This window comes from Selenomonas sp. oral taxon 138 str. F0429 (assembly GCF_000318175.2).
Lineage (GTDB): Bacteria > Bacillota > Negativicutes > Selenomonadales > Selenomonadaceae > Centipeda > Centipeda timonae.
This window is the reverse complement of record NZ_KB290929.1, coordinates 56,416-99,562: the sequence shown is the minus strand read 5'-3', so window position 1 is coordinate 99,562 and position 43,147 is coordinate 56,416. Positions and strand designations below refer to the sequence as shown.

Here is a 43,147-nt window from a genome sequence, read left to right as displayed (position 1 = left end):
TCAGATTGGCGCAGATTTTTTCGTCCGAACTAGGAGGCAAACCAGACGCAGAGTGGTACTCTGTGGAGGATTTGCCGACGAATTGCGGGCAAAAAAGATGCGTTAAGATGGCGGTGCTGAATTTATCAGTGATTCCTCAGGTTGCATCGCTTCTTAAAATATTGTATACACGGTGCCTATTATAGCACAATTCAATCGTCCTGTCATAGGATGTGAAAAAGAAAAGCCCATGTAAGCAAAACAGAATTACGATATAATACAGACTATTACTATTATTAATTTACATGTGATTTTCTCGAGAAAAGGCTTGTTATTCTTTGAAATATGTGATAGGGTGAAAATATCCCATTACAGACAGATGGGGCACTTTTTGGGAGAGGGGAGCAGTCATATGCAGTTTAAATCCATTCGTACAAAGTTTTTAGCATCTGTATTGCCTGTGATGCTCGTCGGTTTTCTCGTGTTCTTTGGCGTAAGCTACAAAATGGCGAGCAATATGCTCGTGGAGAATGCGGATACGATCGGCAAGGGTGTTGGCAAGCAGGCAGCACTCGAGGTACGGCGCATCTTTGAGACGAACGAGGTGCATCTCGAGATTCTGTCAGGCAATGAGGCCATTCTGCACGGAGATAATGCGGCTAAGCTGGTTGCACTGCAGGAGGTGAAGCAGCATACCGAGGTCTTCTCGAATGTAGCCTATCTTGGTCTCGATGGAATTGGACTCGATGCGGACGGCAACGAGATCGACCGTTCGGATCGCGATTATTTTAAGAAGGCTGTCCAGACGAAGAAGACCGTCGTCTCGGAGCCTGTGATCTCTGCGATCTCCGGCAAGGTTGTCACCGTCATCGGTGTTCCTGTGATAGAGAACGGCACGGTTGTAGGTGTGGTTGCGGGAACCATCGGACTCTCGCGCTTTGACGATACCCTTGCGAAGATGGCGACCTATCGGACGGGACAGCTCGTCGTCATGGATGAGTCGGGACTTGTCATCATTCACCCGAACGAGCCAGCGCAGATTGGAAAGCTCGATTTCAGCAAGGAAGTCTCGAGCGTCAAGCTCTCGATGAGCCTCGTGGATGCATTTAAGTCTGTCATCGACAAGAACGAGCCTGCACTTGCACATTATGAACGTGAGTCGGGCGAGGCCATGACGGGCACCCTGGTTCCAATTCAGCTTGATGGACGCCGCTGGGTCGTCATGTCGGAGGCATCCGACAGCGAGATCCTTGAGGATGCCCATGCGCTGCTGATGGTGCTGGCGGGGCTGACCATTGTCATTGTTCTCATCATCTCGGCGCTGATTTTCTTCGTTTCGAATAATTTTGCAGCAGGCATCCAGAAGGTTGTGCACGTCTGTGACATACTCAACAGTGGCGATCTGCGCGAGACGCCGAAGACCATCACTTCGCAGGATGAGATTGGGCAGCTATCGGATGGCTTCATCAAGATGCGGCATACGCTCAATACGCTGATTAAGAGAATCCAGTCCAATGCGACGGAGCTCTCAACTGCTGCAGAGGGGCTAACAGAGGCATCTCAGCAGTCGGCGGAGGCGTCCAACCACGTTGCCATGTCGATCACGGAGATCGCCGAGGGCGTGGAGCGTCAGTCCAATGCCTCCACCTCGGTAGCCAATGCGGCGGCCTCGATCTCGAGCCATGCTGCGGGCATGTCCAAGCAGGCGGGTGAGGTTGCAGAGGTCACGAACAAGACGGTGGAACGCGTGCAGGAGGGGCGCCGCTCCATCGATGAGGTCGTGAACTACATGGAGCAGATCAAGACGGGGTCGGAGACCGTCGATGCCGCAATCTCGGCACTCGGTAAGAGCTCCGAGGAGATCAGCCACAGCGTCGAGGTCATCGGCAGCATTGCAGAGCAGACGAACTTGCTCGCGCTCAACGCGGCTATCGAGGCGGCGCGTGCGGGTGAGCACGGACGCGGCTTTGCCGTCGTTGCCGAGGAGGTCAGGAAGCTCGCCGAGGAATCGGGCGAGTTCTCGAAGAAGATCTCTGAGACGATGCAGTCCGTGCAGGCGGATATGGAGCGTGCGGTCGAGGCCGGAAAGCGTGGCAACGAATATGTTGGACATGGTCTGGAATCGGTTCGTACGGCAGACAATGTGTTCCAGTCGATCGCGGAGTCGATTCAGCAGCTCGGCGACGGCGTAAAGGGCATCACCTCGGGCATTCAGCAGATGGAGAACGAGACGCAGACGGTGCGCGCGCAGATCGAGGAGATCCAGAAGGTCAGCACGGTGAACGCTGACAGCGCTCAGAACGTCTCTGCAGCGACCGAAGAGCAGTCCGCCTCCATGCAGGAGATTGCAGCGGCGACGCGGCGCCTCTCCAACCTTGCGGATGAGCTCGCAGGCGAGACGAAGAAGTTCAAGCTCTAAACCTCAAATAAACCTCAATAGGGGTCACTGCACTTGCAGTGACCCCTTTCCTGTTGTATGATAGGAGCATAGATGAAGGAGGCGTTCCCATGGGAAAAGCGATGATTATTGGTGCCGGCGGCGTTGCGAGCGTTGCCGTGCATAAATGCTGTCAGAATCCGGAGGTCTTTGAGGAGATCCTCATTGCCTCGCGCACAAAGTCGAAATGCGATGCGCTGAAGGCGAAGCTGGACGGCGGCAGGACAAAAATTCAGACCGCCGCCATTGATGCGGACAACGTGCCGGAGCTCACGGCGCTCATCCGCGAATTCAAGCCGGATGTCGTGCTGAACCTCGCGCTCCCGTATCAGGATCTGCACGTCATGGATGCGTGCCTTGCGGCGGGCGTGCATTACGTCGATACGGCAAACTACGAGCCCGAGGACACGGCGAAATTCGAGTACGGCTGGCAGTGGGCGTATGCGGATCGCTTCCGCGAGGCGGGGCTGACGGCGCTGCTCGGCTCGGGATTCGACCCCGGCGTGACGGGCGTGTTCAGCGCGTATGCAATGAAGCACGAGTTTGACGAGATCAACTACATCGACATCCTCGACTGCAACGGCGGCGACCACGGCTATCCCTTTGCGACGAATTTCAACCCCGAGATCAATATCCGCGAGGTCTCGGCGAAGGGCAGCTACTGGGAGAACGGCGCATGGATCGAGACCGAGCCGATGGAGATTAAGCGCGTCTATGATTTCGCCGAGGTGGGGCAGAAGGATATGTACCTCCTGCACCACGAGGAACTCGAGTCGCTCGCGAAAAACATCAAAGGCATCAAGCGCATCCGCTTCTTTATGACCTTCGGTGAGAGCTATCTCACGCATCTGCGCTGCTTGGAGAACGTCGGCATGACCTCCATCGAGCCGATCGACTTCGAGGGGCACAAGATCATCCCGCTGCAGTTCCTGAAGGCGGTGCTGCCCGACCCCGCGAGCCTCGGCTCGCGCACGAAGGGCAAGACGAACATCGGCTGCATCTTCCGTGGGAAGAAGGACGGGAAAGAAAAGAACTACTACCTCTACAATGTCTGCGACCATGAGGCGTGCTACGCCGAGGTCGGCTCGCAGGCGGTCGCCTACACGACGGGCGTGCCCGCGATGATTGGCGCGATGATGGTGATGACGGGAAAGTGGCGGCGTCCCGGCGTGTTCAACGTCGAGGAGTTCGACCCCGATCCGTTCATGGACGCGCTGAACGTCTGGGGGCTGCCGTGGCAGGAGAGCCACAGCCCCGTATTGGTGGACTGATGGCGGCGCGCGCGGCATGGCGGGCAGAGTGGGACGCTGTTCCGACGCCCTCCTACCTCGTCTATGAGGAGCTGCTCGAGCAAAATCTGAAGATACTCGCGGAGATTGCAGAGGATACGGGTGCAAAGGTGCTCCTCGCACAGAAATGCTTCTCCATGTATCACTACTATCCGCTGATCGGGCGTTACCTCGCGGGAACGACGGCGAGCGGCATCTACGAGGCGCGGCTCTCGCAGGAGGAGATGGGGAAGGAAAACCACGTCTTCAAGCCCGCCTACGAGGCGGAGGAGATCGATCAGCTCGCGGCAATCTGCGACCACATCATCTTCAACTCATTCGCCCAGTGGGAGCGCTTCGGCGCGGCGGCGCGGGCGCAGGGCGCGTCCTGCGGCATCCGCATCAACCCCGAGCGCTCGACGCAGGAGCACGCAATCTACGACCCGTGTGCGCCCGGCTCGCGCCTCGGCGTCAAGATCGCGGACTTCCGAGAGGACTTGCTCGACGGACTCGATGGGCTGCACTTCCATACGCTCTGTGAGCAGGGGGCGGATGCGCTTGAGGCGACGCTTGCAGCCGTCGAGGAGAAGTTCGGGAAATATCTGTACGGGATGAAGTGGCTGAACTTTGGCGGCGGGCATCATATCACGCGCGAAGGATATGACATCGCTTTGTTGAAGAAGCTGATTCGCCATGTGCAGGAGACCTATGACGTGGCGGTCTATCTCGAGCCGGGTGAGGCGATCGCGCTCAATGCGGGCTTCCTCGTCGCCGAGGTGCTCGAGGTGCAGACGGGCGGCAATGTGATCCTCAACACGTCCGCGACCTGCCACATGCCCGATGTTATCGAGATGCCGTACCGCCCGCCACTCATCGGCGCGGGCGAGGCGGGGGAGAAGGCGCATACCTATACGCTCGCGGGGCCGACCTGCCTTGCGGGCGATACGATCGGCACGTATTCCTTCGATGCGGAGCTGCGCGTTGGCGACCGCATTGTCTTCGGTGATATGGCGATCTATACGATGGTGAAGAACAATACATTCAACGGCATGCCGCTGCCGAACATCATCGCCGTTTCGCCCCGTGGGGAATGGGAGATTGTGCGTGAATTCGGATATGAAGATTTTAAGATGAGACTTTGAGATGTGGGAACCGCCGTCATGGCGGTTTTCTTTTGCAGCAATAGATAAACAAAATCTATCGCTGCTTAATTTGTATTTATCAACCATCTCTTGTATAATGAACTCGAAAGGAGCGGATATGATGAATGGGGAAGAGAAAGCGGCTGTAAGCCGCAGAAATTTTCTAAAGGGGGGCGCGCTTGCACTCGGCGGTTTTGTCGCAGCGCCTGCGCTGCTTGCCGGATGCGCTGCAAACCCTGACGATCACCTCATCCCACCGAAAGCCCCTGCAGCACCGCCTCCGCCGCCCACATGGCTCGGCACGGCGCCGGAGATTCCGGAGGGGAAGATCGCAGCGGAGCACAGCGCGGACATCGTCATCGTGGGCGCGGGGCTTGCGGGGCTCACCGCAGCGCGCGCGGCATCGGAGCACGGCGCGTCCGTCCTCGTCATGGAGCGTGCGAGCACGTGGCAGTGCCGCAGCGGACAGTACGGCACAATCGGCAATCGCTATCAGCGCGAGCTCGGCATTGCATTCGACAAGAACGAGGCAATCCTCGAGAATATGAAGCAGATGGGCTACCGCTCGGATCAGCGCATGTGGAACTACTGGGCGGAGCACAGCGGCGCGGATTTTGACTGGATGCTCGACCTTGCGCCCGCCGTTCACGTCATGAAGGAGACGGATACGGAGCTCGACCGCTCGAAGATCAACCTCATGATGATGCACTATCCGCTGCCAGCAGGCTATAACCGCAGCGAGGAGAACAGCCCGACCTATCCGACGGTCATGACCCTCCTGCCGAGTCAGGAGCCGCTCCTGACCCTCGTCTATGAGAAATGCCTCGCACAGGGCTGCAAATTCATCTACGCAACGCGCGCGAAGAAGCTCATCCGTGAAGCAGATGAGGGGCGCGTGACAGGTGTGATCGGCGAAGACATTCACGGGAATTTCGTGAAGTGCACGGCGCGCAAGGCGGTGATCCTCGCGACGGGGGACTACGGCAACAACAAGGAGATGATGAGGTACTTCGTGCCGTGGGCGGCGGACTATATGAATGTGTTCCCGAACCGCGATGCGTGGGACAGTCCGACGAATACGGGGGACGGTCATGTGATGGCGGCGTGGGTCGGCGGCAAGATCGAGGACGGTCCGCACGCGCCGATGATCCATACGCTCGGCGGACCGCTCGGCGTGGATGCCTATCTCCTGCTGAACGACGACGGCAAGCGCTTCGTCAACGAGGACATCGGCGGTCAGCAGCTCTCCTGTGCGATCTATCGCCAGCGCGGCGACTACGCGTGGCAGATCTTTGACGACAACTGGCCGGAGCAGCTGCCGCTGATGGGGGTATCGCACGGGAGCGTGAACCACTGCGTTCCCGCTGCGGAGAATCCGAAACTCCCGCCCGACTGTCAGTGGGCGATCGGGCGTACGTCCTACACCTCGCGTGAGGATCTGGATAGGACGCCGGGGCTTATCAAGGCGAATACGCTTGCGGAGCTCGCGGCGGCGCTTGCACCGGATCGCCCCGATGTGCAGCGGACGATCCTCGTGGAGATCGCGCGCTACAACGAATTGGCGCATGCACACAACGATGCGGACTTCGGCAAGGCGGCAAAGCGCCTCTTCCCCCTCGAGAAGGCACCGTTCTATGCGGGCAAGATGCTTGGCGGGGCGCTGCTCGTCAATATGGGCGGGCTGACGGTGAATCCAGAGGACGGCAATGTGCTCGATCGGAAGTATCACGGCATCCCCGGCCTCTACGCCATCGGCAACACGCAGGGCGGGCGATTCGTCGGGGACTATCCCGTCGTGACGGCGGGCGTCAGCCACGCCTTTGCGCTCGTCTACGGGCGTCTCGTCGGCAATGTCACGGCGCAGCTCTGAGAGGGGGAGAATGATGAAACTGTTTCAGAAACTCAAAGAGCCGCGCGTGCTCCTGCTCCTCGTCGTTGCAGCTGCCGCGTGCGGATTCGGCGGGCGCGCCATTCTCTCGCAGGTCAGTGCAAATCCTGCCTTCTGCGCAAGCTGTCACAATATGCAGCCGGAGTACGACAGCTATGCACAGGGGGATCTCCTTGCGAAGAAGCATGCCGATGCGGGCGTGACCTGTCATGACTGCCACGAGCCGACGCTGCTGCAGCAGATGCAGGAGGGCTGGCTCTTCGTTACAGGCAACTATGAGAACCCCATGCCGAAGTACGGCTATACGAATGCGCAGTGTCTCTCCTGCCACAGCTTCGACGAGATCAAGCAGGCGACGGCGCATTATGGCAAGGAAAGCCCGCACGATCCCGTGCATCTCGCGGGCAACGAGAACCCGCAGAACTGCATGGACTGTCACAGCATGCACCATCCTCAGTCTGCAAAGAAGTGTACGGCATGCCACGGCGTGAGCTGGAAGCTGGATGCGAACTGGGAAAAGTAGGCGGATTCTCGGGACTTTTTGCCGCAGAGGATAGCTAAATAAAAATAGTTATTAAAAAGTATAAATTTCTGTTGACAAGGAAAATCTCCTGTGATATGATAAAGCCACATTAAGGACATACGCAATCGTTCGATACGAGAGCGATTGGTTTACTATCAAAGGAGGATATTCAATGTCACTCATCAACAAGGAAATCAGCGATTTTAAGGTACAGGCATTCCAGAAGAAGGAAGGCGCAGCACAGGGCGAGTTCGTCGAGTACACGAAGGACAGCCTCAAGGGCAAGTGGAGCGTGTTCTTCTTCTATCCGGCGGACTTCACGTTCGTCTGCCCGACGGAGCTGGCTGACCTTCAGGAGCAGTACGGCGAGTTCAAGAAGATCGGTTGCGAGATCTTCGGTGTTTCCTGTGACACCCACTTCGTCCATAAGGCATGGCATGAGAGCTCCGACCTCGTCGGCAAGCTGACCTACCCGATGCTCGCAGACCCGACGGCGAAGCTCGCGCGTGACTTCGAGGTCTACATCGAGGATGCCGGACTTGCTGAGCGCGGCACGTTCATCGTGAATCCCGAGGGCAAGATCGTTTCCTATGAGGTGAGTGCAGGCAACGTCGGCCGTAATGCACAGGAGCTTCTCCGCAAGGTGCAGGCACTCCAGTTCGTCGCTGAGCACGGCGATGAGGTTTGCCCCGCGCGCTGGAAGCCGGGCGAAAAGACGCTGAAGCCGAGCTTCGACCTCGTCGGCAAACTCTAAGAGATAAACGGAGCACTTCGCGAGGCTGCTTGCGAAGTGCTTTTTCCTATGGAAGCGTTGTTTTGGGCGGCTTCCTGTCAAACAAAAGAGGTGCTTTGGTGGATAAAATGTATGATGCCGTCATCGTTGGCGGCGGCCCTGCGGGACTCGCTGCCGCCATCTATCTGGCACGTGCGAAATGCAAGGTGCTCGTTATCGAGAAGGAGAAGGTCGGCGGACAGATCACAATCACCGCTGATGTCGTGAACTATCCCGGCACGGGCAAGGTCAGCGGCTCCGAGCTTGCGGCACAGATGGAGGAGCAGGCGCGCGGCTTCGGCGCGGAATTCGTCACGGCTGAGGTCATCGGTCTGAAGCTCGATCAAGACATCAAGGAGCTTGAGACGACGGCGGGCACGGTCGAGGCGCTGAGCGTCATCCTCGCGACGGGGGCAAACCCGCGCAAGGTGGGCTTCTACGGCGAGAAAAAGTTCCAGGGGCGTGGCGTTGCTTACTGTGCGACCTGCGACGCCGAGTTCTTCACGGGCATGGACATCTTCGTCATCGGCGGCGGTCTTGCGGCGGTGGAGGAGAGTATGTTCCTCTCGCGCTACGGCAAGTCCATCACGATCCTCGTGCGCAGCGACAAGTTCCGCGCACCGCAGACGGCGGTGGACGCGCTCGCGAACTATCCCAACATCAAGGTGCGCTTCAACACGGTTGTGGAGCGCGTCGGCGGCGAGACGATGATCTCCTATGCCGATTTCCGCGATGAGACGACGGGCAAGGTCGAGCACTATATGGCAAAGGACGGCGAGACGTTCGGCGTCTTCGTCTTTGCCGGCTATATCCCGAATACGGGGCTGTTCCGTGAGCAGGTTGCGCTGAATGAGCAGGGCTACGTCATCACGAACGAGGAGAAGGAGACGAATATCAAGGGGGTCTTTGCTGCGGGCGATGTCTGCATCAAGACGCTGCGTCAGGTTGTGACGGCGGTCTCCGACGGCGCAGTCTCTGCGGTTGCGGCGGAGCGTCATGCGGCGGCGCTGCACGATCGCCTCAAGTTGCCCGCATTTGCGCGCGCCGAGGTGGATGCAAAGCGCTTTGAGCAGCGCAAGAGCTCCATCGAGAAGGAAGCGGCAGACGGCAACGAGACGAACTTCATCTCTGCCGAGATCCGCGAGCAGCTGGCAGCGGTCTTTGATAAATTTGAGACTTCGGTCAAGCTTGTCGGACACTACGACGACGGCGATCTCTCGCGCGAGTTGCGCGGCTTTATGGATGAGTTCGCGGGTCTCACGGACAAGGTCAGCTATGAGGAGCGCGAGGACGCGGACGGGCAGCCCGGCATCGAGGTTCTGAGAGGGGACGGCACGCCGAGCGGCATTACGTTCCACGCCGTGCCGGGCGGACACGAGTTCAACTCGTTCATCCTTGCCCTCTACAATGTGGCAGGTCCAGGTCAGGAGCTGCGGGACGAGACGCACGCGAAAATTGAGCAGATTTCCGCGCCCGCCGATGTCAAGGTACTCATGTCCCTGTCCTGCACGATGTGCCCCGATGTGGTCGCCGCCGTGCAGCGCATTGCAGCAGAGCGCGCGGACGTACGCGCGGACATCTTCGACATCCGCTACTTCCCCGAGCTGAAAGAGAAGTACAGTGTGATGAGCGTTCCCTGCATGATTGTGGGGGAAGACCTCTTCTTCGGTAAGAAGAACATAGACGAGGTCGCTGATATTCTGGTCAATCGCGGTTGAGCAAGCTCGCTGTCCGCGCCCCTGAGCAAGGCGCAGATGGGCGGCAGGATTTCTCCCGCAGGTTGATATATTCTGTGTATTTGTTTTAGAAAAGGAGAGCACTATGGAACTCAAGGGATCACAGACCGAGAAGAATCTCTGGGCGGCATTTGCCGGAGAGTCGCAGGCGCACACAAAGTATCTCTACTACGCGTCGCAGGCGAAGAAGGACGGCTACGTCCAGATCTCGAACATCTTCAACGAGACGGCGGTCAACGAGAAGGCGCACGCAAAGATCTGGTTCAAACTCGTGAGCGGCATTGGCGACACGAAGGCGAACCTCGCTGCGGCTGCCGCCGGAGAGAACGAGGAGTGGACAAGCATGTACCCCGAGTTCGCACGCGTTGCGCGCGAGGAGGGCTTTGACAAGATCGCGCGTCTCTTTGACGCTGTGGGTAAGATCGAGAAGGAGCATGACGCCCGCTACAAGCTGCTCTTGCAGAAGGTGGATGAGGGCACGGTGTTCCAGCGCGATGAGAAGATCATCTGGCAGTGCCTCAACTGCGGCTATGTCTGCGAGAGCCCGAAAGCGCCGATGAAGTGCCCCGTCTGTGAGCACCCGCAGTCTTTCTTCCAGCAGGTTGTGCAGAACTACTGAGCTGTTTTGACGACTGTGATAGAAAAAGGAGCTGTTGCACGAAGGTTTTGGCTTCGTGCAACAGCTCCTTTGTTACGTTACTGGTGCCCCTTCCACCGCTTACGCGGTTTCCCTCCCCCGTTGTGAGCGGGGGAGACTGAGATTACGGAATATTAGCTTCCCCCGTCGAAACGGGAGCAGATGTTTTGCAGGAGGATAAAATGACCCGAAAAAAATTCGATCTTTCCGCCTATCTCGTGATCGGTCCCGAGAATACGGATGGGCGCCCTGTGGCGCGCGTGATCGCTGAGGCTGTGCACGCGGGCTTCACCTTTGTTCAGATTCGCGCAAAATACGCGGAGGCGCGTGAGATTATCGAACTCACGCGCGCGGCGGCAGATGTGATTGCGGCACAGGGGAAGTCGGACGCTGTGGCACTCGTCATAAATGATCGCCTCGATGCTGTACTCGCGGCGCGGGAGCAGGGGATCAAGGTGGACGGTGTGCATGTGGGGCAGGGAGATATTCCGCCCGATGTCTGCCGCAAATATCTCGGTGCGGATGCAATCGTCGGGCTCTCCGCGCGCACAACAGATTTGCTCGACTATGCGGTGCACTGCGATACCACATGCATCGACTACTTTGGCGCGGGTCCGCTCCATGCGACGCCGACAAAGCCCGAGGCGGGGCGGACGGCGACGGGGGAGATTGTGACGCGCAGCCTCGATGAGCTGAGGGATCTGCATCGCGTTAGCCCCGTGCCCGTGGTCGTGGGCGGCGGCGTCAAGGCGTCCGATCTCCCCGCGCTCAGGGCGACAGGCGTCGAGGGCTTCTTCGTCGTCAGTGCTGTTGCGGAGGCAGCGCATCCCTATGCCGCCGCAGAGGAGATGGTGCGCGTCTGGCGGGAGTAGCAATCTCCTTGTGTTGCTTGTCCCACGCGAACGCTTAGTTATGCAAGCGGTCGGGCACTTATATCTGCCTAAATACCTGCGATTCTCAAACGCGCTTCGCTTGAACGGTAGAAATCCGCAGGGGGCAGAACGTGCCCTTGTTTCCGCTTGCTCCACTAGGGTTCGCTTAGGGACATCACAACACATCGTGACAGCAACGGCTGTTTTCTACTCATAGTAGCGCAGCAGACTCTGCGTGCCGTCCGCACCGCCGCCGCGCTCCTCGAGGGTGCGCGCCTCGCGCAGTATTTGTTCCAGTATAGGCAAGGTCATGCCATACTCCTTGGAGGTCTTTGCACCGATCGTCATATCCTTGACGAAGTGTTTTATCATAAATCCGGGGGCAAAGTTCCCATCGAGCGCCATGCGGATCATATTGGACATCTGGAAGCTCGATGCCGCACCGCCAGAGATTGAGGCATAGACCTTCTCAAGATCAAGCCCTGCGGCGCGTGCATAGGCGAATGCTTCGCATGCGCCCGCGAGCGCGCCTGCAACGGCGATCTGGTTCGCTGCCTTCGTCTTCTGCCCTGCGCCTGCCGCACCCTCGTAGACGATGTTCTTACCCATGGCCGCAAAGACGGGCTGCATTGCGTTAAAGTCATCCTCATCACCGCCGACGAGAATGTTGAGCGTGGCATTGCGCGCACCCATGTCGCCGCCGGTGACGGGCGCGTCGAGCGCGTGGATGCCGCGCTTCTTTGCCTCTGCATAGATGCGTTCGGCGAGTGCTGGCGAGGAGGTCGTCATATCGGCGGTGTATGCGCCCGCCTTGAGGTTTGCAAGGATGCCGTCCGTGCCGAGGTAGATCTCCTCCACATCCTTCGGATAGCCGACCATCGTGATGACGGCGTCCTGTCCGCGTGCGCATGCGCCAGGGCTGTCGGCATACTTTGCGCCTCGTGCAACGAGGGCGTCCGCCTTCGACTTTGTGCGGTTGTAGACCGTGAGCTCATAGCCTGCATCCATGAGATGCCCCGCCATTGCCGCGCCCATGATCCCAAGTCCGATGAATCCAATTTTCTTCATTGTGCTTTCCTCCGTTTCGTATCACTTCTCTGCGCTCAGTGTAGCATAAAATCCTGCAAAAAGCAGGATTTTTTTGATGAATTCCGAATTTTATAGGTATAAGAATGATACGCGATACCACGGTATATCAGGAGGGAGGATATCTTATGCGGCTCGAGTTTTTGGGCGCGGCACACGTCGTTACGGGTTCATGCTATCTGCTTCATGTGGGCGACCACAGCTATCTTGTGGACTGCGGCATGTATCAGGGGACGCGCCGTCTGCGTGAGATGAACTATGAGGACTTTCCGTTCAATCCCGCCGAGATCGACGCAGTCTTTCTGACGCATGCACATATCGATCATTGCGGACGCATTCCGCGCCTCGTGCGCGAGGGCTTCCGCGGGAAAATCTATGCGACGCGCTCCACCTGCGATCTCGTCCGCATCATGCTGCCGGACTCGGCGCATATTCAGGAGAGCGATGCAGAACTGTTCAATCGCAAGAACGCGCGCCGCAGCGAAGCGCCCATCACGCCGCTTTATACACAGGCGGATGCATTTGCTTCGCTCGAGCTGTTCGAACCCGTTGCCTATCGTACGCCGCTGCAAGTAGATAATCTGCAGCTCACGTTCCGTGACGCGGGGCACATTCTCGGCTCCGCGATCCTCGAGATCGTAGTGGAGGAGAGCGGGCAGGAGTCAAAGCTTGTCTTCTCGGGCGATCTCGGTCAGCCGAATCAACCCATTCTGCGTGACCCCGAGGCGGTTGCGGGGGCGGATTTTCTGCTTGTCGAGTCCACGTACGGCGATCGCATTCATCGCGACTACGACAAGGAGTCGGCGTTGCTCGAGGTGATCCGCGACACGATGGATCGCGGCGGCAACGTCATCATTCCGTCGTTCGCCGTCGGGCGGACACAGACCCTGCTCTACTATTTCTACAACCTGTGGAAGGCGGGGCGTCTCGACGGAGACATCCCGATCATCATCGATAGTCCGCTTGCAATCCAGGCAACTCGCGTCTTTCTGAAAAACTATGAGGACTTCGACGAGGAGGCAATCGCGTTCTTCGGGGAGCAGGGGACGATTCCCTCGTTTCCGCAGGTACGTATTGCCGAGACGGCGGCGGAGTCACGTGCGCTCAACTCGGCTGAAGGATCAGCAATCATCCTGTCTGCCTCGGGTATGGCGGATGCGGGGCGCGTGCTGCACCATCTCAAGCACAACCTCTGGCGACCCGAGTCCACCGTGCTCTTCGTTGGCTATCAGGCAGAGGGGAGTCTCGGGCGGCGCCTCGTCGACGGAATCAAGCGCGTGCGCGTGCTCGGTGAGGAGATCGCGGTGAAGGCGCAGATCCAAGTGCTCGAGGGCTTCTCCGCGCACGCGGATGCAGAGCAGATCGTGGAGTGGATGCGCTCCATCACGGAGCCACGCCCTGCGAAGGTCTTCCTCGTTCACGGCGAGGGGCAGGCACAGGAGGCGCTCAAGGAACGCATTCAGGAGGAGCTCGGGCTCGAGGTCTATGCGCCCTTCCTCGGCGACATTGTGACGATACAGGGGCGGAGCGCCAACCTCATCCCGTCGAATATCCCGTCCGTCTCGGTCGAGGCGGAGATGGAGGATGTCATGCGCGACTTCGATGCGGAGTACCGTCAGCTGCGCAAGGCGGTCATCCGCACAGTCGTGCGTCAGCCGAAGCTCATGGAGCCGATCATCCGCACGATGCAGAAGGCGCGCAATTATTTCAAGAAGCTCGCCGCGCCGTATAATATTTGAGCTTCATTTAGATTCGTTAGTCAAAAATTGGATATTACGGAACTGTGTGCCTTGCACTTGCATAGTCCTGTGAAATACGTTAAAATAGGGAAGCCTAAAAAGGCTTTCCTATTTAATATGGGTTAATTGGAGAAAATCCGTATGGTTTCATATGGATTCGGATAGGTGGTGTTATTTTGGAATCCCCATTTCGTGTCGGGGTGGATGTCGGTTCAACGACGATTAAGCTGGTTGTGCTCGGGGAGGAGCATGAGATCCTCTACAAGAACTATGCACGGCATTTTTCCGAGATCGGCAAGGCGCTGCAGGAGAATCTGGCGCAGCTGAAGGACGTGGTGGGCGAGGCGAAATTCTCGTTTGCACTCACGGGTTCGGCGGGCATGGGCATCGCGCAGCGCATCGGGCTGCCGTTCGTGCAGGAGGTCGTTGCCTGCGCCTCTGCAGTGCGCCGTCTCATTCCCGAGACGACGACGGCGGTTGAGCTCGGCGGCGAGGACGCCAAGATCACGTATTTTGGCGATGCACCTGAGCAGCGTATGAACGGTGTCTGTGCCGGTGGTACGGGCTCGTTCATCGACCACATGGCGTCCCTGCTCTCGACTGACCCCATTGGACTGAATTCACTTGCAGAGAAGGGAAAGCGCGTCTATGCGATCGCCTCCCGCTGCGGCGTCTTTGCCAAGACAGACATTCAGGCACTCATGAACGACGGCGCGGAGAAAGCGGACATCGCACTCTCCGTTTTTCAGGCTGTCGTCAACCAGACCATCGGCAATCTCGCGCAGGGACGCCCGATCGACGGCACGGTCGCCTTCCTCGGTGGTCCCCTGCACTTTCTCCCGGAACTGAAAAAACGCTTTATCGAAACATTGAAGCTCGATGACGAACACGTCGTCGACGTGGATTACGGCAATTATTTCGTCGCGGTTGGCGCGGCGCTCTCCGACGATGCCGGAGTGACCGATATGCGGGAGATGGAGACGTGCATTGCGCGTGCGGAGGAGGCTGCGGCGGCGGAGACGCGCACGGCAGACTTCACACTGTTCAAGGGTACGGAGGACTATGCGGCGTTCAAGGCACGGCATGACCGTGACCGCGTGCGGCGCGGCAGTCTCAGCGATTACTGCGGCCCAATCTGCATCGGCATCGATGCGGGCTCGACGACGACGAAGCTCGTTGCCATCGGCAGGGATAAGGAACTGCTCCACACGTCTTACGGCAGCAATCACGGTTCACCGCTCCAGTCTGTTGTCAACGCACTGCGGGACTTCTACGCTGTCATGCCCGAGGGCGCATACATCGCAGGCGCGATGACGACGGGCTACGGCGAGGCAATCGTCAAGGCGGCGCTCCACGCGGATGGTGGCGAGGTGGAGACCTTTGCCCACCTGCGCGCGGCGCAGGAGTTCTGCCCCGAGGTCAGCTTCGTGCTCGACATTGGCGGGCAGGATATGAAATGCTTCTTCGTCCAAGACGGTAGCGTAGGCAACATCACCCTGAACGAGGCCTGCTCGGCGGGCTGTGGTTCCTTCATTCAGAACTTTGCCGAGGGGCTTCACATGACCCCGGCGGAGTTTGCGGGCAAGGCGGTGGATGCGAAAGCCCCCGTCGATCTCGGCACGCGTTGCACGGTCTTCATGAACTCGAAGGTCAAGCAGGCACAGAAGGAGGGCGCGGAGGTCGCCGATATATCGGCGGGCATCGCGCTCTCGGTTGTCAAGAACGCGCTGTTCAAGGTTATGCAGCTCAAGGATGTCTCCGCGCTCGGCGACCACATTGTCGTGCAGGGCGGGACGTTCTACAACGACGCCGTGCTGCGCGCACTTGAGAACATCATCGGCAAGGATGTCATTCGTCCCGATATCGCGGGGCTCATGGGCGCATACGGCGCGGCGATCCTTGCACTCGAGGCGGGCACGGAGCGCTCGACGCTGCTCGGCGCAGACGAACTTGGCACATTTGAGACCAAGACCAGCTCCTACCGCTGCGGGAAATGCGGAAACAAATGCCTCATCACGATGCAGCAGTTCCCGAATGGCGAGCGCTACTTCACAGGCAATCGCTGTGAGCGCGGCATCGGCGGTGAGAAGCACGAGGACGATACGCCGAATATCTACAAGTTCAAGTATCGCCGTGTGTTCAAGCACTATAAGTCGCCGGCAGAGCCAAAGCGTGGGCGCATCGGCATCCCGCGCACGCTCAATATGTACGAGGACTTTCCGTTCTGGTTCACGTTCTTTGACAAGCTCGGCTATGGGGTCGTGATCTCGGGCAAATCCTCGCCGCAGCTCTTCTACAAGGGCATGGCGACGATTCCGTCGGACTCGCTCTGCTATCCCGCGAAGCTCGCACACGGGCATATCGTCGACCTTGTCGAGAAGGGCGTCGACACGATTTTTTATCCCTGCGAACCGCATAATATGGACGATAAGCCGGGCTCATCGGCAAATAACTTCAACTGCCCGATTGTCGCCTCCTATGCGGAGAACATCCGCATCAACATGGATATCCTACGCGAGAAGAACATCCACTTTATTCAGCCGTTCCTGCCGATCAACGATCGCAAGCGCATGATCGAGCGCCTCGTGGAGGAGTTTGGAAAGCCCGAGGGCATCGGAAAAAAGGAGATTGCGGCTGCGGTTGATGCGGGCTATGCAGAGATCGAGCAGTATCGTCAGGATGTCCGCGACTATGGTCAGCAAATTCTCGACCGCATTGCAAAGACGGGCGAGCATGCAATTCTGCTTGCAGGTCGTCCGTATCACGTCGATCCAGAGATCAATCACGGCATCCCCGAGATGATCCAGTCCTACAAGCTGCCGATTCTCTCCGAGGATGCGGTCTATCACATCCCCGTGCAGGAGCGGCGCCTGCAGGTCGTCAACCAGTGGAGCTACCACGCGCGCCTCTATCACGCGGCGCAGTTCGTCGCCGAGCACCCGAATGTGACGATGATACAGCTGAGCTCCTTTGGCTGCGGACTCGACGCGCTCACGACGGCGGAGGTGCGCGAGATTCTCGAGTCACACGAGCGCATCTATACGATGATAAAGCTGGACGAGGTGTCGAACCTCGGCGCGGCGCGCATTCGCCTGCGCTCCCTGATTGCCGCGCTCGCGCGCAGGGAGAATCCCGCCTATCACGAGGTGCCCGTCATTGAGCGCCCGCGCTTCACCGAGGACTGTAAGAAGACGCACACGATTCTTGCGCCGCAGATGGCGCCGATTCACTTCGAGCTCTTCCGTACAACGATGCGAAAGCACGGTTATAATGTTGTCATCCCGCCTATGCCGAACAAGGCGTCGATTGATCTGGGGCTGCGCTACGTGCACAACGATATGTGCTATCCCGCAATCGTCGTCATTGGGCAGCTGCTCGCAGCGCTGAAGGCGGGGCTGTGCGACGCGGATCACACGAGCATCGCGCTCTTTCAGACCTGTGGTGCCTGCCGTGCGACGAACTACCTCGGCGTTCTGCGCAAGGCACTGCGCGATGCGGGCTTCCCGAACGTCGCCGTCTTTGCCGTGCGTGGTCTGCCCGAGGAGACGGACAGCTTTGCCTTCAATCGCGAGATGATGGTGGATGCCATCAAGGCGGCGGTCTACGGCGACCTGCTCATGAATGTACGCAACCGCATGATGCCGTACGAGCTTGTGAAGGGCGCGACACAGGCAGTATTCGATAAATGGATGACGCGCGCCAAGGAGGAGCTCGAGCACGGCAGCGTGTTCAAGTTCCGCCGCATGGTGAAGGACATCGTGCGCGACTTCGACCACATTCCCATCGATGAACAGATGTGGAAACCAAAGGTCGGCATCGTCGGCGAAATCCTCGTGAAGTACCATCCCGTTGCGAACAATGATATCGAGAAGGTGCTGATGGGGGAGGGGGCAGAGGTCGTTATGCCGGACTTCGTCGACTTCTTCCTCTACTCTGCATACGATCCGATCGCGCAGCACAAATTGCTCGCGGGATCGTACAAAGATCGCCTCTACGGGCGTATGTTCATCAAGGTCATCGAGTTCTTCCGCGCGCCTATGCGCAAGGCTCTCAAGGAGAGCCGTCACTTCCGTCCACCGCAGTCCATCGACCACACGGCGGAGCTCGCGGCTCGCCATGTCAGTCTCGGCAATATGGCGGGGGAGGGCTGGTTCCTCACGGGCGAGATGGTGAAGCTCATCGAGGAGGGCGTGCCGAACGTCGTCTGCCTGCAGCCGTTCGGTTGTCTGCCGAACCACATCACAGGCAAGGGCGTCATGCACGACCTGCGCAAGGCGTACCACGGCGCGAACATCACGGCGATCGACTGCGATGCAGGATCGAGTGAGGTCAACCAGCTGAACCGTCTGAAGCTCATGCTCGCCGTTGCGAAGGAGCGCCGCCCTGCGGGAGTGGGGGCATCCGCACCAGTGGCGGAGATGGCGCAGAGAAACTAAATATTTATTTGGGAGTTATGCTTTCGGGCGTAACTCCTTTTTTGTTACAAAAACATGTTCCGCGAACAAAAAAACGCGAAAAATTTGTTCGTAAGTATTGACCGAACACCCTTTCTGTGTTATTCTATATCCGAACAGAGGTTTTGAGAATATATATACGGATATACGAAGTTTTTACATAGCGGAGGAGTTAAAGATGAAACGCATCGGTCTTGTTCTCAGTGTATTTGCTCTCATCTGGATGGGCGTCTCCGCCCTTCACCTGACGAATCCATATCTGCGCTCGTCTGATTTCATCGAGGTGTCTGTCATGCGCGGCGAGAACGTCTGGTCAATCGCGCGCAAGTATGCGACGAAGGAGACGATGGCAGAGGAGCTCGAGGAGGCCATCATCGAGGTGAACGGCCTTGCGCCGGATGGTTCTGTTGCTGCGGGACGTCGTCTGCAGATTCCCGTGCTGGAACCCGCAGAGCAGTTGCAGGCGATGGCAGAGCACAAATCCCTTGACACAGTCGCCCGTGCGCCTTATAATGACGTTACCGATTAGGGTGGAAACATATAGCCTTGTCCCTATGGGATGGATTTCCTATCCCAAGGGGCGGGGCTTTTTTGTATTAGGAGGTACTGATAAAATCAGTAGATCCTATATTTTGAAGGGAGAGCGTTTATGATAAAGCTGACACTGCCGGATGGCTCCATACGTGAGGCAGAGGCAGGGACAACGCTGCTGGACGTTGTCAAGGGAATGAGCAACTCACTTGCAAAGAAGGCGCTTGCGGCAAGCCTCGACGGCAAGACCGTCGACCTGACGACACCTGTGACGCATGATGCTGCGTTTCAGGTGTTGACCTTTGAGGATGCGGGAGGGCGTCATGCGCTGCGTCATACGGCTTCGCATATCATGGCACAGGCGGTGAAGCGTCTCTATCCCGAAAGCAATGTGCAGCTTGCCATCGGTCCTGCCATCGAGAACGGCTTCTACTATGACTTCGATCTGGATCGCCAGCTGACGGATGCCGACCTGCGCGACATCGAAAAGGAAATGAAGAAGATCGTCAAGGAGAATCTGAAGCTCGAGCGCCGCGAGATTCCGCGCAATGAGGCGATCGAATATTTCCGCGCAAAGGGCGAGAACTACAAGGTCGAGCTGATCGAGGATCTGCCGGAGGACGAGACGATCACCACCTATACGCAGGGCGAGTTCACGGATCTCTGCGCGGGGCCGCACGTCATGTCCACGGGCAAGGTCAAGGCGTTCAAGCTGCAGAGCATCGCCGGGGCATACTGGCGCGGCAGTGAGAAGAACAAGATGCTGCAGCGCATCTATGGAACTGCGTTCGACAAGCAGGAGGATCTGGACGCCTACCTCAACATGCTTGAGGAGGCAGCGAAGCGCGACCACCGCAAGCTCGGCAGGGAACTCGATCTTTTCAGCCTGCACGAGGAGGGACCGGGCTTCCCGTTCTTCCATCCGAACGGCATGCTCCTGCGCAACGCGATTCTCGAGTATTGGCGCGAGGTGCACCGCCGCTACGGTTATCAGGAGATCAGCACCCCTGTCATCCTGAGCCGCAAGCTCTGGGAGACGTCGGGGCACTGGTTCCACTACCGTGAGAATATGTATACGACCGAGATCGACGAAGAGGACTATGCAATCAAGCCGATGAACTGCCCCGGCTGCATGCTCGTCTATCGCTCGCAGCTGCACAGCTACCGCGATCTGCCGCTGCGCCTCGCCGAACTCGGGCTCGTACACCGTCACGAGCTGTCGGGAGCCCTGCACGGGCTCTTCCGTGTGCGCAACTTCACGCAGGATGACGCGCATCTCTTCGTTACGCCCGATCAGATCGAGGGCGAGATTCAGCATACGATCGACCTCTTCGACGAGGTCTACCGCACATATGGGCTTTCGTACAAGGCGGAGCTGTCGACGCGTCCCGAGGACTCGATGGGCTCGGATGAGATGTGGGAGCTCGCGACGGACGGTCTGCGCAAGGCACTCGAAAACCGTGGTCTCGACTTTATCATCAACGAGGGCGACGGCGCGTTCTACGGGCCGAAGATCGACTTCCACCTGCGTGACTCGATTGGACGCACATGGCAGTGTGGTACGATCCAGCTGGACATGAGCCTGCCCGAGAAGTTCGACCTGACCTACATCGGTGAGGACGGGGAGAAGCATCGCCCCGTCATGTTGCACCGCGTCGTCTACGGCTCGATCGAGCGCTTCATCGGCATCCTGATCGAGAACTATGCGGGAGCATTCCCCGTGTGGATGGCGCCCGTACAGGTGCGCATCCTGCCGATCACGGAGCGCCATGCGGCGTATGCCGAGCGTCTGCGCAAGGAAATGTTCGACCTCGGCTTCCGTGTTGAGGTGGATGACCGCAACGAGAAGACGGGCTACAAGATCCGCGAGAGTCAGGTCAAGAAGACCCCGTACACGCTCGTCGTCGGCGACCAGGAGCAGGAGAATCATACGGTTGCCCTGCGCAAGTATGGCGAGAAGGACAGCACGGTCATGTCGGTCGAGGACTTCATCACGCTTGTGCAGGAAAAAATTGCGACGCGCGCGCAGGAGTATTGACAAGACACCTGCATTTGTGGTAGTATGACTTTCGTTACAAGCAGAAGCCACCGCTTCTCACCTGCGGACAGAATTGTGCGTCGGGTCCAATGAAAGATATTTCATGAGAGTTTTAGGGTGGCTTCGTGCCGCCCTTTTCTATTGCCGGATGGCGTTCTGCGTGCATCCGAACCAGGAGGTGTTCTTGCCATAAGCAGGGAATCTTTGCGAATCAATGAGGAAATCCATATCCGTGAGGTGCGTGTCACCAGCGCGGAGGGAGAACAGCTTGGCATCATGCTGACGCGTGACGCCCTTCGCATGGCGGAGGAGCAGCATCTCGACCTGGTCGAGGTTGCGCCGAAGGCAAAGCCGCCCGTCTGCCGCATCATGGACTTTGGTAAGTTCCGCTATGAGCAGCAGAAACGCGAGAAAGAAGCGAAGAAGAAGCAGAAGACCATCAGCATCAAAGAGGTCAAGCTTCGTCCGAACATCGACGAGCACGACTTCAACGTCAAGCTGAAGAATGCGCTCCGCTTCGTCGAAGAGGGCAACAAGGTCAAGGTTACGATTATGTTCCGCGGCAGAGAGCTTTCTCATCCGGAACTCGGACGTGCCGTTCTCGACCGCGTTGCCGAGCGGATGACCGAGCTTGTGACCATTGAGCGCGGTGCGAAGCTGGAGGGGAAGAATATGACGATGATCCTGTCCCCGAAGGTGCAGAAGCCCGCGAAGACGGCCAAACCCGCGAAGGAAGATAAAGGAGGAAATGGCGATGCCGAAGATTAAAACGCGCCGCGCAGCAGCAAAGCGCTTCAGCGTGACAGGGAGCGGAGAGTTCCGCCGCAACAAGGCGTACAAGAGACATATTCTGGAGAAGAAGACGCCGAAGCGCAAGCGCAACCTGCGCAAGGCTGCTCTTGCCGATACGTCGGACTACAAGCGCATCCGCAAGATGCTCCCCTACGCATAATTGGGGCAACGAACAAAATCCCCATGTGGGTAGGAACTAGGAGGAAATGCAATGCCAAGAGTTAAAAGCGGTGTCACAGCACATCGTCGTCATAAGAAAATCCTGAAGCTCGCAAAGGGCTATCGCGGCTCGCGCAGCAAGCAGTTCAAGAAGGCAAATGAGACCGTCATGAAGGCGCTCTACTATGCGCGCCGTGACCGTCGTGCGAAGAAGGGGACGTTCCGCCGTCTCTGGATCGCCCGTATCAACGCGGCTGCCCGCGCCAACGGTATTTCGTACAGCCGCCTGATGGCAGGTCTGACGAATGCCGGCGTCGAGGTCAACCGTAAGATGCTTGCCGACCTCGCCATTGCCGATGCGGCTGCCTTCACGCAGCTCGTCAATGTGGCGAAGGAGAACCAGTAAGAAGAGGATGAGCCTGATGAATGCAACGATTCATCAGGCTCTTTTTTGCGATGAAGAACATACAGATAATTACAAGTGCGGCAAATCCCATCATACGCCTCACATCAGCCGTCGTGCATACGCAGCGCCGCGCGGCAAAAGAGGGACTCTTTACAGTCGAGGGGCTGCGTCTCGCCGAGATGGCGGCGGTATCCGACTGGCAGATTCGTCACGCGCTCGTGACAGAGCGTGGACTCGCCGGGGAGCGCATGCGAGCGCTTGTGGAGCAGCTGATTGAACGAGGGACGCCCGCCGCGCTTGTCACGGAAAATATCTTTGCGACGCTTGCCGAGACGGATAATCCGCAGGGTATTCTCCTACTTGTGGAGCGTCGTAAGACACAGAATTTGGCTGATCTGCCGCAGGGCAGAGATGGGGAAGAGCCGCCGCTCTACATCGCGCTTGACCGTGTGCAGGATCCGGGCAACGTCGGGACGATCCTGCGAACGGCGGACGCTGTGGGCGTGACAGGTGTTATCCTCCTGCGCGGCTCGGCAGACATATACAGCGGCAAGGTTGTCCGCGCGACAATGGGATCGCTCTTTCACGTTCCCTTCGTCACGGGAGTGACAGCGGCGGAGCTCGCGGGCTTCGCGCAGAAGGAGGGGCTGCAGTTCCTTGTGACCTCGTGCGATGCGGGTGCGGAGACACATTTTTCCGCAGATTTTCGGCGCGGCAGCATTATTGTCTTCGGCAATGAGGCGAACGGTGTATCGGAGGAGATTCTGATTGCCTCGCAGCATATCTACATTCCAATGCGCGGCGCTGCCGAGTCCCTCAATGTATCTACGGCAGTAACTGCCGTTCTATATGAGGCGCTGCGTCAGCGACTTACATAACAGCATATGAAAGGGGCTTGATCTACGTTCAGACCAAGCCCCTTTGTATACATTTTAATTTGACAGCAGAGACAGCAGTCGATCCTTCGAGACGAGCCCGATGCACTCTTCAATCATCTCCCCGTCCTTGAAAAAGAGAAGGGTGGGGAGGGTCATCACGCCATATTTCTCAGCAAGATCCTGCGCGTCGTCCACATTGAGCTTGCAGATCTTGATCTCCGGATGTTCTGTGCCCAGCTCCTCAAGAATAGGCGTGAGCATGCGACAAGGCGTACACCACGTCGCCCAAAAGTCGACGATGACAAGCTGATCTGCCTGCAGCACCTCGGCATCAAATGTTTCACTTGTGAGTTCGATAAAGCTCATTTCCCGCATCTCCTTCGCAATAGATTACAGCGTATTTCGTCCATCATAAACAAAATACATTTCTTTTTCAAGGGCTGCTCAGCAAAAAAGTCCGAAAAACTCTCATTCCCGTGCGAATCCCATGTGGCGGGCTTTTGTTCGGTTGCGCATCAACGAGAAAAGGTATATAATGTCGAGAATAGGGCAATTGTGTCGTGGATGAAGATCGGAATGCGTGAAAAAGAGAGGGAAGGGAATATGAGCGGAAAGAAGAGAATCGCGCTGAGCCCCGTGCTCAAACAGCATAAGTTCATCTTTGATCTGATGAAGAACACGTCCTCTGATTATACCTTTATGATGGATCCAAACGCCGGCACTTTTCTTGCGGCGCCGGCATTTGTTCAGGCGTATGACCTCCCCGCAGAGACTCTGGAGAACATTGCGGAGGTGCTGAGTCCGCTCGTCTATATGCAGGATCGCAAGCCTCTCGCGGCGCTCTTTTCCTCATTGGACGATCTCTCGGACGGGCGCGAGCGCCAGCTCGACTTTCGCATGCGGGATGCAAAGGGCGATTATTCGTGGCTGCGGCTCAAGGGAAAGATCGGCACTTCCGTGGATGGAACGCCGAATCTCTTCGTTGGGACGATCAGCCAGCTCGCACGGCGCAACTCGGCAGACGCCGTTACGGGGCTGCTCAACCGCTACCAGTTCACTGTGGATCTTGGAGCGGCGCTGCGTGAGGCACGAGAGACAGGAGGGGGCGGCGGCCTCCTCGTCATGGGGATCGACAACTTCCGCACGGTCAACGAGGCATTCAACCACGAGATCGGCGATATCATCCTGCGCCAAATCTCGGAGCGTATCCTTCAGAATATCCCGCGCAAGCTCTCCCTCTACCGCCTCGATGGCGATGAGTTCGGGCTCATCTATCCGGGTGCCGATGCGGATATGCTGACAGAGTTCTTCATCCGCGTACAGCGCGAATTCGCCCATCCGCAGGTCTACGATGGGCGTCAGTACATCGTTACCGTCTCGGCGGGCATGGTCTTCTACCCGCAGTCGGCGCGCGATCCGCTCGTCCTGCACAAATACGCACAGGCGGCACTCGATGCGGCAAAATCGGGCGGAAAGAACCGCATCAATGAGTTCTCGAAGGAAGTATACAACCGCTGGCTGCGTTCGCTGACAATACAGGAGCAGATCCTGCAGGACGTGAAGGCGGGCTGCCGCAATTTCGAGCTCTACTTCCAGCCGCAGGTGGCGGGTGACGATCAACACATTGTCGGTGCAGAGACCCTGCTCCGCTGGAAGAATAGCAAGGGTCGCATGGTCGCACCGATGGAGTTCATTCGCATTCTCGAGGAGACGAAGACGATTGTGCCCGTCGGCCGCTGGATCTTCGAGCAGGCGCTGCGCGTCTGCAAGGAGTGGCGTCAGCGCATTCCCGATTTCCACATGAGCGTCAACATGAGCTACGAGCAGATCAAGGATCTCTCCTTCCTCGAGTTCGTGGAGGACTGCCTGCGCCGTCACGATATGCCCGCAGATGCCGTCGTCCTCGAGCTCACGGAGAGCAGGATCGTCAGCGATCTGAAGTTCGTCAACGCGCAGTTCGACGCATTCCGCAGATGCGGGATCAAGGTCGCGATGGATGACTTCGGCACGGGCTACTCCTCCCTCTCCTCGCTGAAGAATCTGAGCTGCGACATCGTGAAGATCGACCGTGCCTTCGTCATGCGCATCCTCGAGAACCACTTCGATCAGAAGCTCGTCGAGTATACGGTGGATCTCTGCCACAGCATTGGCATGACGACTTGCATCGAGGGCGTGGAGACGCAGGAGGAGTACGACTGCCTCGTAAAGATCTGCAAGACGGACACGATTCAGGGCTACCTCTTCGGGCGCCCCGAGCCGCAGGATGTATTTGAAAAGAAGTTTTTGGGTATGTAATGGCAAGAGTAAAGACGGAGGAAGGGCTGAGCCTCCTCGGGGAGCAGCGCACGGACTACGGTTACGACTATGCGCCCGAGGCGCTTGAGACCTTTCAGAACAAGCATACGGATCACGATTACTGGGTGCGGTTCAACTGCCCCGAGTTCACGACGCTCTGCCCGATCACGGGACAGCCGGACTATGGGACGATCTACATCTCCTATATGCCCGCAGAGCGCATGGTCGAGAGCAAATCGCTGAAGCTCTACCTCGTGAGCTTCCGCAACCACGGGGATTTTCACGAGGATGTGGTGAACGTCATCATGCGTGACCTCATCCGCCTCATGGAGCCGAAATACATCGAGGTGCAGGGGAAATTCCTGCCACGCGGCGGCATCTCGATCGACCCCTACGTGAACTACGGTCTGCCGGGCACGAAGTACGAGGAGCTGGCGTGGGAGCGCCTCTCCATGCACGACCGCGTGCCCGAGCGGGTGGACAACCGCTGATGGCGCGGCAGAAACGAATCGCCCTCATCAACGACATCACGGGATTCGGGCGCTGCTCGGTGACGGTGCAGCTGCCGCTGATCTCCGCGATGCGCGTACAGGCATGCCCGCTGCCGACGGCGATTCTCTCGGTGCATACAGGCTTTCCGAATCACTACCTCGACGACTATACGGAGCGCATGCACCCCTACATGGAGAATTGGGCGGCGAATGAGCTCGACTTCGACGCGATCCTGACGGGCTTCCTTGGCTCGGAGGCGCAGATCGACCTTGTGCTTGACTGCATTCGCATGTTCAAGGCAGATGATACGCGGGTGATCGTTGATCCCGTGATGGGGGACAACGGAAATCTCTACTCCTCCTATACGCCAACGCTCTGCGAGAAGATGCGCCAGCTGCTCCCCTATGCGGACGTTGTGACGCCGAACCTCACGGAGGCGTGTCAGCTGCTCGGGGCGGACTATCCCGCTGACGGCATTGTGTCGGAGGATGTGCTCGCAGAGATGGCGGCGGCAATCGCGGCGATGGGGCCGCGCTCTGTTGTGATTACAGGGCTGCATGCGGGCGACTATGTGCGCACCTATCTCTATGAGAATGGCGTCGGACGCTCCTTCGACAATCCGAAGATTGGGCGTGACCGCTCGGGTTCGGGCGATGCCTTTGCGGCAATCGTTGCAGCGGCGCTCGTGCGCGGCATTCCGCTCGAGGAGGGGGCACGGCGCGCGGCGGAGTTCATCGGACACTGTCTCGACTACGCAGAGCAGCTCGATCTGCCGTGGAACTACGGGCTGCCCTTCGAGGAGTTTATGGGAGAGCTGACGGCACTATAAGCAGGGGCGCCCCTATCGGCTCGTTGCACTCGCCACTTCCCCCGTTGCGACGGGGGAAGCTAATATGCTGTAATGCAAAGCCTCCCCCGTACGACACGGGGGAGGGGGACCGCGTGAGCGGTGGTAGGGGCGCTTTGGGCGTCTGGACAAGACAAACAAAAGGCTGCTGCACTGGTCAAAAGACTTCATGCAGCAGCCTATTTCTGTGTATGATAGGAGAATCTTATGATTGTATATGCGACACATGCGGGCGGGCGCTACCTCCCCATCGAGGAGAGTCTGCGCGAGCAGCCGGAGGGAAAGCGCGCCGTCTATGTCAACATCACGAATGACTGCAACTGCGACTGCGTCTTCTGCTTGCGTAGCATGAAGGAGATGGCGCGGGAGTCCTCCCTGTGGATCGAGCAGGATCCGTCGATCGAGGAGATCATTGCAGAGCTTGACCGCCTGCGGTGGGAATACGTGCGTGAGGTGGTCTGCTGCGGCTTCGGCGAGCCGCTCATTCGTCTGGATACGGTACTCGCCGTTCTGCGTCATGTGAAGGAACACCATCCCGAGGTTGCGACGCGCGTCAATACGAACGGGCTCGGGGAACTTGAGCACGGCTTTGAATTTGCCGACCGCTTTGCGGGGCTGCTCGATACGATCTCCATCAGTCTGAACGCCTCGAATGCAGAGCGCTATCTCTCACTCACGCGTTCAAAATTTGGCATCTCCTCCTATGAGGCAATGCTGACCTTTGCCGAGCACTGCAAGCCCTACGTGCCGAACGTCGTGCTTACGGTGGTGGAGAAGGTCGAGAACGAGGAGGAGATTGCGCGGTGCCGTGCGATCTGCGCCGAACGCGGGCTCACCCTGCGTGTGCGCGTGTACGAGGACAGCTGATTACAAAGGCTTTGCCCCGTAGAGCGGCGTGCGCTGATCCATCGCTGCAAGGAGGCGCGGAACGGGCAGGATCCGCAGGAGCAGGAGGCATATGACAGCCTCGGGCACGAGGTAGGTCGCATTGAAGACCAGAGAGTAGAGATAGGGGGACGTATCGGGCGGCGCATACGAGCCGAAGAAGACCACGCCCGAGATATAGTGACAGAGGAACCGCGCCGCAAAGGCGAGCGTCGCGCCCAGATAGATGCGCCCCGGCACAGCGGCGGCAATCGCCAGCGCCATATAGGGCAGGGGATAGTCGAAGAGCACTTGCAGGGGATGCACGATAAAGGCGTCTTGCATGAGATTTATCATGCCGTAGACGAACCCCGCCAGACAGCCGATGCCTGCGCCATACCGATAGGTGAGGAAGAGCAGCGGCACCATCGCACCGAGTGTGACACTGCCGCCCTGCGGCATATGGAAGAGTCGCAGCTGATGGAGCACGATCGTCAGCGCCAGCATGAGCGCGACATTGATGAGCATGCTTGTCGTGAAACGGATGCGGCGCATCTGCAGATAGCCGAAGATGAAGACGAGTACCGCGAGCAGTGTGAAGAGACTGGTCGGCTGCGCCAGCAGCTCTGCCGCGTTCTTGATGAGTGTGTCCATGGATACCTCCTTGGTCGCTGTGTCATGTGTTTGCAATCCACTATAGCATACTATAAAATGCCGCCCTCTTCAATTCCGATGAACCCTTGAATCTACCGCAAAAGATAGATTTTTTCAGATAGATATGGTAAACTGAGCATTGGTATTTTTATCGAAACAACGGAGCAAATGCACAGTAGCACCGCTTTTCGTGCACATACAGGAGGACGATATGGACGATCAGATCAGAGAACTCAAGGAGCGCGCCCGCGCAGCGATTGCGGAGACGGCGAGCAGCCTCGGTGAACTCAATGATATTCGCGTGAAATTCCTTGGCAAAAAGGGCGAGATGACCGCACTCCTGCGCAGCATGAGCGCCCTCGCACAGGAGGAGCGTCCGCGCATCGGCAAGATCGTCAACGAGGCGCGTGCCGAACTCGAGGAGCTGCTTGCGGCGAAGTCCGAGGAACTGGCGAAGCGGGAACTTGCGGACAAGATTGCCGCCGAGCAGATCGACGTGACCCTGCCGGGGCGGACGGCGCCCGTGGGGCATCTGCACCCGCTCACGATCACGCTGAATCGCATCAAGAAGATCTTCCTGCAGATGGGCTTTACCATCGAGGAGGGACCCGAGATCGAGAGCGACTACTTCAACTTCGAGGCGCTGAATCTGCCGAAGGATCACCCCGCGCGCGATATGCAGGACTCGTTCTACATCACGGAGGATATTCTCCTGCGTTCGCAGACCTCGCCCGTACAAGCACGAACGATGCAGAAGAGCGAGCCGAATGCGCCCATCCGCATGATCGCGCCCGGGCGCGTCTACCGTCGCGACTCCTACGATGCGACGCACTCTCCGATGTTTACGCAGGTCGAGGGACTTGTGATCGACAAGGGCATCTCCTTTGCCGACCTCAAGGGGACGCTCGAGCTCTGCCTGCATCAGCTCTTTGATGCCGATGCGAAGGTGCGTTTTCGTCCGAGCTTCTTCCCGTTCACGGAGCCGTCGACCGAGGTGGACATCTCCTGCTCCTCGTGTCATGGCGCGGGCTGCCGCGTCTGCAAGGGGACGGGCTGGCTCGAGATCCTCGGCGCTGGCATGGTACATCCTAACGTCCTGCGCATGAGCGGCTACGATCCCGCGCAGGTGTCGGGCTTTGCGTTCGGCATGGGTGTCGAGCGCATTGCGATGCTCGCCTACGGCGTGGACGATCTGCGCCTGTTCTACGACAACGACGTGCGTTTCTTACATCAATTCTAAGGAGGCGAGACTATGCAGGTTTCCATCAAATGGCTGAAAGACTATGTGGATATTGACGAGACGGCGGAGGAGATTGCAGACCGCCTGACGATGGCGGGCGTGCCCGTCGAGCGTATTGTGCGCGCGGACGAGGGGCTTGAGAAGGTCATCACGGGGCGCATCGAGAAGATCGCGCCGCATCCGGACTCCGACCACCTGCTCGTCTGCCAGTTGAATATCGGCAAGGAGGAGCTGCTCCAGATCGTGACGGGAGCGTCCAATGTGCGCGAGGGGCATATCGTCCCCGTTGCAATGGTCGGCTCTGTGCTGCCCGACGGAAAGAAAATCTCGAAGGGCAAGCTGCGCGGCATTCCGTCAAACGGCATGATGTGCTCGGCGGGCGAGCTCGCGATTGAGACCGAGGGGCTTCCCGACGAGCAGGTGCACGGCATCTACATCCTGCCCGCAGATACGCCTGTGGGCATCCCTGCGGCGCAGGCACTCGGGCTGGACGATGTTGTGCTCGAGTTCGAGCTGACGGCGAACCGCGCGGACTGCTTCAGCGTCATTGGCATCGCGCGTGAGATTGCGGCGCTGACGGGCAAGGAGCTGCGCTTCCCGACGATCGAGGTGAAGGAGTCGGCGCCCGAGAGCGCCGCCAATCTCGTTCACATCGGCATAGAGGCAGAGGATCTCTGCCGCCGATTCTCCGCGCGCGTTCTGTGCGATGTGAAGATTGCGCCCGCGCCGGCGTGGATGGTGGAGCGTCTGCGCGGTGCAGGCATCCGCTCGATCAACAATGTGGTCGACGTGACGAACTTTGTCATGCTCGAACTGGGGCAGCCGCTCCATGCCTATGACTACGACGCTGTCGCAGGACACAGCCTCACGGCACGCCGTGCGCGTGCGGGGGAGAATCTGCACACGCTGGACGATTCGAGCCGTGTCGCCGTTGGGGATGAGCTTGTCATTGCCGACAGCGAAAAGCCCGCAGGGCTTGCGGGCATCATGGGGGGGCTTGAGTCCGAGATCACGGAGGGGACGACCTCGGTCATTCTCGAGGCGGCATCCTTCCACGGCCCGACGATCCGCCGCACGGCACGTCGCATCGGACTGCACTCCGAAGCCTCGGGCAGGTTCGAGCGCGGTGTCGACGAGACGGAGACCGTGCGCGCGGCGACGCGTGCGGCGCAGCTCCTCGCAGAGATGGGCGCGTGCACCGTAGCAAAGGGCGTGGTCGATGTCTACCCGAAGCGCCGTGTGCCGACCGTCCTTGAGTTCAGCGCACGCACGGTAGGGGAGCGCATCGGTGCGAATATCCCTGGCGACTGGATGGCATCTGCGCTCCGCTCGCTCGGCTTCATCGTCGAGGAGAAGGGCGTCGAGGTCTATGATGTCGCTGTGCCATCGTGGCGCGGGGATGTGACGATGATGGAGGACATCACCGAGGAGGTCGCACGCCTCTATGGCTATGACAACATCGCCTCCCGTCTCCCGATGGGCGCTGTCCAGCAGGGGAAGACGAGTGAGCGGCAGGACTTCGTCGATCTCATGCGCGAGACCTTTGCGGCGCTCGGCATGACGGAGGAGCTGTCGTTCAGCTTCACGAGTGAGAAGACCCTCGACAAGCTCGGCGTTCCCGAGGGCAGCGAACTGCGTCAGGCAATCCCCATCATGAACCCGCTTACGGACGAGTATCCGCTCATCCGTACGACGCTGCTCACAAGCGTGCTCGAGAATGCGGCACGCAATGTTGCGCGCAAGAACATGGATCTGCGACTCTTTGATATCGCACCCGTCTTCTTCCCGAAGGCGCTGCCCGTCACGGAACTTGCGAATGAAAAGCTCATGGCGGCGGGGCTCATCACGGGACGCCGTAGCCAGATCGCATGGGATACGGACAGCGCACAGGTTGATTTCTACGATATGAAGGGCATCCTCGAGCGCTTCCTCACGGCGATCGGCGTGCAGAAATACACGGTGGAGCGCGGCGAGCACTTTGCTATGCACCCCGGCAAGACAGCGCTGTTCAAGAAGGGGCGCGATGTGATTGCCGTCCTCGGCGAGATTCATCCGACGGTTGCCGAGAATTTCGGCATCGGGCAGAGTGTTTATGTCTTCGAGATGGAGGTTGACACCCTCCTGCGCTACCGCAAGAAGAAGAGCGCCATTGCGGCACTGCCGAAGTATCCCGCCTCGACGCGCGACCTCGCCATACTCGTGGATGCGGGGCTGACGACGGCGGAGATCGAGCGTGTCATCGCGAAGAAGGGCGGCAAGTTCTTCCGCGGCGCGACCCTCTTTGATGTCTACACGGGCAAGCAGGTCGAACGCGGCAAGAAAAGCATGGCGTTTCATCTGCATTTCCAGTCCGATGATAAGACTTTGACCGATGAGGAAGTGGATGCTGCATTTGCCGATATACTTGAGGCGGCGCAGAGCCAGCTTCACGCAGAGCTGCGCGCATAAGGGGCGGTGAGAGCCATGACAGAGGAGAAGAATCAGCCCCAGCGGGTTGTAATCGAGATGTTTGGGCAGACCTATCAGCTCAAGACGGATGACCCCGAACGGCTCAAGCGCCTTGCGGTGGAGAGCGACCGCCGGATCAAGGAGATGTCGAAGAAGGTACGCAGCTTCGATGTGCAGCGCATTGCCGCGCTTACCGTCCTACAGATGATGGATGAGTATGAGCAGCTGCAGCGGGACTATGACGAGCTCGTGCAGCTGCTTGAGGAGAAATAATCACAATCAAAAAGCTGTGGTGGAATTTCCATCACAGCTTTTTGATTGGAGATTATCGAATACTGAAACTTACATTTGTTGTGACCGATACCGTCGCGCCGGTGGGGTTTGGATAGCTGCCGACGGCGTATGCCGCAGCAACTGCCGCATCGTCGAGCACGCCGTGCCCCGAGGAGGAGGCGACCGAGACGCTCGTGATCGCACCGGAGGCGCTGATCGTCGTGACAATCGTCGTCGTGCCCTCAAGGCGGCGCTTCATTGCCATGTAGGGGTACTCCTTGTTCGCGTTGACCGCTGCCCAGAAACCGTTCGTATCGAAGGGGGCGCTGCCCGTGCCGGAGACATTGCCGTTACCCGAGCCCTGACCCGCGCCTGAGCCCGAGCCAACGCCCTGACCGTCGCCCGTGCCGTCACCGCTGCCCGTTCCGGAGCCTGTGCCGCTCCCGCCGCCGTCGCCGCTGCCCGAGGCAGAGCCTGCGCTCGTGGAGGGCGGGGCAGAGGAATCAGAGGTCGAGGACGATGATGCAGGTGTTGGAAGATCTACTGCATCAGGCGTTGGGACTGCCGTCTCGGTCGGCGTGATGGGCGGTACAGTCTGCTGTACCGTCTCGACGCGCTTTGCGACCTCCTCCGCCTTGAGCGGCTCGGGGAAGAGATTCTCACTGCTCCCGCCGCCCTCGTGTCCGCTGCCCTGACTGAAATCGGATGCCTGCAGGTCGATCTCATAGACCTGCTGCTCCTTTTCGGCGACAACGACCGCAAGCCCGATGGCGAGGAAGAGGAAGATGACGAGGTGAACAGCAGCAGAGACGATATAGGCTTTCCCCCATGAAAGGTGTTGATCCATATATCTATCCCTTCTGTTCTGCGGCTATCGAGAGCTTTTTCACCCCCGCTCCTTTGAGCATATCCATCACGGCGACCACCTGACCGTGTGCCGTGCGCTTGTCCGCCTGCAGGACGACCGCCGCATTCGGGTTCTCCTCCATGTGACGCTTCATGATTGCCGCTGACTCCGTGATGCTCACGGGATTGTTGTCAATCGTGATATGTCCCTGCTCGTCGATCGTCATGATGATCGGGAGCTGTGCCGGAGCAGTCGCACTCTGCGCCTGCGGCAGCTGGACGGCGAGTGCCTTCTGCGCGACCGTCTGCAGACTGTTCATCATGAAGAAGACAAGCAGGAAGAAGATGATGTCGATCATCGGGATAATCATGAACTCCGGCTTTTTCTTCATGCGGTGATTGCTAAAATTCATTACGCATCCCAGCTTTCTTTCTTTGCCGCGACGATCGTCGCGCAGAGGCGCTCCGTATCCGTCACAATCGTGTCGAGCTGATGACTAAAGTAGGTGTAGACGCAGAATGCAATGATCGCAACGCAGAGACCCGATGCCGTTGCGACCAGAGCCTCACCGACACCGCCCGTGATCGCGGCTGCGCCGCCGCCCGCATCGAGTACGCTGAACGTCTGGATCATACCCGTGACCGTGCCGAGCAGGCCGAGCAGCGGGGCAATCGTGACAATCGCGCTCAGATAGTCGAGATAGCGGCGGAAGTTGATCGCCTCCATCGACATGCGGTCGGAGAACGAGCCCTTCATCGAGGTCTCCGTGGATGCGTTCTCCATGCCGCTCTCGATGATGCGGCTGATGGCGGAGGGGAACTCCTTGCAGAGCTTGCCGACCGTGCCAAAGTCCTTCTGCGTGGCGGCGTGGTAGACCCCGTGGAAGAACACACGCGAACCCTTGCGGTTGATGCGGTAGTAGTAGAATCGCTCCACCGCAATCGCAAGCGTGATGAGTGAGAGAATCAGAAGGGGATACATGACGAATCCACCGCTGTGAAAGAGGTGGACTGCGCTCTCAAAACCTGACATAAGCTAAGCTCCTTTGTATAGATTAGAACATCATGCGCATACCGAGACGGTAGATGCGCCCGCCCATTCCGAGGAACGGGTCATATTGGTTGAAGATGTTGGTGATACCGGCGTAGAACGTAAGGAAGTGGTGGTAGTCCTTCTCGACCATCAGATTCCACAGACCGTAGTTCTTCTCGCGGGCAAGCTTTTCACGGGTGAAGTCATGCTGAATGCCGCCTTTTACATGGGTATTGGCATCTGTTTCGTTGGGGAACAAATGATAGACTTCACCTGTTTCGGGGTTCGTGAACGTGTAATGAGGTGTCTCCGTAATTGTGTTTCCGTTTGCATCCATCAGTCGACCTGTGATAATGCGGTCGCGGATATCAAGATAGTTCCGCGTATAGTCGCCCCAGAAGGTCGCACGCCATCCATTCTTCGGATCGCTGTACGTCATCGTGAGGTTCAGCATGTGCCGGCCGCGTCCCTCGAGACGCTTGCCCGTCTGACGATCATAGGCATCAAGGAAGGTGTATCCCGCCTTGATGCTGAAATCGCGTGCAACCTGATGCGTCACCTCCGCCTCGATTCCCTGCGTGCGCGCCTTGGAGATGTTTCGGTAGGTATAGACATCATCCGTAGCAGGCACATTGGACACCATAGATGTTTCATCAGGATCAAGGATATTGTCCTCAATATACTGCCAGTTGGGCGCAGACTCTATCATGGATACAAGCGTATCATAGTCATAATATCCGTAGACATTCGGATAGCGTACCTTTGGATCATAGTAGGTACGGCCATAAAGGTTTTTGCTCTGCTTCTCTCCGTTATACATGATTTGCATATAGTCTTTGTAATCGTTGCGGAAGAGGGTGAGCTTTGCACTGGTCTTCTTGTCAAAATCCTTTTCGACAGAGATGTCCATATTGAGCGCCTTCTCGGGCTTCAGCTCGGGATTGCCTTCGAACAGCCAGCCGTTGCGAATCGGCGGCTTGGGATTCAGCGACGGTTCGTACATTTCCCAATCGTGGTAGAGCTCGGCGATGCCGCCCGTGGCAAAGCTTGTCCCGATATTCGTCTTGATGCGGACGTTGTTGCGTGCCTTGTACGTAGCACCGATGGAGGGGGAGACGTTCACGCCGAAGTGACTGTGGTTCGTGTAGCGCAGGGCTGGGATCACGAGCAGCTTCTTACCGACCTGCCAGTCATCCATGATGTAGGCACTGTAGTAGTTCAGTGAAGCATCATAGATATTTCCGGTGTAGGAGCGCTTATTCGGATTAGACGGATCATCCGGGTTGGGGAAACTATAGTATCTCGTTTCCTGACGCGCCGTCTGTCTCGGAACACTGATTCGTGTTCCCTCACCGTATTCATCGTGATAGTCCGCCCCAACGGTCACATAGTGCTTGTCGTGCGCCATCACACCGACGGATGCCTCGAAAACGTTATCGATGCGATCAAAAAAATCGAAATAGAAATGATGATAGGGCATTCCTCTGCCAAAAACACGATAAGTTACATCGGAATTATGTTCCGTTTGGTAGAGGCGCACGTGGTAGTCCGCGCGGCTCGTCTGCTTCTTCCAGTCAATGCTGAAATTATTGCGCCACGCATCTTCCAGTGCCGCCATATCTATGACCCTGCCTCGCGTGAATCTGCCAAGCGTTGTATCCTTCTGCAGGTCCTCCGTCTGACGATCTGCAGAGATGGTGATTGTCTCGTCCTTGCCGATCGTAAACTCGGCGCGTGCACTCATCGGATTGCGCTTGCCGTAGTATTGCATGGATGTGCCGTCATTATCGTAGAGGAACGGAGCGGTCTTGCTCCAACCGTAGGAGAAGTCCATATAGGTGCCGCCTCCAAGGTCGCCTGTGGAGAGGCCGATGCTGTGGTTATACTGGCTGCCGCCCGCGTCGATCCACGAGCCCTCGGTCGTGAGACGCACGCCCCTGCGATGGGAGACCTTCGTGATGATGTTGATGACGCCGCCGATGGCATCCGCCCCGTAGCGTGCCGTGCCCGAGCCGCGGATGATCTCGATGTGATCGATGTCATCGAGCCCGAGACGGTTCACCTCGTCTGTTGCACCGTAATACTTGCTGAGGCCTCCCGCGAGCCTGCGTCCGTCGACGAGGATGAGGGTGTGGCGCGGCTCTGCGCCACGGATGCTGACGGTCTTGCGCCCCATGTTGTCCGTGCCCATCTGGACATCCTGCTCCGCCGCGAGTGCATCCGAGAGCGTACGTGCACCCTTGCGGTCGAGATCGGCACGGGAGATGATTGTCTTTGTCTCGGGAGCTTCCTTGAGCATCTCTTTATCGAAGTCCACCTCCACGTGGATATCTTTTGTTGAGACCTTTGACTGGTCGCTCCCAGCGGCAGCGTCCTCCGCTGCGTAGACATGTGGTGATCCAAGGCAGGCAAGCACAGCTGCGGTCAGCAGTGCATATCGTCCTTGACGTATTTTTCCTTTGAATGTCATACCTTGAAAAATCCTTTCTGTAGAGATGAAAAATAATAAATAATGAGTACAATAATCATTATATGAAAAACAATATAGATGTCAAGAGTAACATTCATTTTCAAAAGAGCTGTTTTGACAATGCGAACTTTTTTTATTATACTGAAAGAGTTGAGAAGCATGTATTTATGGGATGCTCCGACAGTCTATTTTTAATGAAAGGGGGTGAATGTTTTGTTACTTGATCGTGTATTACGTTTTTTCATTGTGCTCATCACGGCGATTGTGGGAGGGACTCTGTTCGAACTCGCCATACCGTCGGTGAGCAGCTACTTCTCCGCGCCGTTCTGGCATATTGAGCTGGGCGTTCTCGGACTCTCGCCAGCGGGGCTCTGCTGCATTCTCTTCGGCACGTTCCTCGGCGGCATGATTGGCTACCCGCTCGCGCCGTTCTTCACGGGACGTCTCAGACGTTTCTCCGTGTGGGTGGAGGGGCAGCTCGGCAAGATGCCGACACGCGATGTGATCGCAGGGGCAATCGGACTTTTTATCGGACTCATCATTGCGCGTCTCCTAGGCGACGCGTTTTCTATGATACCGATTGTCGGCGACTACATTCCCATCGTGTTCAGCATTGTGCTCGGCTATCTCGGCGTCCACATCATGGTGCGTAAGCAGGAGGAGCTCGCGGCGGTCTTTGACTTCATCCCGCGCTTTCTGCGCGATATGTCGCGTGCACGTGAGGGGCGCATGCCCGCAATGACGGCAGCGCAGTCCGCACAGACGGAGCGGCAGTACAAGCTGCTCGATACGAGCGTCATTATCGACGGGCGCATTGCGGACATCTGTGAGACGGGCTTCCTCGAGGGGACGCTGCTCATTCCAGTCTTTGTGCTCGAGGAACTGCAGCATATTGCGGACTCACCCGACTCCCTCAAGCGCGTGCGCGGACGGCGCGGGCTCGACATCCTGCAAAAGATCCGCAAGGAGTCGCGCATGAAGGTGGAGGTCACAGAGGCGGACTTCGAGGATATCGCAGAGGTGGATTCCAAACTGCTCCAGCTCGCGCAGGAGGTCGGCGGCAAGATCATCACGAATGATTTCAACTTGAACAAGGTTGCGCAGCTGCGCGGCGTTCCCGTGCTGAACATCAACGCGCTCTCGAATGCGGTGAAGCCGGTCGCCATTCCGGGCGATCTCATGACGGTGCAGATTGTCCGTCCGGGCAAGGAGCACGGGCAGGGGCTTGCCTATCTCGACGACGGCACGATGATCGTTGTGGATGGCGGATTTCACTGTATGAATGAAGTTGTATCCGTAGAGGTGACATCGGCGCTTCAGACGGCGGCGGGTCGCATGATCTTTGCGAAACTGACGCGCTGAATCGAATACAGGAAGGGAATGTTGCATGGTTAGTGTGGTTTTTCCCGCGGCGGGACAGGCGCATCGGATGCAGATTGGGCTGAACAAGGTCTTTTTGACGCTTGCCGGAAAGCCGATGCTCCTGAGAACGCTGCTGACGTTTTCCAAGGTGCCCGAGGTCGGTGAGCTGATCGTTGCGGTCGGCGCTGATGAGGTGGATGCCGTGCGTACGCTGCTCGGCCGCGTGAAGGGGCTTGCCCCGTGGCGCGTGGTGGAGGGAGGCTCGGAACGGCAGTATTCGATCCGCAATGGACTTGCCCTCGTCTCAGAGGAGGCTGATGTCGTGCTCGTCCATGATGCGGCGCGCCCCCTGATTCGTCGCGAGACGATCGAGGAGCTGATCCGCGTTGTGCGCGCGGAGGGGGCGGCGATTGTCGCCGTGCCGGAGAAGAATACGATTAAGATTGCCTCGGAGGACAACGTTGTGGTCTCGACGCCGCCGCGCAGTACACTCTGGCAGGTGCAGACGCCGCAGGGCTTCCGCAAGGAGATTCTGATCGAGGCGAACCGCCGCGCGGATGAGGATGGCTTTCTCGGGACGGACGACGCGAGCCTTGTGGAGCGTATCGGCGTGCCCGTGCATATTGTCAAGGGAGAGTACAGCAATATCAAGGTGACGACGCCCGAGGACATGGTGGTCGCGGAGGCGATCCTGCGTAATGATATGGGCGCGGGAGAACTGATGAAAACCGCCGTACACGAGGCGAAGCGCCTGCTCGGCGGCGTCGTGCGGCGGCGGAAGGGAGATGGAGAATGACGCGGTTTGGCATCGGCTACGATGTTCATAGACTTGTCGAGGGGCGAAAGCTGATCCTCGGTGGTGTGGATGTGCCGTATGAAAAGGGGCTACTCGGGCATTCGGATGCAGATGTGCTGCTTCATGCGATTTCGGACGCGCTTCTCGGTGCGGCTGCGCTCGGGGATATCGGCAAGCATTTTCCGGATACGGATGAACGGTTCAAAGGCGCGGACAGCGGCAAACTCCTCGAAGAGGTCGCGCGGCTCGTGCGCGCCGAGGGCTATGTGATCGGTAATGTGGATGCGTGTGTCGTGGCACAAGCACCAAAGCTCCTGCCGTATATTCCTCAGATGCGTGACAATATCGCGCGTATACTCGGGATCGTGGCGGGGGATGTCAACGTCAAGGCGACGACGGAGGAGCGGCTCGGGTTCACGGGCAGCGGAGAAGGGATGTCTGCCTATGCCATTGCGGGCATAGAGCGTGTATAATGTTGCAAGACCCTGCATACTCCACGCAAACGCTTAGTTACGCAAGCGGTCGCGTTCTCGTTCGCCTAAATACCTGCGGACTTCTTAAACGCGCTTCGCTTGAACGAAAGAAATCCGCAGGGGGCGAGTCGAACGCTTTTCTCCGCTTGCTCCACTAGGGTTTGCTTTGGAGTATCGCATGGGCGACTGTTTCAGAAAAACTGTATCATACAATGATGGAGGTAGCAACGTGGCAAATCAGCTGAAGGAACTCTTGGGAATCGAGGTTCCCATTCTGCAGGGTGGCATGGCGTGGATCTCGGAGGCGAATCTTGCCTCGGCGGTCTCGAATGCGGGCGGTGCGGGCATCATCTCGACGGGTGGGCGTACGACGGAGTACACGCGAGATGAGATTCGCCGCTGCCGTACGCTGACGGATCGCCCGTTCGGCGTGAACGTCATGCTCATGGCGCCGAACAAGGACGAGATCGTGGACGTGATCTGCGAGGAAAAGCCGGCGTTTGTCACGCTCGGCGCGGGCAATCCCGTCCCGTATTTTGAAAAACTGCATGCGGCGGGTGTGAAGGTCATCCCCGTCGTGCCGAGCGTGAAACTCGCAAAGCGCGTGGAGGAAAAGGGCGCGGACGCCATCGTCGTAGAGGGCATGGAGGCGGGCGGTCACATCGGCGTGCTCTCGACCCTGCCGTTGATGGAGCAGGTCATCCCCGAGGTTTCCCTCCCCGTTGTCATGGCGGGCGGCTTCGGCGACGGGCGCGGACTTGCAGCGGCTCTCCTCATGGGTGCTGCGGGCATCCAGATGGGGACGCGCTTCCTCGTTGCAGAGGAGTGCGTCGCGCATCCGAACATGAAGGCAAAGCTGCTCGAGGCAGTGGACACGGACACGATTGTCACGGGTGTCACAATCGGCGGTGCCGTGCGCGGGGTCAAGAACAAGTTCTCGGAGGAATTTGTTGCGCTCGAGTATTCGGGCAAGGCGACCAAGCAGGAGCTGCTCGACCGTGCAACGGGTACGAACAAGCTCGCAGCCGTAGATGGCGACGTTGTGAACGGCATGGTTCAGGCGGGTGAGACGCTGACCCTCCTGCGCGAGATTGAGCCGGTGCAGACGATCGTGGAGCGCATCGTGCGTGAAGCGCGTGAGACGCTAGCGCAGGCGGCAAAGATTGAGATTTAAGGGGTAACGCAGGGGAATGGGAAACGACGAACTGACACGGATTCATGAACTCGCGAAGCGCGTCACGCTTCTCGAAAAGATGGCGCTGCGTCAGCAGAGTCGTATTGACGAGCTGGTGGAGCGGTTGGAGGAGGCGGAGCGCCGTGCGGGCACGCCGCCGCAGAGGAAGGAGCCGCCCAAGGCGGCTGCCGATGATCCTGCGGAGGCGAATGCCGCTGCGCAGCGCGCTGTCCCGTCCGTGAGCGATCTCCTCGACGAGGAGATGAAGCGCGATCTGTCGCGTGCCTACACGGGGGCGGCTGCCTCGCCGGTCAAACCGCCGGAGCAGCCACCGCAGGGCAAGGCGATGAATGCGATGGAGCGCGCGGCGGGCAGCTATGCGCGGGCGACGGGCGGCAAGGAGTCTACCCCGAGTGACCGCGCACGGCAGAACGAGGCGGCACGCAAAAAAGCCGCCGAGGCGGCTTTGGATGCGATTCCTGTGCACGAGCTGCGTGAGCGGACGCCCGCAGAGCGTGCGGCGGACTACATACGCGATTACAACGCGCTTTACGATGTCGTCGGGACAATGTTTCAGAAGAAAAAGGCGCAGGACGATTTCATCAAGCTCTATGAGGTGCAGGGCATGCGCTGTACGAATATGCAGCTGCGCCTGAGCCGTCCCGAGCTCGAGCCGCGCTTTGTCGCGGTCACGCCGACGCGCGATGCCGACTTCTGGGGCATGCCGCTCGGCAACGGGCTCTTTGCCGTCGTCCCGAATCCCTTCCTCGTCTACGGGGAGGAGATGCACACGGCGGGCGGCATGCGCGAGGCGTTCAACTCGAACTATCGCGCAGGGAACACGTACGGCCGCTTTACGGTCAAGGAGACGGCAACTTTCCAGTTCGGAACGATTGGAAAGGTGTTCAAGAGGGGGCAGGTCGAGGTGACGGTCTGACCACATACACCTTGTATGCGTATGGAAATGTGCGCATACAAGGTGTATTTTTATTTCCAAGCTAGTGTCCCACTGACGATAAAACGATATATGATTCACGCATGAATTGTGTATCGGAAGCAGAAAAACACTGATTTCCTGTATGACCTCGGTGAAGGAAATGTCGATTGATGCGTTGATACGACGCAAAAATGCACGCCAAGGCTTTTCCTTGTTCACACAGAAATTTGGCTGATAGATGTTCATGTGAAATTCCGTTTGTCTGTCCTTGAATGTTTGCATGATTGCTTCTTTTAAGGTATCTCCATTCAGAGAATGTGTTTTACTGATCTGCCAAATATCGTAGAAATCTTTGTATCGGCTGTTTTGTTCGCCTAGCGATATAATTGCCTCATACTTTTCGGCAATGACGGTTTCTATGGCGTAGCCCCATAGCTTGGGGGCGTCCATTGAGAGCAAAGAGGGATATGATATCTCTTTGGGAGCCGGGAGGGGAGTATTCGAGAATCCTATGTCAAGCTGCAAATAAATTTCTGCCCTCCCTAGAAATGCCTTGAATTTTACACGTATGCCATGATATTCGTCCTCTTCCGAAATATGCATTACATCATCAAGACACGGCGGCTGAAAACGAAGTGCATCGTCTGTTTCGATCTGACAAATGTCGGTGATGGTCTTACAGATCTGCTCGGTAGAACTGCTGATATGTTTTGCTAAAACGTCAATATCTTTTGTCACCCGTGACGAAAACTCGAAAATTGTATAGAGCAAAGCACCGCCCTTCAAAATAAAATGTTCTCGATATGCGGAGATGGAGAGTCGATAGAGAAATCTCTCGATGCCGTACCGTATCAATAGTTCGTTATAGTTTTTATTTTTTTCACGTCCCAGGTTCTTGAGCTTGTCTTTTACACTTTGCTCATTCATGCGATATACACCTCCGTATAACGATGGATATATTTATAGACGCGAAGCTGGCGAGAGTAATGGAGTAGCTTGTCCAGTTGACGATTTTTCTTGTTGTGCATATAGTTTTTGAATATATCGAGTGCTGCATCCAGTCCAACGCGGGGCAGATACCGAAACATATCGCAGACCACACGTTCACGATTGTAGATACGAAGGGGATAATTTTCTTCAGAAATGATTTCAATGCCAAGATCTATTATTTTTTCATTGGCAAAGAAAAATTCGATTTGTGGGTAGCTTGGAAGGGGGAGACGGCGGGATTTGTTGCTGGGAAGCGTTAATTGAATGGAAGAGGGAATTATATTTGTCAGGTCGTAATAGCTGGCTGCTGTAAACATGCTGATGACTGCCTGTGGGAACAGATCTTGTGCAAGAATCATATCATTATCCGGCAGATCGATGTGAGCGTATTGATATACGCCCTTTTGAATTCGTATCAGCTGATTCTTTTTTAATAGCTGGCGGAATTCAAACTCTGTCATATGGTGTAGCAGATCTTTTTTTCGCCATGTAATGCTATCTGTGAGATTTTTTTCTGAAGGAATCATAAAGTTCACCCCTTATCTGTTTTCTATATCCATTATACACGAAATCCGGTCATGCACATATAAATTTTTATATGTGCATGACTGGATTT

At 57.7% G+C, this 43,147-nt stretch carries 37 protein-coding genes, 1 pseudogene and 1 other annotated feature; of the genes and pseudogenes, 29 read left to right on the top strand and 9 right to left on the bottom strand.

Translation table 11 applies throughout. From position 1 onward, the window contains the following. Positions 1-391: 391 nt before the first annotated feature. The 9 genes from HMPREF9163_RS01105 to HMPREF9163_RS01065 all read left to right on the top strand — a co-directional run bounded on the left by HMPREF9163_RS01105 (position 392) and on the right by HMPREF9163_RS01065 (position 11,254). Positions 392-2,398 carry a methyl-accepting chemotaxis protein gene (locus tag HMPREF9163_RS01105; protein WP_037345573.1) on the top strand — a complete coding sequence of 669 codons (2,007 nt, stop codon included), beginning with the start codon at positions 392-394 and terminating at the stop codon, positions 2,396-2,398. An 89-nt stretch (positions 2,399-2,487) separates the two neighbouring features. Next, the gene (locus HMPREF9163_RS01100; RefSeq protein WP_009439776.1) at positions 2,488-3,687 is read left to right on the top strand and encodes a saccharopine dehydrogenase family protein; all 1,200 of its coding nucleotides are present in this window, start codon (positions 2,488-2,490) and stop codon (positions 3,685-3,687) included. After that, entirely contained in the window at positions 3,687-4,826 is a 1,140-nt protein-coding gene (gene nspC / locus HMPREF9163_RS01095) for a carboxynorspermidine decarboxylase (protein WP_009439775.1), read from the top strand. The genes HMPREF9163_RS01100 and nspC overlap by 1 nt, the downstream gene beginning before the upstream one ends. 121 nt (positions 4,827-4,947) lie before the next feature. Continuing rightward, a complete protein-coding gene (locus tag HMPREF9163_RS01090; protein ID WP_037345571.1) occupies positions 4,948-6,696 on the top strand; it encodes an FAD-dependent oxidoreductase in 1,749 nt (582 codons plus the stop codon). A gap of 10 nt (positions 6,697-6,706) precedes the next feature. Then, the gene (locus HMPREF9163_RS01085; RefSeq protein ID WP_009439773.1) at positions 6,707-7,237 is read left to right on the top strand and encodes a NapC/NirT family cytochrome c; all 531 of its coding nucleotides are present in this window, start codon (positions 6,707-6,709) and stop codon (positions 7,235-7,237) included. 172 nt (positions 7,238-7,409) lie between these two features. Further along, positions 7,410-7,991: an alkyl hydroperoxide reductase subunit C gene (ahpC, locus tag HMPREF9163_RS01080; protein ID WP_009439772.1), complete on the top strand. Its 582-nt coding sequence runs from the start codon at positions 7,410-7,412 to the stop codon at positions 7,989-7,991. Between the two features lie 107 nt (positions 7,992-8,098). Then, positions 8,099-9,727 carry an FAD-dependent oxidoreductase gene (locus tag HMPREF9163_RS01075; protein WP_009439771.1) on the top strand — a complete coding sequence of 543 codons (1,629 nt, stop codon included), beginning with the start codon at positions 8,099-8,101 and terminating at the stop codon, positions 9,725-9,727. A gap of 103 nt (positions 9,728-9,830) precedes the next feature. After that, a complete protein-coding gene (gene rbr / locus HMPREF9163_RS01070) occupies positions 9,831-10,364 on the top strand; it encodes a rubrerythrin (RefSeq protein ID WP_009439770.1) in 534 nt (177 codons plus the stop codon). A gap of 200 nt (positions 10,365-10,564) precedes the next feature. Next, entirely contained in the window at positions 10,565-11,254 is a 690-nt protein-coding gene (locus tag HMPREF9163_RS01065) for a thiamine phosphate synthase (RefSeq protein WP_009439769.1), read from the top strand. A 207-nt stretch (positions 11,255-11,461) separates the two neighbouring features. Here HMPREF9163_RS01065 and HMPREF9163_RS01060 read toward each other — a convergent pair whose 3' ends face one another. Then, positions 11,462-12,322, bottom strand: a complete 861-nt coding sequence (locus HMPREF9163_RS01060) for an NAD(P)-dependent oxidoreductase (protein WP_009439768.1) — start codon at positions 12,320-12,322, stop codon at positions 11,462-11,464. Between the two features lie 146 nt (positions 12,323-12,468). Here HMPREF9163_RS01060 and HMPREF9163_RS01055 point away from each other — a divergent pair, with 146 nt between their 5' ends. From HMPREF9163_RS01055 to HMPREF9163_RS01020, 8 genes are all read left to right on the top strand, one after another. Further along, entirely contained in the window at positions 12,469-14,079 is a 1,611-nt protein-coding gene (locus tag HMPREF9163_RS01055; RefSeq protein WP_037345563.1) for an MBL fold metallo-hydrolase RNA specificity domain-containing protein, read from the top strand. Between the two features lie 176 nt (positions 14,080-14,255). Continuing rightward, on the top strand, positions 14,256-18,515 hold the full coding sequence (locus HMPREF9163_RS01050; RefSeq protein WP_037345562.1) for a 2-hydroxyacyl-CoA dehydratase: 4,260 nt from the start codon (positions 14,256-14,258) through the stop codon (positions 18,513-18,515). A 196-nt stretch (positions 18,516-18,711) separates the two neighbouring features. Beyond that, positions 18,712-19,062, top strand: coding sequence for a LysM peptidoglycan-binding domain-containing protein (locus HMPREF9163_RS01045; protein WP_009439765.1), 351 nt, complete (start codon positions 18,712-18,714; stop codon positions 19,060-19,062). A 120-nt stretch (positions 19,063-19,182) separates the two neighbouring features. Further along, entirely contained in the window at positions 19,183-21,102 is a 1,920-nt protein-coding gene (gene thrS / locus HMPREF9163_RS01040; protein ID WP_009439763.1) for a threonine--tRNA ligase, read from the top strand. A 32-nt stretch (positions 21,103-21,134) separates the two neighbouring features. Beyond that, positions 21,135-21,248, top strand: a sequence feature (ribosomal protein L20 leader region). A 58-nt stretch (positions 21,249-21,306) separates the two neighbouring features. After that, positions 21,307-21,870, top strand: coding sequence for a translation initiation factor IF-3 (infC, locus tag HMPREF9163_RS01035; protein WP_009439762.1), 564 nt, complete (start codon positions 21,307-21,309; stop codon positions 21,868-21,870). Further along, positions 21,857-22,054 carry a 50S ribosomal protein L35 gene (rpmI, locus tag HMPREF9163_RS01030; protein WP_006693988.1) on the top strand — a complete coding sequence of 66 codons (198 nt, stop codon included), beginning with the start codon at positions 21,857-21,859 and terminating at the stop codon, positions 22,052-22,054. Before infC ends, rpmI begins: the two co-directional genes overlap by 14 nt. Positions 22,055-22,105: 51 nt before the next feature. Continuing rightward, complete coding sequence (rplT, locus tag HMPREF9163_RS01025; RefSeq protein ID WP_009439760.1) at positions 22,106-22,459, top strand: 50S ribosomal protein L20; 354 nt, start codon at positions 22,106-22,108, stop codon at positions 22,457-22,459. 20 nt (positions 22,460-22,479) lie between these two features. Continuing rightward, a complete protein-coding gene (locus HMPREF9163_RS01020; protein ID WP_009439759.1) occupies positions 22,480-23,337 on the top strand; it encodes an RNA methyltransferase in 858 nt (285 codons plus the stop codon). 54 nt (positions 23,338-23,391) lie between these two features. Here HMPREF9163_RS01020 and trxA read toward each other — a convergent pair whose 3' ends face one another. Further along, on the bottom strand, positions 23,392-23,703 hold the full coding sequence (gene trxA, locus HMPREF9163_RS01015) for a thioredoxin (RefSeq protein ID WP_037345558.1): 312 nt from the start codon (positions 23,701-23,703) through the stop codon (positions 23,392-23,394). A gap of 237 nt (positions 23,704-23,940) precedes the next feature. Between trxA and HMPREF9163_RS01010 the strand changes: the two genes are divergently transcribed. The 4 genes from HMPREF9163_RS01010 to HMPREF9163_RS00995 all read left to right on the top strand — a co-directional run bounded on the left by HMPREF9163_RS01010 (position 23,941) and on the right by HMPREF9163_RS00995 (position 27,838). After that, positions 23,941-25,632, top strand: a complete 1,692-nt coding sequence (locus HMPREF9163_RS01010; protein ID WP_037345556.1) for a bifunctional diguanylate cyclase/phosphodiesterase — start codon at positions 23,941-23,943, stop codon at positions 25,630-25,632. Then, on the top strand, positions 25,632-26,123 hold the full coding sequence (gene queF / locus HMPREF9163_RS01005; RefSeq protein ID WP_009439756.1) for a preQ(1) synthase: 492 nt from the start codon (positions 25,632-25,634) through the stop codon (positions 26,121-26,123). The genes HMPREF9163_RS01010 and queF overlap by 1 nt, the downstream gene beginning before the upstream one ends. Next, positions 26,123-26,953, top strand: a complete 831-nt coding sequence (locus tag HMPREF9163_RS01000; RefSeq protein ID WP_009439755.1) for a pyridoxamine kinase — start codon at positions 26,123-26,125, stop codon at positions 26,951-26,953. Before queF ends, HMPREF9163_RS01000 begins: the two co-directional genes overlap by 1 nt. A 225-nt stretch (positions 26,954-27,178) precedes the next feature. After that, positions 27,179-27,838 (top strand): TatD family nuclease-associated radical SAM protein, encoded by a 660-nt coding sequence (locus tag HMPREF9163_RS00995; RefSeq protein ID WP_009439754.1) that lies wholly within the window; start codon positions 27,179-27,181, stop codon positions 27,836-27,838. Here HMPREF9163_RS00995 and thiT read toward each other — a convergent pair whose 3' ends face one another. Then, complete coding sequence (gene thiT, locus HMPREF9163_RS00990) at positions 27,839-28,489, bottom strand: energy-coupled thiamine transporter ThiT (RefSeq protein WP_009439753.1); 651 nt, start codon at positions 28,487-28,489, stop codon at positions 27,839-27,841. 211 nt (positions 28,490-28,700) lie between these two features. On the opposite strand from thiT, the gene pheS reads away from it, so the two are divergent. The 3 genes from pheS to HMPREF9163_RS00975 are packed head-to-tail and all read left to right on the top strand — an operon-like array spanning position 28,701 to position 32,450. After that, a complete protein-coding gene (gene pheS, locus HMPREF9163_RS00985; RefSeq protein ID WP_037345554.1) occupies positions 28,701-29,729 on the top strand; it encodes a phenylalanine--tRNA ligase subunit alpha in 1,029 nt (342 codons plus the stop codon). A 12-nt stretch (positions 29,730-29,741) separates the two neighbouring features. Then, positions 29,742-32,177 carry a phenylalanine--tRNA ligase subunit beta gene (gene pheT, locus HMPREF9163_RS00980; protein ID WP_009439751.1) on the top strand — a complete coding sequence of 812 codons (2,436 nt, stop codon included), beginning with the start codon at positions 29,742-29,744 and terminating at the stop codon, positions 32,175-32,177. Positions 32,178-32,192: 15 nt separating this feature from the next. After that, a complete protein-coding gene (locus HMPREF9163_RS00975) occupies positions 32,193-32,450 on the top strand; it encodes a cell division protein ZapA (protein ID WP_009439750.1) in 258 nt (85 codons plus the stop codon). Positions 32,451-32,502: 52 nt separating this feature from the next. Here the strand turns inward: HMPREF9163_RS00975 and HMPREF9163_RS00970 are convergent, their stop codons facing one another. Genes HMPREF9163_RS00970 through HMPREF9163_RS00955 form a run of 4 tightly spaced genes read right to left on the bottom strand, consistent with a single transcriptional unit; the run spans position 32,503 to position 36,799 of the window. Continuing rightward, positions 32,503-33,297, bottom strand: coding sequence for an energy transducer TonB (locus HMPREF9163_RS00970; RefSeq protein WP_009439749.1), 795 nt, complete (start codon positions 33,295-33,297; stop codon positions 32,503-32,505). Between the two features lie 4 nt (positions 33,298-33,301). After that, positions 33,302-33,709, bottom strand: a complete 408-nt coding sequence (locus tag HMPREF9163_RS00965) for a biopolymer transporter ExbD (protein ID WP_009439748.1) — start codon at positions 33,707-33,709, stop codon at positions 33,302-33,304. Continuing rightward, positions 33,709-34,329, bottom strand: a complete 621-nt coding sequence (locus HMPREF9163_RS00960) for a MotA/TolQ/ExbB proton channel family protein (protein ID WP_009439747.1) — start codon at positions 34,327-34,329, stop codon at positions 33,709-33,711. Before HMPREF9163_RS00960 ends, HMPREF9163_RS00965 begins: the two co-directional genes overlap by 1 nt. Before the next feature lie 22 nt (positions 34,330-34,351). Then, positions 34,352-36,799 (bottom strand): TonB-dependent siderophore receptor, encoded by a 2,448-nt coding sequence (locus HMPREF9163_RS00955; protein ID WP_009439746.1) that lies wholly within the window; start codon positions 36,797-36,799, stop codon positions 34,352-34,354. A 213-nt stretch (positions 36,800-37,012) separates the two neighbouring features. Here HMPREF9163_RS00955 and HMPREF9163_RS00950 point away from each other — a divergent pair, with 213 nt between their 5' ends. The 5 genes from HMPREF9163_RS00950 (at position 37,013) to HMPREF9163_RS00930 (ending at position 41,541) form a co-directional block, all read left to right on the top strand. Next, the gene (locus tag HMPREF9163_RS00950; protein WP_037345550.1) at positions 37,013-38,161 is read left to right on the top strand and encodes a PIN/TRAM domain-containing protein; all 1,149 of its coding nucleotides are present in this window, start codon (positions 37,013-37,015) and stop codon (positions 38,159-38,161) included. Positions 38,162-38,186: 25 nt separating this feature from the next. Then, positions 38,187-38,957 carry a 2-C-methyl-D-erythritol 4-phosphate cytidylyltransferase gene (gene ispD, locus HMPREF9163_RS00945; RefSeq protein ID WP_009439743.1) on the top strand — a complete coding sequence of 257 codons (771 nt, stop codon included), beginning with the start codon at positions 38,187-38,189 and terminating at the stop codon, positions 38,955-38,957. Further along, positions 38,954-39,430, top strand: coding sequence for a 2-C-methyl-D-erythritol 2,4-cyclodiphosphate synthase (gene ispF / locus HMPREF9163_RS00940; protein ID WP_009439742.1), 477 nt, complete (start codon positions 38,954-38,956; stop codon positions 39,428-39,430). Before ispD ends, ispF begins: the two co-directional genes overlap by 4 nt. Before the next feature lie 229 nt (positions 39,431-39,659). Next, entirely contained in the window at positions 39,660-40,604 is a 945-nt protein-coding gene (locus HMPREF9163_RS00935; RefSeq protein WP_037345548.1) for a nitronate monooxygenase, read from the top strand. A gap of 16 nt (positions 40,605-40,620) precedes the next feature. After that, positions 40,621-41,541, top strand: a complete 921-nt coding sequence (locus HMPREF9163_RS00930) for a hypothetical protein (RefSeq protein WP_037345545.1) — start codon at positions 40,621-40,623, stop codon at positions 41,539-41,541. A gap of 186 nt (positions 41,542-41,727) precedes the next feature. On the opposite strand, the pseudogene HMPREF9163_RS12705 reads toward HMPREF9163_RS00930, so the two are convergent. Continuing rightward, positions 41,728-42,468 (bottom strand): annotated as a pseudogene (locus HMPREF9163_RS12705) (nucleotidyl transferase AbiEii/AbiGii toxin family protein); the annotation flags it as partial. Continuing rightward, entirely contained in the window at positions 42,465-43,058 is a 594-nt protein-coding gene (locus tag HMPREF9163_RS00925) for a hypothetical protein (RefSeq protein ID WP_037345542.1), read from the bottom strand. The pseudogene HMPREF9163_RS12705 and the gene HMPREF9163_RS00925, both read right to left, overlap by 4 nt. Positions 43,059-43,147 lie beyond the last annotated feature (89 nt).

What these genes read in the sequence shown, in the direction of transcription:
- HMPREF9163_RS01105 (WP_037345573.1), top strand. Translation starts at nt 392, where the DNA reads ATGCAGTTTAAATCCATTCGTACAAAGTTTTTAGCATCTGTATTGCCT.
- HMPREF9163_RS01100 (WP_009439776.1), top strand. Translation starts at nt 2,488, where the DNA reads ATGGGAAAAGCGATGATTATTGGTGCCGGCGGCGTTGCGAGCGTTGCC.
- nspC (WP_009439775.1), top strand. Translation starts at nt 3,687, where the DNA reads ATGGCGGCGCGCGCGGCATGGCGGGCAGAGTGGGACGCTGTTCCGACG.
- HMPREF9163_RS01090 (WP_037345571.1), top strand. Translation starts at nt 4,948, where the DNA reads ATGAATGGGGAAGAGAAAGCGGCTGTAAGCCGCAGAAATTTTCTAAAG.
- HMPREF9163_RS01085 (WP_009439773.1), top strand. Translation starts at nt 6,707, where the DNA reads ATGATGAAACTGTTTCAGAAACTCAAAGAGCCGCGCGTGCTCCTGCTC.
- ahpC (WP_009439772.1), top strand. Translation starts at nt 7,410, where the DNA reads ATGTCACTCATCAACAAGGAAATCAGCGATTTTAAGGTACAGGCATTC.
- HMPREF9163_RS01075 (WP_009439771.1), top strand. Translation starts at nt 8,099, where the DNA reads ATGTATGATGCCGTCATCGTTGGCGGCGGCCCTGCGGGACTCGCTGCC.
- rbr (WP_009439770.1), top strand. Translation starts at nt 9,831, where the DNA reads ATGGAACTCAAGGGATCACAGACCGAGAAGAATCTCTGGGCGGCATTT.
- HMPREF9163_RS01065 (WP_009439769.1), top strand. Translation starts at nt 10,565, where the DNA reads ATGACCCGAAAAAAATTCGATCTTTCCGCCTATCTCGTGATCGGTCCC.
- HMPREF9163_RS01060 (WP_009439768.1), bottom strand. Translation starts at nt 12,322, where the DNA reads ATGAAGAAAATTGGATTCATCGGACTTGGGATCATGGGCGCGGCAATG.
- HMPREF9163_RS01055 (WP_037345563.1), top strand. Translation starts at nt 12,469, where the DNA reads ATGCGGCTCGAGTTTTTGGGCGCGGCACACGTCGTTACGGGTTCATGC.
- HMPREF9163_RS01045 (WP_009439765.1), top strand. Translation starts at nt 18,712, where the DNA reads ATGAAACGCATCGGTCTTGTTCTCAGTGTATTTGCTCTCATCTGGATG.
- thrS (WP_009439763.1), top strand. Translation starts at nt 19,183, where the DNA reads ATGATAAAGCTGACACTGCCGGATGGCTCCATACGTGAGGCAGAGGCA.
- rpmI (WP_006693988.1), top strand. Translation starts at nt 21,857, where the DNA reads ATGCCGAAGATTAAAACGCGCCGCGCAGCAGCAAAGCGCTTCAGCGTG.
- rplT (WP_009439760.1), top strand. Translation starts at nt 22,106, where the DNA reads ATGCCAAGAGTTAAAAGCGGTGTCACAGCACATCGTCGTCATAAGAAA.
- HMPREF9163_RS01020 (WP_009439759.1), top strand. Translation starts at nt 22,480, where the DNA reads ATGCAACGATTCATCAGGCTCTTTTTTGCGATGAAGAACATACAGATA.
- trxA (WP_037345558.1), bottom strand. Translation starts at nt 23,703, where the DNA reads ATGAGCTTTATCGAACTCACAAGTGAAACATTTGATGCCGAGGTGCTG.
- HMPREF9163_RS01010 (WP_037345556.1), top strand. Translation starts at nt 23,941, where the DNA reads ATGAGCGGAAAGAAGAGAATCGCGCTGAGCCCCGTGCTCAAACAGCAT.
- queF (WP_009439756.1), top strand. Translation starts at nt 25,632, where the DNA reads ATGGCAAGAGTAAAGACGGAGGAAGGGCTGAGCCTCCTCGGGGAGCAG.
- HMPREF9163_RS01000 (WP_009439755.1), top strand. Translation starts at nt 26,123, where the DNA reads ATGGCGCGGCAGAAACGAATCGCCCTCATCAACGACATCACGGGATTC.
- HMPREF9163_RS00995 (WP_009439754.1), top strand. Translation starts at nt 27,179, where the DNA reads ATGATTGTATATGCGACACATGCGGGCGGGCGCTACCTCCCCATCGAG.
- thiT (WP_009439753.1), bottom strand. Translation starts at nt 28,489, where the DNA reads ATGGACACACTCATCAAGAACGCGGCAGAGCTGCTGGCGCAGCCGACC.
- pheS (WP_037345554.1), top strand. Translation starts at nt 28,701, where the DNA reads ATGGACGATCAGATCAGAGAACTCAAGGAGCGCGCCCGCGCAGCGATT.
- pheT (WP_009439751.1), top strand. Translation starts at nt 29,742, where the DNA reads ATGCAGGTTTCCATCAAATGGCTGAAAGACTATGTGGATATTGACGAG.
- HMPREF9163_RS00975 (WP_009439750.1), top strand. Translation starts at nt 32,193, where the DNA reads ATGACAGAGGAGAAGAATCAGCCCCAGCGGGTTGTAATCGAGATGTTT.
- HMPREF9163_RS00970 (WP_009439749.1), bottom strand. Translation starts at nt 33,297, where the DNA reads ATGGATCAACACCTTTCATGGGGGAAAGCCTATATCGTCTCTGCTGCT.
- HMPREF9163_RS00965 (WP_009439748.1), bottom strand. Translation starts at nt 33,709, where the DNA reads ATGAATTTTAGCAATCACCGCATGAAGAAAAAGCCGGAGTTCATGATT.
- HMPREF9163_RS00960 (WP_009439747.1), bottom strand. Translation starts at nt 34,329, where the DNA reads ATGTCAGGTTTTGAGAGCGCAGTCCACCTCTTTCACAGCGGTGGATTC.
- HMPREF9163_RS00955 (WP_009439746.1), bottom strand. Translation starts at nt 36,799, where the DNA reads ATGACATTCAAAGGAAAAATACGTCAAGGACGATATGCACTGCTGACC.
- ispD (WP_009439743.1), top strand. Translation starts at nt 38,187, where the DNA reads ATGGTTAGTGTGGTTTTTCCCGCGGCGGGACAGGCGCATCGGATGCAG.
- ispF (WP_009439742.1), top strand. Translation starts at nt 38,954, where the DNA reads ATGACGCGGTTTGGCATCGGCTACGATGTTCATAGACTTGTCGAGGGG.
- HMPREF9163_RS00930 (WP_037345545.1), top strand. Translation starts at nt 40,621, where the DNA reads ATGGGAAACGACGAACTGACACGGATTCATGAACTCGCGAAGCGCGTC.
- HMPREF9163_RS00925 (WP_037345542.1), bottom strand. Translation starts at nt 43,058, where the DNA reads ATGATTCCTTCAGAAAAAAATCTCACAGATAGCATTACATGGCGAAAA.